This is a genomic window from Pseudomonas sp. GW821-FHT02A11 (assembly GCF_059421985.1).
The window spans coordinates 41165-98835 of record NZ_JBWKWB010000013.1 but is presented as its reverse complement, the minus strand read 5'-3'; the positions used below and the strand labels follow the sequence as shown (position 1 = coordinate 98835).

The following is a 57671-nucleotide window of genomic DNA, read 5'->3' as shown; positions in this document are numbered from 1 at the left end:
GGCCGGCTGGCGCTGGCTGTTTCTGCTGGAAGGCATCCCGTCGGTGATCCTGGGGGGCGTGGTGTTCTGGCTGGTCAAGGACCGCATCGAAGACGCGCCGTGGCTCAGCGCGCAGGAGAAGGCCATCGTCCTGTCGCGCATGGCCAAGGAGCCCAAGCCTGCCGTGTCGCAGAAGGTCAAGGACATCTGGAAGCACCCGACCACCTACGTCATGTCGGCGATCTACCTGTGCCTGGTCATGGCCCTGACCGGCCTGCTGTTCTGGATGCCGCAACTGATCAAGAGCGCGGGCGTGATGGACACCATGGACATCGGCCTGCTCACGGTCATCCCTTACGTGGGCGCGGTGATCGGCAACCTGCTGATTGGCGCCAGTTCCGACCGCCATCGTGAACGTCGCTGGCACATGGCGGCCTGCGCAACCCTGACGGCCGTGGGCTATCTGGTTTGCGCGCTGTTCCTCGGCCAACTGCTGCCACTGATGATCGGCATGACGCTGATCATGACCGGCATCATCGCCTGGATGCCGATCTTCTGGACTATCCCGCCGCGCTTTCTCAGTGGCATCGCCGCCGCCGCAGGCATTGCGTTGATCAACTCCCTGGGCCAGTTGGGCGGCATCATCGCGCCGTTCATGGTCGGGCGGATCAAGGATCTGACCGGCACCGCCACACCTGCGTTGTTCGCGCTGTTTGCGGTGAGCGTGCTGGCCATTGCGCTGATCGTTTGGGGCATTCCGGCGCGGTATTACGCCAAGGATGCGGCGCAGGACTGATCGCAAAACCCGAGCCTGTCGAAAACTTGAGCCTGTCGAAACCTGTGGGAGCGAATTTATTCGCGAGACGTCGGAGCAGACGAACAATCGGTGTCAAATGCACCGGCCCCTCGCGAATGAATTCGCTCCCACAGGATGTGGACGCAGCCCTTGAGCCGCTGCTGCATCCCGCCCCGGCGCCTTTTGGCCTATCATTCGCGCTTTAACCGATGCGAACTCTGCCATGACCACCACACCCCAAACCTTGCGCGCCGCTCTGCAATCGGCCTTGACCTCCCACGGCATGCTGGAAGTCGACGGCCTGCACGCTTTCGAATTCACCCTGGATGAAATGCTGCAGATCGAAAGCATGGATGGCCGTGAGCGAAAGGTCTGGCGTTTCTCCCTGGCCCAGGTCGACTCCGCCGAATTCGACGCCGCCCTGCAAAGCTGGGTGATCAACGACGGCAACGCCGACCACCGCATCGTCGTGCTCGACGCGTTCGCCGCTGGCGATGATGAAGAAGACGAGTAACGCCTGACGCTTGGGAAACCTGTGGGAGCGAATGTATTCGCGAGAGGCCGTAGCAGGCGGTACATCTATGTTGCCTGAACGATTTTTCGTCGGAATGCCGCCCAGAATGAATTCGCTCCCACAGATCGGTCGGCATTCATCCCGAGAGTTGCGGTCCAGTTGCCGTGCCCTGAGCAACTACTGCCCCCAAACCACTGTCATAGACCTGATTCTCGCGTGAACAGCGCGCCAACAACTCCAACAACGAGATCGCTCCCATGACACCCAGACTCATGCCCTGGCTGGTGCTCGCCGGCAGCCTTACCGCCCTTTCCGTTCAGGCCAAACCCATGACTGATTACGACGTACTGGTAGGTGCCTACACCGCAGGCAAAAGCGAAGGCATCTACCGCTATGGCTTCAACACCCAAACCGGCCAGCTCGACGCCACGCCGCGTCAGGTAATCAAAAGCGAAAACCCGTCCTGGCTGACCCTCTCCAAAGACCAGCGCCACCTGTTCGCGGTCAACGAAAACGGCCCGGGCCAGACCGACGTGGTCGGCAAGGTCAGCAGTTTTGCCATTGACCCCAAGACCCACGCGGTGTCGTTCATCAACCAGATCGACAGCAAGGGCGAGGAGCCGACCCACTCCAACCTCAGCGCTGACGGCCGCTTCCTCTTCGTCGCCAACTACGCCGTATACCCCGATCCGGGCGGTTCGCTGGCCGCTGTGCCGGTCGGCAAGGACGGCAAGCTGTCGCCGGTCGTGCAAACCGCGACCCACGAGCCGAGCAAGGTCAACCCTGAGCGTCAGGCTTCGTCCCACGTTCACTCGGCCGTCCCGACCCCCGATGGCAAATACCTGATCGCCATGGACCTGGGCGCCGACAAGATGTTTGTCTTCGACTACGACGCCAAACAGACCCAGCCCCTCAAGCCTGCCAAGACCCCCTCGGTCGACCTGCCACCGGGCAGCGGCCCGCGCCATCTGCTGTTCAGCAAGGACGGCAAGCACGCCTGGCTGACCATGGAAATGAGCGCTCAAGTGGCGGTGTTCGACTACCACGACGGCGTGTTCAAACGCACCCAACTGGTGGAGCTGGCCAACAAAGACGGCCAGCAATACCGTGCGGCGGGCGGCCTGCACACCTCGCCGGATGGCAAGTTCCTCTACGTCGCCAATCGCGGCGAGGTCAACGAGTTGCTGGTCTTCAGCATCGGCGCCAACGGCCAGCTCAAGGAAGTCCAGCGTCGCTCCGTCGAGGGCAAGGAACCTCGCGAGTTTGCTTTCGACCCCAGCGGCCGTTTCGTGCTGATCGCCAACCAGAAGAGCAACCAGATCGTCACCGTGCGTGTCGACCCGAAAACCGGCGTCCTGGGTGATACCGTGCAGAAAATCGACTTTGATTCCCCCTCCGATTTCCGTTTTTTGAATCATTGAGAACGGGCAAGTGACACATTGACGCAGTCTTCAGCCCTTGATTTACAAGGGCTGAAGCCATCTATTAATTGAAGTGATATGGGCTAGTGCCAGAAAAGATTTTTTCTGAAAGCTCCTCGGGCGTAACTTTCATTCCACGGCCAAGACGGTCAAGACTTGAAACGAAACACGACACCGAGGTACACATCATGAACTTCAATCTCTTCTCCATCATCGCCGCGTCCGCCATCTCTGCCACCGTTGCACTGCCCGCCAGCGCCAGTGTCGAAGCCACAGACAAAAAAGTCAGCGCGACCCAGAGCTACACCCCGAAATACCTGCAACAAAGTGCCAACTTCTATGCCGCTCTGGATCACAAGACCCCGCAATGAAGAACACTGACCCGACGAATCCATTCCCCATCAACGCCACGAACGCTACTGGGGAATGGATTCCAAAGAAGTGATGTTTAAAACGCTGTAACTGTTCCAAATGCTGCGAAGTAGAAAGAACGCTTTCGCGAGCAACTTCGCCTAAGCCAGGTTGATGCGACCCACTGACCACTGCGTGTCAGGCCATGCATCAAATGCAGGCGAGCTTGCTCGCGAAAGCGTTGAATTCCCTCCCTTTGGTCCCCGTCTGCTGAATAAGCGACGGGGATTTTTTTATGGCCGACACTTATCAGAAGTCCAGTGCATAACTGACCCCTGCGGTTCGGCCCTGTGCGGATGCAAAAGGTGCACGCGCCGTGGCCTGACTGAATAAAGTCTGATAATGACGATTGCTCGCGTTGTAAATGCCACCCTCGATACGTCCGACTGGCAGCTGTTTCGACCCCAATAGATCAAACACTGTATAGCCATCAATGGAGCGACCGTTGTTGTCTTTTGCAGCAGCGTCATAGTTGGCGAGGTGCAGGGCTTGCAGACGGATGGAGTAGTTACCGGGTGCATATTCGGCAAATACAGTGGTTTTGGCCGGTGACACGCGTGTCGCTGGCAGATCTATCCATTTCCCGGCCTGGCGGGTTTCCCCTTTTGCCCAGGAATAGGTCCCTCCCGTGCTCCAGACGTCGCTCAGATAATAGGCCACGTCGGTTTCGAACCCTCGTACTCGCTCCTTCTGGTTGATCAGACGCAGTACGCGGTCCTGTGCGTCGTAGAACTGGGTCACGTCAGAGGTGTTTTCGTAGACCGTCACCTGGGTCTGCCATTTGTCCCCATTTGCGCGCCAGCCCAGTTCATGGCTGTCGACCTTCAACGCCTGGGCATTGAGCTGGCCGATGTCATAGGTGCTGCTGACGTCACGCAAATAGCGCTGAATGTCGGGCAATGAAAAACCCTGGCTGAAGTTGGCAAAGATCTCTTGGGTCTCGCTCAAGCGGTAAACGGCACCCAGGTTGTAGAGCGTGGCATCGTACTTGAGCGTTTCACCGGGCAAGGTCGACCAGCGCCCGGTCCTAACGATCTCGCCGTAGGCGATGCTGTCACTGACCTCGCTCTCGATCCATGTTCGGCGCACGCCTCCTCGCACGGTCCAGTCGCCCAGATCAAAGGACACCTGGCCGAACAACGCCTTGGTAGTGGTTTCGAGATCAGGCCCCAGTTCAAAGGTGGTGCCGGTCTTGCGGTAGGTCAGGCCATCGACGTCGTACTGGTCACCGCGCTGTCGGGACCGCTCGTGATCGTAGTCGGCGCCCCACACCAGATTCCCGGTAACGTTACCGAGGGTGGGCAGGGCGGTTTGGACTGCGGCACGCAAACCGTACACATCCTGCACGCTGTTGTTGTCGGACACTCCAGCCTTGCCACGGCGAAGGTCGGGAAAGAAGAGGGCATCGGCGCGCCGCCAGTAGCTTTCCAGCTGCAGACTCTGCTCGAAAAAGTCGCTGACGCTGTAGTCCAGATTGATGGCTTGATTGCGCGTGTGAGGTTGATCTCCCAGCATCAGCCCTTTGATCGCCACCGCTTCGTCCCGGTTTTTCGGGTCTTTGCTGTAACGGGTTTTCTGCTGGTCCTTGTAGTCCTGCAGCGACAGCCTCAGTGCGCGTTCATCATCGAGCTCATAGCCGAATCTGGCTTGCAGGTCATAGGTCTCGGTGTCCGGATTGCTGCCTTGGGAAGTATCCTGCGCAATGCGCTTGCCGTTGCCGTCGAACTGATCGTTGCGTTGTGTCAGCGCAGCTGAGAGATACCCGTCCCAAGGGCCTGCACGGCCCGTCACGCTCTGAAAGGCTTCGTAGGCAAAACCCTGGGCCTGCAGGTTGTTGGCTGCACTGATACCCACCTTGCTGCTGAATCCGAGTGCCTCGCCCTGATTGCGCTTGGTGATGATATTGATGATCCCGCCCGACGCGCCTGCGCCATAGATGCTGCTGGCGCCAGAGATCACCTCGATTCGTTCGATGCTCTCGGGAGAGATGCTGTTCAACTGCCGGAAATTGTCCCGCGTCGAGTTCTGCGACACCCCATCGATCAGCACAAGCAGACTGCGACCTCTCAATGTCTGGCCGAAATTGCTCATGCCTCCTGTGGCCGGCGCAAGCCCCGGCACCAATTGCCCGACGATGTCCGACACCCGACACCCGACGCCCGGCTGTGCTCTGCTGGCGAACCTGTGCAGCATCGATGACCTGCACCGACCCCGGAATCGACGCGATGCTTTCATGGGTACGCGTCGCGGAAACCACGACCTCGGAGAGGTTCAAGGTGCCCGAAGGCTCTGTGTTCTCGTTTTGCTCGGCAGCCACAGGCAGGGTCACAGAGCCGAATAAAGGCAGCAGAAAGGTGAGTCGGGGTTTTGTCATTGTTGGTTTTTTCCAGGGGTTGAAGAATACGGCGGATAGATACCGGCGGTATGTGTGGCGCGAATGGCTCGAACAGCCAGGGCGATGTCGGTAGGGCTGTCCAGCAATCGCATTCGAAGGAAGGATTTCGCAGGCCAGTCCTGAACCAGCAATGCCTCATGCTCGGTGTGCCAGCGCTCAGGTTCAGCACGTTCTCGAAGGTTGTCGAAGCAACAGTTCACGTGGGCACTGAGCGTTTGCCATAGATCGGATTCTGGCAGTTCCCAATGTCGAGAAATCAACAGAATCAGCTCCCCGAAATGGCACATTAAGGCGGTGTGCAGCAATTTGTCCCTGACAAAGCCTGCGTCGTCATACAGCGTCATTGCCGGATCTTTGAGCGGCAGATCGAACCCACGTTGATGCAGGGTTTTTCGGTCGATCCGGATATCACCGAAATCCCGCAGTAACAAGCGAGAGGGCCGTCCGTTTACGTCCATCACCATGAAGCTGTTTTGTTGATGGGCTTCAAAGGCGATGCCGTATAACAGGTACATCGCCATGAGTCCTGGGAGTGCGGCCCGAAGGTAGCGGTCCAGAAAGTCGCTGGCGGCCTGAGGGCTGTCACTGCCTTCCGAGAGCAAAATCCACTGGCGCAGCAGAGGTTCATCGTGGTGATTGGGTGCGAACAGACTACCGACAGGAACAGCCATTTCGCCGGAGTCCAGCAGGTCATTCGGGTTATTTCGGTAAAGCACAGACAGGTGGCGTTCGCGATCGTCCGATGGTCTGTGGGACTTGAAGTGCAAGCCCATGCATTCAGGGATAATCGCTAGCGTTTCCTGCATCTCAGGGTCTGTATGGAGGATGCTCATCAGCAGCGCCGACACTCTGGGACCCATGCATGCAGACCTCGGGGACAGCGTGCGCTGGACACTGGTCAGACGTAGGCCCACAGGCAGCTTGACCATGGGGGCGGCTTTGCTTGCCTCAGGTAAAACAGTCCTGAACGACATCGTCGGATGAGCCTCAAATACCTTTATCTGAGACATCACCAGCAGGCGGTCGCGGAGTTCATCGGCAAAGAGCAGAGGAAGGGTTTCGGTGGCTCGCCAGGGATGGACTGGGAGCGGGAGGTAATCGCCGGCATCAAGTCCTTGTGCGTGAAGCAGGCTATCAAGTTCGTGCAGCGGTTCAGGAAACCATTGAGCTAACCAGTCCCGATATTCAGGTAATCCGGGCAAGGATTCGATATGGATAAAGTCTTGGTGTACGGCGCACAGAGAGACTTCAAAACGGGCCTCGAACTCTGGGGAGTACTCGATTACTTGGGAGGGTGATAGCCCCAGCTTGGTTTTGTAATTGGGATGCCACGGGTGCCCCGTGGTGCCCCATTGCTCGAGAATGAGGCTGGCATTCACCGGACTTGCACTGCGTAAGTCCGCCAGAAACGAGCCTGAACGTTGCTCGCTCGAGGACCGGGTCAAACGTCTATTCCATGCATCGTGAAACGCGACACAGAGCGTATCGTTCATGAAGCTGTTATCGATTTCGGCAGACAGGCGCGTCAGAACTTCTGTATTTATGATGTCGTCTGAGGCGCATAACACACGCCCCAGAAGTTCTGAAGGCAGCGTGATGGGAGAGGCAGGCTGCCCCTCGGGGTGAATAAACACCCTGCCATGTAATGACCAGGCGCCCATTCTGTGCTCAATCAGACCTTCGAATATCAGTTTGTTAGTGGAAGTTAATTGCAATGAATGATTGCCGTTTGGCAACTGCTTGAGCGCATTCGAATGAATAACTCCCTCCCTTAACAATGCTTGTATTAGACGCTGCAACGCACGTTGAGAAGACTTTTTAACTGCGTCAGTTAGATTCTTTTCATGGATGCCGTGCTTTATGAAAATGGAAGAGTTGATCGCACCCCTCCAATGGGAGGTTATGGTTTCAGGCATTACTGTTAGAACGGCGCTCACATCCGAATCCTTCGGTGATCAAAATCAATATCTTCCTGATTGCCGGGGATGATAATGATTATTGTTGGCTCTGATTGGAGGGGCGCAATTTATTCTGATGGGTAGTGATTTTCTGTCATCCCTGTGCATAGGGGCTTGAAGGGAATTTCTGATAAGGCTGTGGGAAGTGACGAAGACAGTTTTTGTCGTTTGCCAGCGGGCTGTTAGCGTCTCGCTATCGCCTCAATTGAAGCCTCAAATAATCAACCCAATCGATCTTCTGAATCGCTGCACATCGTTTTTCATCAATAACGACGCCGGGCATTCTGGTCGCCAGAAAAGAATCATCCCGGAGCTACTGTCATGGCCACTGCCATTCTTCATTCACTTAAACAAGGCGCTTATACCGCCATCGCGTTGTATGTTGTTTTCATCGCAGTGGTCGCTGTAGTCAGCCTGAATCCTCAACTGAGCACGCCCACTTCGGCGTCTGCTCAATCGTCTGTCGTTGCACTTGAGCGTGCGGCGGATCAGGCGAAGGGGCGTGCGTCGTGAGAGGGGCGAACTTCTGGGTGATCGCGTTTTTCGCCGTGATCAACAACGGCTGCTCGCTGCTGGGCTTTGGCGAGGGTTCGGTGGGCGGTGTGGCGCGCAGCATGGAGTTCAAGGCCGAAGTTGCCGAAGACATCGAGATGCTGCGGGCGCAGAAGCTCAATGCGGGCAATCCGCCGCCCAAACATGGCGAGTTCTTCTCCGACATTTTCAAGTGGAAAACGGTATGACGACGCAGCTCTCTGTAGCAGTCCGGCTTGCCGGCGGTGGCGTCTGAACGATCGCTTCCGCCGGCAAGCCGGACTGCTACAGGTTTATATGCTTTGCCATAGTCTGCCTATGCGTCGCGTTGAGCGTGTTGTTCTCTGTCGTGTAGGCCATTGATAACGTCGGCGTAGGGAATTTCCGAAAAGCTCGTGATCAGGCCTTTTTCAACCACCTGTTTGATGACATCGCCAACCCCTGAAATTACTGTCCGGCTTCTACTGGCCCGGTGAGGACACCGCGCAGCGGCAATCCTTTCAAAGCAGGGAGCTCGACGTGTCACAACCCTATGCATTCGTTAACGATCAACCCCGGCCCTATAGTTACCTTCGAGATCACCATCTCGCCCTGTCCATGAGCGCTCGTTCAAAGCTCGATCAGCTTAATCCCTTTCTAAGAAACGGCATGGTGATGCCAGGGGAGATTGTGGTCGTCAGTGACGGTTCGACGCACCTGTGCACCCCCGAAGAGACGCAATTGATGGAGCTGGCCTCGCAGGTTCGCGGGGCCATGATTGGCATGACAAGTCATGAAAGCTCTGTCATGACGCACAACTTCGACCTGCTGCAAAGCTTCATGTCCTACGGCTCGATCGGTATCGGGGCCAGCACGGCGGCGTGGAGCAGGCATCTCAAGGCACTGGAGGACTTGCTCAAACAGACCGAGGCACTGCATCAGCGGTGGCGTGCTGGAGGTGTGACCAACGATCAGTTCTTTGCCCAGCGCCGTGCGTTGTTCTCTCGGATGCAGGAGAGCCTGAAAGGCATCGGTCGCTATGGGTCGGGCCTGAATCATCAGGGGAAGATGAAGCAGATTCTGGGCATTTCCAGCAAGAGCTACCTGCATACGGGCGATATCAGGGGCTATGCCAGCAAGGTCAGGGGCATCACCAAAATGGCGAGTGCGATGAGCAAGGGAACGTACGTGGGTGTTGCGCTGGACGTTGGCGTAGGCGCACTGGAGATTGAAGAGGCTTGTTCTACAGGACGTGAGGAGGAATGTACTCGGGCGAAGTATGTTGAAACCGGGAAAGCAGCGGGTGGAATATTTGGGGCGTGGGCCGGTGGAGCAGTTGCAACAGCAGCTGGCCCGACCATCTGCGTTGGGCTTGGGGTAGTGACCGGTGGAGCCGCTTTAGCGGGTTGCGTACTAGTGGCGGGTGCAGGTATGGCGTGGGGAGGGGGAACACTGGGGTCGGTGATTGGAGAGGACTTAACTTTTTTGCTCTACGAGGCAGTCAATGGACGTTAATTTCATTCTGAATTGGAGCATGGCGTTTGGCATGCTTCTCTTGATTGTCGATACGGCCTTGCTTTTGTGGGTCGTGCTTTTCAGAGTGGAGCAAATTGAAGACGCACTCGGAAACAGCAAAATCAATGTCGAGGCTAAACGACTAGGGAGTAACACCGGTTTATTAGGCCGTCAGTACCGGCTGGGACTTGCAACGAGCGTGATGCTTTTTAGCAACATGTATATCCGAAAGGGCTTGGTCGATCCCGACGATCTGAAGAATATGCCCATCCACTTGAAACGATGGGCCGTAATCCCCCATGTGGCAGCTGCGGTGTTGCTCCTGCTGTTGTTTTTTCTGGCACTCATGGCTGGAAAAATTTAGCGAGGCCGATCTCAAGGACGCCCCCACCGGCAAGCCGGACTGCTACAGGTGATCACACGCGTTTGGCCATCGCATCGATGAACAACGTCGATTGCAGAAACCGCTGCAACCACCCCTGCAATTTCGGATACGGGCTCTGCCAGAACCAGTCCGGATCGACAAAGCAGAACTGCCGCACGAACGGCGCCAGGGCGGTGTCGGCCAGGGTCAGGTGATCGGTGATCAAACAGTCCCGCCCGCTCAGTAAACCTTCGAGCTTTGCCAGAAACACTTCCCCCCGCGCGCGATACTGCTCTTGCGTGAACTCGGGGTAGCGCACGGCGTATTTGTAGCGATCCAGATCGGTCTTGAAGGTGCTGTCGTTTTCCGCGATCAGCTCGGCGATCTGCTGTTGGGCATTGGCGTCCGAGGTCATGGACCAGTCATCCGGATCGTTCTGCGCCAATGCCCAGGACATGATGTCCAGGCTTTGTTCCAGGACCTGATCGTCGAGTACCAGAACCGGCACCGTGCCCTTGGGCGAGCGTTCGAGCATTTCAGCCGGCTTGGCCTTGAGGCTGACTTCGACGATGTCTACCTGCGCGCCGGAATAGGCCACGGCCATGCGCGCTCGCATGGCGTAGGGGCAGCGGCGGAATGAGTAGAGCAGGGCGGCCATCAACTGACCTCCACGGTGCTCAGGCCGTTGCCCTGGCGACGCACCTGGATCTGCACCGGAATGCGCTCGTGCATTTCCTGCACGTGTGAAATCACCCCGACCTTGCGCCCCTGGGCCTGCAGGCCGTCAAGGGCGTCCATGGCCAGTTGCAGGGATTCGGGGTCCAGGCTACCGAAGCCCTCGTCGATGAACAGCGATTCGATCTTCAGCGTGCTCGACGCCATGGACGCCAGGCCCAGGGCCAGCGCCAGTGACACGAGGAAGGTTTCGCCGCCGGAAAGCGAGTGCACCGAGCGCAGTTCGTCGCCCATTTCCGTGTCCATCACCAGCAGCCCCAGCATGCTGCCGCCGCGCTTGAGGCGATAGCGACGCACCAGTTGCTTGAGCTGGGCGTTGGCGTGATGCACCAGCAGATCGAGGTTGTAGGCCTGAGCGATCTTGCGGAACTTGTCGCCTTCGGCCGAGCCGATCAACGTGGCCAGACGGCCCCAGCGCAGGTACTCGCCGTGGGCGGTCTTGATGCGTTCCTGCAACACGCTGTTGGCGTTGCGACGGCGTTCGTCTTCGCTGATCTGTGCGCGCAGGTCGGCGCAGAGTTGGTCATGGGTTGCTGATTGCGACTGGGCCTCGGTCAGCGCTGCGGTCAGTTGCTCGGCGTCGCTGATGTCGCTGTGCTGAGCCTGATGCTGCTGCAGTTGCGCCTCGCGTTCCTGCACCAGCACCTTGGTCTGCTCCAGGGTTTTCTCGCTGTGTTGCAGGCGTTGACGCAACTGGCTGACGTCGTCATCGCTCAAGCCAAGCAAGGCCTCAAGGGCGGTGTCGTCGAGCTCGCTGTGCTGGGCGCGCCAGTCGTTGATCTGATGACCGAGATCGGCGACGTCCTGCTCCAGCGAATGCAATTTCTGACGCTCGCCTTCCAGCTCGGCGGTCAGTTTGATCAGCTCGCTGCGGGCCTGTTGCAGGGCCTCTAGGGCGGCGGCCTGAGCCTGGCGCGCCAGCTCGACGGCCAGCTCCAGTTGCTGTTGCCAGGTTTCGGCACTGGCTTGATCGCCGAGGATTTCCTTCAAGCGTTGCTGCACGGCCTGCTGTTGTTGCTGACTGTTTTGCACGCGCTGTTGCAGCTGTTGATGCTGTTGCACTCGCCCCTGCTGGGCGAACTGCTCGCGCTCGATTTTCTGCGCGCGCTCGCTGTGTTCCTGCTGCTCGTCGTTGTGCTGATCGAGCTGCTGGACGCGCAGGGCGATGTCGTTGTCCAGCTGCATGAAGCTTTGCGTGGCCGACTCGCGCCACAATGCCAGGCTCTCGCTCGGCAGCAGCGGCTCGAATTCTTGCAGCGCGGTTTCGAAGGCCTGGTTGTCCAGCGAGATGTTGCGCTGCTGATCGTCCAGCAGCTTCATCGCTTGCTGGCTCGCCTCGCGGGCATCCTGCACTTGCTGTTGCAGTGCCTCGGCGTCGCGCTGCACTTTGAGCAGGCGGGTCTGGCGTTGCTCGGCGTTGAGCACGTCTTGCGCCAGTTGATGCAGACGCTCGCTGAGCCAGTCGCTGCGTTGGTGATCGGGTTGCTCCAGCAGGCGCGGGTACAGCGGGTGCGCTTCGAGGTCCGGCGTCAGTTTTTGCAACTGTTCGCCCAGTTGCTCCTGCTGCGGTTTGGATTGCTTGAGCTGGTTGTTCAGCTCGGCGACTTCGGCGCGCAGTTCGGCGAGGGTCTCGCTAAGCTGACTGACCTTCAGGCGCGCGGCGTTTTCTTCGCCGTCGTCATGGCCGGACAGCGCCTGCAGCAAGGCGTCGGACTGATGATACGGGTGCTCTTCGCTGCCGCAGACCGGGCAGGGTTGCTGATCGACCAGTTGTTCGCGCAGTTGCTCGACGCTGGCGCTGCGGGCCAGGCGCTGGCGTTGCAGCAACTCGACGGTGACCTTCAGGGCCTGCTCGGCCGCCTCGTGTTCGCCCTTGAGTTGCAGGCCTTTGGCGATGCTTTGCGCGCGGCGTTCGGTGGCCTGTTGCTGCTGGGTCTGCACGTCACTCAGGCGCCCGGCAATGTCCTGATGACGCTGCCACAGCCGGTCCAACGAGTCGCTGGCGGTGTGCTGCTGGCGGTTGTCCTGGAGCAGTTGGCCGAGGCGTTCGATCTCCTGACTGACGACGTCGGCCTTGACCTCGGCGTCGTCGTACAGCGCCTGCAAGGTGCTGCGACGTTCGCTCAACGTTTGCTCAGCGAGAGTGGAAGCTTGCTCGAGCGCGGGCAATTCTTCGCGGCCCTGGTTCAGGCGAGAGCTGACCAGCACGACCTGTTGCAGGCGCGGGCGATAGGCCGCCCAGGACTGGCTCAGGGAATCCAGCGCGGCGCTGTTCTGCAACTGCTCGGCAATGGACTGCAGGCGGGTTTCGACCTGACGCTGTTGTTCGCTCAACTGATCGAGTGCGGCCTGACCTTCCTGACTCGCCTGCTCGGCAACCCGGTCCTGTTCGCTGACCTGTTGCAGGTCGTTGTTCAGGTGATTGAGCTGCACCTGCTGCTCGAACGCTTCGCTCAACGCCGGTTTGGCCGCCTGTTGCCGATCCTGAGCCTGCTGCAGGGCGCTTTGCGCGCTGGCGACTTGCGCTTCCAGGTCTGTCAGCGCGGCTTGAGTCTGGGTGTGTTGCTCGGTCTGCGCCTGGATGCGTGCGGCCAGCGGGCTGAGCTGGGCATCGAGTTTCTGGCGTTGACCGAACAGATGCCGCTGGGGCGCCAGACGTTCCAGTTGCCCCAGTTGCTGACGCTGGCTACCTTGCTCATCCCAGGTCTGTTGCGCGCTGATCAGCTGTTCGTTGGCCGCCTGATGGCTGTCACGCAGACGATTCAGCTCGCTGAACCACTGCTGCTTGAGTTCCAGCTGACGCAGTTGTGCCTGAGCGAGCTTCAGCTGTTGCTGCGCGTCAGTGAAGCGCTGCTCCAGCTCGGCGCGCTGCTCGGGTTCCAGCGGCGTGAGGTTGCCGGCCTGGGCGTTGAGGGTTTTCAGCGCCTCTTCGGCTTCCTTGCTCCTGGCGTAGGCGCGACGACCCAACTGGCTGTAGATCGCTGTGTCAGTGAGTTTTTCCAGCAGCTCGCTGCGTTCTTTGTCGTCAGCCTTGAGGAAGGCGCTGAACTCGCTCTGGGCCAGCATCACCGCGCGGGTGAACTGCTCGAAATTGAGCCCCAGTCGCGCTTCGAGCAGGGTCTTGTACTCGCTCTTGTTCTGGCTGCTGAGGATCTGGTCGCTGTCCAGATCGGTCAGGGTCTGGCGGCTGGCCTGCAGTTTTTTCGTAGCGTTATCACGGGCGCGGTTGGTTTCCCAGCGGGCGCGGTAACGGCGTTTGTCGATGCCGACGAAATCCACCTCGGCATAGCCGCTGCCGGTGCCGCGACGCAGCAGGTTACGCGGATCGTTGGTGCTAATGTCGCCGTCGATCTCCGGCACTTTCGACTGGCTGACGTTGTTCAGCCGCGGGATGGCGCCGAACAGCGCCAGGCACAGCGCGTCGAGCAGCGTGCTCTTGCCCGCGCCGGTGGGACCGGTGATGGCGAACAGGCCGGCGCTGGCCAAGGGCTCGGCGGTGAAGTCCAGCTCAAACGGGCCGGCCAGCGAGGCGAGGTTTTTCAGGCGGATGGCGAGGATTTTCATGATTGTTCGGCCTCCGATTGTCCTTCTGCCAACTGCACGTCCTGAAGCAGAGTGGCGAAGTCCTGCAGGGTCTGTTCGTCCACCTCGCTGCCGTAGTTGTCGAGCCAGGCACGGCTGAACAGTTCCTGCGGGCTGAGCTGATCCAGTTCGATCAGGTCGCGGTCGTTGTCGTCGTCGCGGGCGCCTTTGCCCGCGTATTCGGCGGCAATGCGTACCAAGCGCACGGCCTTGTTTTCCAGCGCCGCTTCGATCTGGTTACGCAAATCAGGTTGCGGCTCGTCGAGCTTCACCCGCACCTCCAGCCACGGCTGGCGGTCGACGTCGGCCAGCAGGTCGATGTCCGGCAGGTCCTTGAGCTGCAACAACAGCTCGGCCAAGGGCGCCGGGCCGACGCGTTGCAGGTTGACCGCGCGCGGGATCAGCAGCGGGGTGACGCTGGCGAGTTTGTCGCCTTCGCAATCGATTTCGAGGATCTGGTGCGGGTAGCCGATTTCCGAAAACGACAGGGGAATCGGCGAGCCGCTGTAGCGAATCCGGTTCTCGCCATTGACCTTCTGCGGCTTGTGCAGATGGCCCAGGGCGACGTAGGTGATGGTCTCGCCGAACAGGCTGGCGGGCAGGGCTTCGGCGTTGCCGATGATCAGACTGCGCTCGGAGTCTTCGGACACCGAGCCGCCGGCCATGTGCGCGTGGCTGATGGCGATCAGGGCCTGGCCTTTCTTGCGTTTCTGGTTGGCGGCGGCGATGAGTTTTTCGTGAACCTGACCAATGCCGCGCAGGTAGTTGTCGCCCAGCGCCGGGCCGGTGACTTCGGCGGGGCGCAGGAACGGCAGGGCCAAGCACCAGCCGAGCACCTTGCCTTTGGGGTTGGTCAACGGCAGCAGCAGGCGTTCGACGTCAAGCACGCCGTCATCGAGCCACAGCACACGGCCCAGCGCATGGGTGCGCAATCGGCGCATCAGCGGGGCGGGCAATTCGATGCGCGAGCCGGAATCGTGGTTGCCGGCGATCATGACGATGGTCAGCTGCGGGTTCTGTTCGTGGGCGTTTACGATGAAGTCGTACAGGCGCTCCTGGGCTTTGACCGGCGGGTTGACCGTGTCGAAGAGGTCGCCGGCGATCAGCAGCACATCAGGCTTGCGCTCGACGAGCCGGGCAAGCAGCCATTTCAGAAAACACTCGTGTTCGAAGTCCCGTTCCTGGCCATGGAGGTTCTGGCCCAGATGCCAGTCGGAAGTGTGGAACAGACGCATGAGGGTACCTTGGTTCTAATGTGTAGGGATGGCCGAGATGGCGGTCTCACCGCAAAGCCTGGAGGGCACGATTGTCTGTGGGAGCGAATTCATTCGCGAGAGGCCGGTTCAGACGATGCATCTCTGTCGAGTGATCCATTTGTTCGCGAATGAATTCGCTCACGCAGGAGGTCGTGCATACCCGGCAATCGCGCGATGCATCAGGTGAGCAATGGCATTCATTCATTTCGGATACAACGGCGGCAGGCTGTCTGCGCCGTTCGCATCAACGGGTTTCTCGACGGCTGGCAGTGCCTTGACCGCCTTCCATAAATCTTCGCCCAGCCACAGCTTGCCGGTCTCGCTGTAGAGCGCCCCGTTCAGGCCGTCCAGGGCATCGGACAGGGGCACGAAGCGCGCTGCCATGTCGGCCAGGGTTTCCGGTTGCTGGCGGGCCCAGGCGTCGAGGGCCTGACGGGTGGCCTGCGGATCATTGGCAAGGCTCGCGCGCTTGAGGTCATCGAGCACTGTGCGTGGGCTCGGGCCGGCCTGGGTCGCGCGGGTCAGCGCCGGTTGCCAGCGCGCACGCCACCACAGGCCAAAGCCCAGCAGCGTGGTGAAGCTCAGCAGTACCGTGGCCAGTTGCCAAGGCCACACGGGCGGGTCGATCACGGTCACGCCCGCGTTGTCGCTGACCGGCATGTCCACCGACAACGCCGGATTGGTGCTGACCTGCAAAGTGCGAGCGGGCAGCGAACTGTGCTCCAGATGATCTTCCAGGGTGTTCCACCAGACCACGTCTACCGCCGGAATGTCGATGGCTCCCGGACGATTGGGCACCAATGCTTCACGTTCCTCGCGACTGCCCACCAGCCCACGCTCGTTGGCCTGATTGCTCAGTTGCGGCTGATCGGGGTAGCGGCGCAGCGCGCTGACTTCGGTGGCGGGCAGCGGCGGCAATTGCGCGCTGGACAGGCCCTCGGCGTTGATCACCAGAGTGCGGGTCAGCGAATCACCGACCTGGCTATGGGCCGGGTCCGGGCTCCAGTTTTCGCTCAGGTTGATGCTACGCGCAGGCAGCCAAGGCGTGTTGGGCGGGTAGTGAGCCGGTTGCGGCTTGACCGTCAGCGCCAGGGGGTCAGAGGTCACGCGCATCAGCTTGCCCGGCTTGGGGCTGGTGGCCACGGCCGGCTGGCTGGTCGCGGCAGCCTGGCTGACTTCGGGGACGTCCTGGACCATGGTCGCGCTGAACTCCTGAGCCGGGATGGTCAGGGTGCCGCTCTGCTGGGGGTACAGCGCATAGCGCATTTCGATCACGCCGTGGCGAATGCCGTTGATCTGTTTCTCATAGGTGCGCGTATCGCCGAGTTTTTCGACCCGCGCGTCCGGCACCTGCAACGGGGTCAGGTTGCTGTCATCGAACAGCGACACCGAGTGGTAGATGCGCACGGTCAGCACGGCCTGGGCCTGCACGTACACGGTGTCCTGATCCAGGCTCGCTTCCATGAATACCGGGGCGAGCTTCTGCTCCTGAGCCTGCCCGGAGGCCTCGACCTCGACCACTTGCAGGGTGATCGGCTGGCTTACCCGTTCGCCCAGCTTGAGCGGCGGAATTTCGATCGAGCCGCTGTGGCGCGGCATCAGGGTGATCAGCCAGCGCGTGGTGGCATGCACGTTGCCCTCAAGGGTGGTCAGGCTGTTGAGTTGACGGGTGTCGCGCACATCGAAATCGGCGTCCAGCGCGGTCATGTCGGGCTTGCCGAACAGGGTTGCGTCGTCGGACTCCAGGGTCAGTTCCACCGTTTCTCCGGTGTTCACGCGCGTGCGGTCGACGCTGGCCTGCAACGTCGCAGCGGGCGTGTCGGCCTGCGCCACGAGGGCAGACAGGCAGAGCAGCCAGGCGATTACCACAGTGTGCACACGACTCATCGAGCTTTTTCCTGATGCTGCTGTTGTTCGTACCAGAATTTGCGTCGCAGCAATTCGCCGGGTTCATCCGGGATCTGCCGCAACCATTGTTCGAGCGCCTGGCGCTGTTCGTTGTTGATAGGGCTGCCGGCGGGACGGCTCGGCGCGCGGGTCGGTTCGTCGTCCTCCGGGGACGGGCCGGGTGCGTCACTGGCCCCGCTGGCGCCGGACATCGATTGCGCGCTGTTGGCGTTGTCATCTTCGTCGATCTGCGCGGGCGCCTGCTGACTGGACTGCTGTTGCTCAGCGCTGTCGGAAGTGGGCGTGTTGGCGTTTTCGTCGCTGTCTTCCTGATTCTCGCGGGCCTCATCGGCGGTGGCCTGATCGTTTTGCGCTTTCATCTGTTCGATCAAGGCCTTGTTCGCGGCAGCGGCAGGGAAGTCGGGCTGACGTTCGAGGGCCTGTTCGTAGGCGTCGATGGCGGCGTCCAGTTCGCCACTCCTGGCCAGCGCATTGCCACGATTGTAATGGTCGGCGGCGCTATTGCCCTGGGCGAAACGCTGAGCGGCACCGGCATAGTCACCTGCCTCATACAGCGCGATGCCTTGCCACTGAATGTCTTCGAAATGTTGCGCGGCCTCGGCCGGACGATGGCGTTGCATCAGGTGCTGACCCTGCTGATCGGGACGCTGGAAGAGATCCTTCAGCTCGAAGGCGTAGCTGTGTTGCGGCAGCAGCAGCATCAACAGCGGCAGGCACAGCACCCAGCCTCGGCGACCGGCGCAGGCGGCGAGTAACAGCAGCGGCAGCAACAGCCAGTAGCCCTGATCGGCCCAGCTGTCGAGCTGCACGGTCTGGCCCTGACTACGCATGTCTTTCGGGCCATCGAGCAGACCCAGCTGGCGCAGGTCGTCATCGTCCAGCGACGAAGAGCTGTAATGACCGCCCAGTTCGTCGGCGAAATCCTTGAGGCTGACGCTGCCCAGGCGCGGCACCAGAATCCCGCCCTGTGCGTCCTTGAGAAACCCCCCTTTTTCTTGAGTGACGGGCGCGCCCTCTGCGGTGCCGACCCCCAGCATCAGCAGCTGCGGCCCATGGCCGGTCATGACCTGGCGAATGCCCTGACGCTCGCTGTCGGTCAACGACGAGCCGATCCACAGCAGACGGCCCACCCCCAGATCGCCCTGTCTGAGCAGGTCGAGGGCCTTGATCACGCCAAGGTCGGCGCGCTGTCCTGCCTCGGGCATGATCGACGGTTTGATCGCGTCCAGCAGGTTCTTGCTGGTGCCCAGATCGTCGGACAGCGGCACCAGCGTGTGAGCGCTGCCGGCGTAGACGATGATCGCGGTCTGCGAATCGCTGCGCGCCTGCAACAGGTCCAGCAGCTTGCGCCGCGCCTGTTCCAACCGCGAGGGCGGGCTGTCGGCGGCGAGCATTTCCGGGGTCAGTTCCAGTAACACCACCAGCGGGTCCACCGGTTTCTGGCTGGTCTGCTCGACGCGCTGCCAGCTTGGGCCCAACAGGGCGAGCAAGGCCAGCAGCCAGCCGAAGCCCAGGGCGATCCATGGCAGCTTGCTTTCCCGTCCGCTGCCGCCACTGAGCAACACCGAATGAAAGGCGCTCGGCAGGATCATCTGCCAGCGCCCGACGCGTTTTTGCCGGTGCCACAGGCGCCACAGCAACCCGCCGAGCAACGGCAGGAGCAGCAGCCACCAAGGGTGCAGCCAGTGCGGCCAGAGGGCGATCATCGGCGCCTCCGTAAACGCTTGAAGCGCTGGCGCCACTGTGGCCCTTGATGCAGCACGGGCTGGCGCGCAAGGAAACGGTACAGCGGGTTGTGCGGCCATCGTTCGTGGATCACCAGCAGCACGCTCAGCAGCAAAGACGCCCCCAGAGGCCAGTGATACAGCGGCAGGGCCGGGCGTGCCTGAGTGGGTTGCTGGGTCACCGGTTCCAGGGCGTCGAGGGTCTTGCCGATCTGCGCCAGTTGCGCGCCGTCACGCGCACGGAAGTATTGCCCGCCGGTGATGTCGGCGATTTCGCGCAGGGCCGGTTCGTCCAGATCAAGGCTGGGGTTCAGGCCCAGAATGCTGGTGGCGCCTTTGTCCGGGTCGGCGCCGATGCCGATCGGGTAGATCTTCACGCCTTCGCCCGCCGCCAACCGCGCCGCGGTGGCGGGGTCGATCTGGCCGGCGTTATTGGCGCCGTCGGTGACCAGAATCAGCACACGGCTCTGTGCCGGACGCAGCCGCAGGCGTTTCAGGGCAAGGCCGATGGCGTCGCCGATGGCGGTGTTTTTTCCGGCGATGCCGATGCGCGCTTCGTCCAGCCAGACACGTACAGTCTTGCGGTCGAAGGTCAGCGGCGCCTGCATATAGGCCTGGCTGCCGAAGAGAATCAGGCCGACGCGATCGCCCTGACGGTGTTCGAGGAAGTCGCCGAGCAGCTGTTTGACCAGGGTCAGGCGGCTCACTTCATCGCTCTGCCAGATCATGTCCGGGTAATCCATGGAGCCCGACACGTCCACCGCCACCAGCAGATCGCGCCCGCTGGAAGCCACCGGCAGCGGGTCGCCCAGCCATTGCGGACGGGCCGCAGCGATCAGAAGCAGCAGCCATACGGTGACGAAGGGCAACTGCCGACGCCAGCCCGGCAAATGGGCGCGGGCGCGACGGCCGGCCAGGCCTTCGAGCTCGTTGAGGAAACTGACCTTGAGCGCGGCCTCGCCACTGTCGGCCACCGGCAGCACGAAGCGCAGCAGCCACGGCAGCGGTAACAGGGCGAAGGCCCAGGGCCAGCCGAACTCAAACATGTTTGCGAATCCAGGTTTCGACCGATTGCGTCAGACCGGTAATGGCCTTGTCGTCGAGTTTGCATTCGGGCTTGTAGGCGCCTTCTACAAGGATCATCCAGCGCGTCAGGCCGGCCGCCGGGCAGCGGTTGTCGAGAAACGCCAGCCATTTGCGGCCGTTGAGGGTGTGGCTCTGGCTGTAGGGGTAGTCGTTGCGGCACAGGCGCTTGAGCAGACCGTTGATTTGCTGCAGCCAGGCACCGGCAGGGGCGCCGTCGTAAGGCTTGGGCATTTGCGCCAGTTCGATCAAGGCGGCTTGGCGGCGTGGGTCCAGGGGGTGCTCGGCAGCGTCTTTTGCAGCTTTTTTGGGCAACAGCACACGGGCCCGCCACAGGCCATAACCCAGCAACGGCAGCAGGGCCAGCAGCACCCACCAGCCCGGCGCGGGCGGCCAGAAGGCTACGGGCGGCGGCAGAATCAAGGGCTGCAATTGATCCAGCGGGCTCATGTGTGTTTCACCGGCTGGTTGGCGTTGAGGTAGTCGCGCAACTGCTCGACCATCTCCTGTTGAGTGCTCAGGGGGATCATCAGCACCCGCAGCTTTTGCGCCAACAATGCCCAGCGCGCCTGCCGGGCCTCGCCTTTGGCGCGATAGGTCTGGCGCAGGTCGGAGTTCAGGGTGTCGAGCTCCAGTTGCGCACCGCGATCGGCGAACCTGAGCAAGCCCGAGGCGGGCAGGGCGTGGTCCAGCGGGTCGGACAGCGGCAACAGCAGCAGGTCGCAGTGGCGGGACAGCAGCGCCAGTTGCTGCTCGGCCGAATCGGACAGCGTGCGCTCGTCACACAGGATGAACACCAGACTGCCCGGTCGCAGCACTTCGCGGGCACGCCGCAGGGCCACGCCAAAGGTGTCGCGGTCGGCCACGGCTTCGGTGTGCAGCGACTGATTGACCCGCACCAGCCGGTTGAGCAATTGCAGCAGGCTCTGCTTGCTGCGGCGCGGTTTGATTTCGTAGTGCTCGTTGTCGCCGAATACCAATCCGCCCACCCGGTCGTTGTGGCCCAGCGCGGCCCAGCCGATCAACGCAGCGGCCTGGGCCGCCAGCACCGACTTGAACATCAAGCCCGAACCAAAAAACAGTCGACGGCTCTGTTCGACCATGATGAAAATCGGTCGCTCGCGTTCTTCATGGAACAGCTTGGTGTGGGGCTCCTGGGTTCGCGCCGTGACGCGCCAGTCGATGGTGCGCACGTCGTCGCCTGCCTGATAGACCCGCACCTGATCGAAGTCCACCCCACGACCGCGCAATTTGGAGTGGTGCAGGCCGATCAGCGGGCTGCGCCGACCGGGGGAGGAAAACAGCTGCACTTCCCGCACGCGATGGCGCATTTCGATCAGCTCGGCAAGGCTGATGCGGATGCCCGGTTGGGAAATCAGATAGGGTTGCATGGGCTCAGGCGACGGCAACGACGTCGAGAATGCGCTGGATCACGCGGTCCTGATCGATGCCTGCCGCCTCTGCCTCGAACGACAAGATGATGCGATGGCGCAACACGTCAAAGACCATCGCCTGAATGTCCTCGGGGCTGACGAAGTCGCGGCCCGCCAGCCACGCGTGGGCGCGGGCGGTGCGGTCCAGGGAGATCGAGCCACGGGGGCTGGCGCCGTAACCGATCCACTCGGCCAGTTCTGCGTCGAACTTGGCGGGGGTGCGGGTGGCCATGACCAGTTGCACCAGGTATTCCTCCACCGCATCGGCCATGTACAGCCCGAGGATCTCTTTGCGCGCGGCGAAAATCGCCTGCTGGGTGACGCGCCGTTCAGGTTTGGTCTCGCCGTTCAAGGCTTCGCCACGGGCCTGTTGCAGGATCTTGCGTTCGACGTTGGCGTCGGGAAAGCCGATCTTCACGTGCATCAGGAAACGGTCGAGCTGGGCCTCGGGCAGCGGGTAGGTACCCTCTTGCTCGATGGGGTTTTGCGTGGCCATCACCAGAAACAACGGCGAGAGGTCGTAGGTGCTGCGCCCGACGCTGACCTGGCGCTCGGCCATGGCCTCCAGCAACGCCGACTGCACCTTGGCCGGCGCCCGGTTGATTTCGTCCGCCAGCACCAGATTGTGGAAGATCGGCCCCTGTTGGAAGACGAAGCTGCCGGTTTCGGGACGATAGATCTCGGTGCCGGTGATGTCGGCAGGCAACAGGTCGGGGGTGAACTGGATGCGATGGAACTGCGCTTCGATGCCTTCGGCCAACTCTTTGATGGCCTTGGTCTTGGCCAGGCCCGGCGCGCCTTCGACCAGCATGTGGCCGTCGGCAAGCAGCGCGATCAACAGGCGCTCCACCAGCTTCTCCTGCCCCATAATCTGAGTGGAGAGAAAGGTTCGCAGCGCGATCAACGCTTCACGATGTTCCATCGATGACGGTTCCTGGCAGGTAGGCAGCAGCGCCAAAACGGCACCGAAGCTGGGGGCGTTACTTTAATCCATCCAGGGGGGCGGCGACTAACCGGCGGAGGGGTTTTTTCAGCGTTTGGCGATGTTTACCGGGTCAAAACGAGAAGTGTCTGACAGGTTGCGGTTTTTTCCGCTGTTTTATCGCTTGGGCAGTGGCAGGAAAAACGCAGAAATCGTTGCAGGGTCAAAGGCCTGCGCAGGAGCGGTTTTATGAGGGGCCTCGTTTGAATCTACCACCGGTCCGACGCCTTGCGCGCCATCGCCAAAGCCGTGCTTAGATTTTTTCATGGTCTTTCGCAGTGGCCATTTTCAAGGAAGCATCAGTCTCAGGATGAGTCACTTTCATGGCCAGAAAAACCAGTAAAACTGCGTCCAAATCCGTCTCCGCTCTGGACATCCTGCTTCAGGGCGCTCAGCAAACCGTCAGCAGCGCCGCCTTGTCCAAGCAGTTCGGCTCGGTCATGAGCCTGGCCAACGCCGGCATCCCCAGGCTGATGGAGCAGAACCCGCAGATGCACATCAGCGAGGCGCGCGATCTGCATGCCCGGGCCCAGGCAATGTCCGTGGTCATCGCCCGGCAGTTCCGCGAGCAGCGCCTGACCGCCTCGGTGCGCCAAGCCAATCGGCCGCCGACCGGCGTCAAGGGCCTGGTGAACGGCCCGACCTACACCGATATGTTCAATCCCGACTGGGCCAATCACTGCCCGCCGGATGCCATCGAGGCCACCACGTCGCCGGTGGCCTACCTCGCCGATCTTTACCGCTACGCCAAGGACCTCGAGGCCACGGGCAAACAGGATGAGGTCATCACCCTCGACCAGCGTCGCCCTGACCTGAAGGATCTGGTGCTGGACCACACCGCGCTGAACCGGGTCGAGCCGACCATCGTGCTGGTCAATGAGATTCTGGAAAAGTCGATTCGCACGCATCTGGACGGCATCGGCCTCGAGGAGAAATCTGTCGACGACGCCTTGCTCGACGCTCGCTACCCCAACGCGCTGCCGTTCGAGCGCTACACCAGCCAGATCAATTACGCGCTGGGGCGCAAGGACAAGACGCTGGGTGATGCGATTCGCGCTGCCGACCCTGAGTATCCCTATTTCAAGGAGCCGGGCGTTCACTCATTGCTCTCCGATAACGCCTTGATCCAGGACAGCGGCTTCGGTCCGGTCCAGCAAGGGCTGCTGCTGGAGGCTCCCTATTTTGCTGATGAAGTGGGCGCGACTGATGTGCTGAAAGCGAGTGGTTGGCGTATCAACCGGCGAACAGGCCTTCTGACGAAGGCCGATGAAGCGAACGACGCCTCAGCGTTCTACCGCGACAATTTCGGAGTCGACAGTTTGGCCGAGCTGGATGACACCCAGGATTTCTGCCTACGCACGGGGTTGAGCACCGAGGCGCTGGAAGCCTTGCTCAGTGTGGGGGCGTTCGCTGTCAGCCGATCCGAGAACGTGTCGGGTGAGAGCGAGGTCGACGCCAGCCTCTCAGGTTCGGTCTATATCAACGCGGGGCAGTCGCCCGCCATGGGCATCGAAACCCCGCCTGCCGACACCGAGAAGGGTACGGGCCCGATTCACCGCATCACCAACATCACCCCCGACCGTGTCGACCGCATGAACCGCATGATCCGTCTTGCCCGCTGGCTGGAGCTCCCGTTCGATGAGGTCGATCAACTGTTGGTGGCGTCCATGCAGGGCGAGCACCATTCGGCCCAGGCTTCCCGTCGGCTGAACGCCGATGAGAACAATCCCTGGCTGATCAGCCAGGACACCCTTCGGGCCCTGGGCTTGTTCCAGATTCTGCGCCGGCGGTTCGACGTGCCCGCCGAAGATTTTTCCGCACTGTTGTATGGGCTCAGCGTCTACGGGCGCGGCAAGACTGCTTCGCAGTTCGACCGTGTGTTCAATAGCCAGGCGCTGTTTTCCGTTGCGCTCACGCTTGACGACAAACCCTTTACGGCGCTGCCGGGAACCGAGGCCGAGCGGCAGAAAATTGATCACTTGTGCGCTGCCCTGGGGATTACCTTCGAAACCTGGCGTTACGTCGCCAGGGTCGTTGAGCAGACCTACGCCGGTCAATCGCTGCGCTGGTCGCGCGAGGTGGTGTCGGCGTTCTATCGGTTGGTCCGCCTGCCGCGGTATCTCGGTCTGAGCACCATTGAAGCGCTGGCGCTGCTCGAACTGTTGGACGACGGCGGCAGTCGCCTGGTGGCAAAGCTGGCGGGTACCACGCAGATCGCCTCGTATTACGCCTCCAGCAACACGGACACGCTGAGCGTGATTCATGCGCTGGTGGATTGCAGTACATGGTCGAAGGAGCACAAGTGGTCGGTCGCGCAGTTGTGTCGGCTGGTATTGCCCTCTGCCACTCAGCCTGTGGCCACCGAGGCTGAACAGGGGTTGCTGCAGCAGATGCACACGCGCCTGCTGTCGGCACTGATTACCGACAGCAGTTTTGCTCAGGTTGGCGCGCCGGATGTTTCAGTGGTCCTGGAGCTCGATGATGAGGAACAGGAGGTCTATGTCACGGCGCCCTTCGACTGGTTCAAGGCGCTGGATAAATTTATCGATACGGGTGAGGGCGGCGCCAATACCAAGGGGCTGGTGCTCTTTGTCGGAGAAGACAGCGAAGAATCGTTCGAGCAGAAGCTGAGCGATGAGGTAAAACGCGTTCTCGAAGACGCAGCAATGCCTGTGGAAGAGCTGCACCCCAAGATCACTAACATGATCATGCGCGCCCGGGGCGCTCAGGAAGCCTTGTTGATGGAGGGGCTGGCGGGATACCTGAGCACCTCGGCGGATGTGGCCAAGGCGCTGCTGTTCTGGGGCGAAGGCAATCGCTATCTACTGCTGGCCGAAGTGCTGCGTGTCTACGGAGACAGCGCCGTCCTCCAGATGTCCATCGGAGACAGCGTACTGCTCACCCTTGAAGGGCTTTCCAAGCGAGCCACGCTGGCCAATCACCTGGACCTGAGCCCGGCCTTCATTTCACAGTTGCGCGAACAACCGGCCTGGTTCGGGTTGAAGGGCAGCGATTTGTCGATGCAACTGGTTTACTGGAGTACGCAATACGCCGCGTTGCTGCGTCTGAGCGAACAGAACGAAGAAACACTGCTGAACTATTTCAGGTTGATCAACAGCCTGTGGGAAGGCGCCACGCCAGGTGATCACCGACTGCTCAGGGAAAGCGCGTCGAACAAATTGGCTAGCTTTCTGCGCTGGGGGATCCGTGAAGTATTGGCAGTGGCGTACAGCGTCCATGAAGACGGGGTGGTCTTCAACCTCCAGCATTTGGATACCGTTGCCAGAACGGCCTTGCTCAGTCGTAATACCTCACTGGATGCAAACGCCTTGCTCGCCCTGCACCGGCTGACGCCCACCAGCCCCGTTGCAGACTACCGTCAGGCCGCCGAACTGGCGCTGAGTAGTCTCACTGATCCGTTGCCGGTCAACGGCGACGAAGCCGGTCAGAGTGTTTCCAGCACCATCACCGTGACGCCGGATTATTTGGTAGCGCAACGCGATACCGATCAGGCCATCTACACCATTACCCTGCGCGACGTGATGGACGTTCCCTACCCGGACGTGTCCATTCGCTGGTCTACCGATCTTGGCCAACTGGTGGAGCTGGAGAGCGTCACAAACGAGGAGGGCATCACTCAAACGAAGCTCAAGAGCGGCGAACAAATGGGACTTGCCACCGTCATTGCCCGGTTCGGGTTGGGCGAGGAGCTCAAGGCGCCTCCCGTCGTGATCGACTGTGACGAAGAGAGCATTGACTTCAAGTCTCACAAAGTGACCCCCACCGAAGCGCTGTCCAACAGGCTGGAAGCGATTTTTTGTGAGGTCACACTGGCTGATCAGTATGGCAACCAGGCAGCTGATCGCGCGGTCTCGTGGTACTCGACCCTTGGCGAGTTCCAGCGGCCTGAAACCTTTACAAACAGTGAGGGGGTGGCTGTCGCGCAACTGCGCAGCCTGGAGCCCGGCGAAGCAAGGATTTATGCCGCCTACAGCAATGGCCGTCAGGTCGAGTTGAATCCCGTCGGGTTCCTCAATAAGCCGTATTTCAAGTACGTGAGGTTCGATGACGTCGTTATTGAGGGCATTGCCGTCAAGGTCGTTTGCTCACTGGTGAACCTGGACGGCACGCCGCGCCCCGACGAGGTCATCACCTGGGCGGCCACGGACGAGGCGGGCAATGATTTTGGCGAGCTCTCAGCCAGCGCCTCGACAACCGATGCCGATGGCTTGGCGGTCATTACCTTCAGCTCAAGCGAGCTCGGTAAGGTCAGGATAAAGGCGACGGCCAAACCTGCAGAGGGAGCGACCGACAAGACTACGGAGCTAACCACCGTCAATCCTCTGCCTGAAATCGTCGATGCTGCCCAAAGTCGCAAGGATTTCGTAGTTGGATATGGCGAGCCGCTCGTATTCTCCGTGTGGGTCAAAGCCGGCGGCGAAGTGGCAGTGGGTTCTCAGGTGACGTGGGAGGTCAGGAAACAAGGCTCTCGCAGGAAAAAGGCAGAAACGACAAGTACTAGCCGGACCGATAAAGAGGGTAAGGCGACATTCAACTCGACATTCGAGTTGGGCAACTATGTCGTGACGGCGACGGTAAGCGGTACGGCCGTTGCTCAAACGTTCGACATCCTGGCCCGCGAGCGCGTGCAGTTTTCCCTGGAAGTCAAAGGGGCGCTCCAGGATGAAGAATCCCCTTGGCTGCTCTCTCGCATAGTGCCCTACACGCTGCTGGTGAGGGCCTTTGATGCGGATAACCCCAGCGATCCGATCAAAGATATATCGTTCACGGCCACCTTGGCGGACGGAAACCCGGCGCTGGACGGGTTCGACATCGAAGGGCTGGGCAAGACCTACAGGACCACTCAAGAAGGCGTGGAATTCAATGTGGGATCTTCCGCAGGCGATAAACCGGTAGATTTTACACTGCGCATCAGTACTGAATACCCGCTGGAATATTCCGAAGAGACGTACAAGCTGGGTTGGTTGTTCAGGTATCAGTCGGCGACGCTTAAGGCGGGTGACAAGCTGACACTCAACTGGGTGTGTGTACAGGGTAGACCCTCACCGTATCGAGGCCCTGACACCTCCATCGGAGATGTCGTGTTTAGCGTTCCCTCTAAAGAAGTGACCTTGTCATTGCCGAGCACATTGACAGGGACGCCGAGTTATTCTGGAACACCGGAAGAAAATATAACGAAGCTCATGAACAACGACGTCACCGAAGTGAGTCGTGTTACAGCAATGGACGGGTACTTGGTGATGTTGGCTGGTGACGCCCCACTTATCGATCAGCGCACCAAAAAAGTTAAGAAATAAAGTCCATCAGCCCGACCGTGAGCGGCAATGGCAGGTTGAACAAAATCTAATCGTGTATTAGCGGCATCGAGACGGACGTGCCTATTTATGGGCGTGGTTCGATGAGTTTAATCCTTACTATCTTTATTGTTGAGGTGGGAAAGTGGACAGCATCAATAAAAGTGGACTTTCGTTTCGTTTCGCGATCCTCGGGGAACACTGTCCAACGTCTCCGCCATTGCTAGGCCGAGACAATGCGTACAAGCTGAATGTCAAACTGGTCGACCAGGACGGGATGCCCGTTTCCGGTATGAAATACTCAATTTCGTCCGATAACGAGGTTGACTCCTTGGTGTATATCGAGGGTATGGACAACACCTACACCTCCTCCCCAGCGGGTCAGGACTTCTACATTGAAGGCTTGCCTGCCACGACAGAGGCACACGTGGAGAAGATGCAATGCGCATTTTCTGTGGAGTGCAAAACAGAAGGGGAAGCGGAACAAGTAGTTGGCTGCCAGGAATTGAGAATGGGACGTCTCTTACGCTGGGGGCATCCGGGCATTTCAGTCACATCCGACAAGGCTGTTTTTAGCACTAAAACCGAGCGGGTGGCCAAAGAGTCCGGTCTCGCGAATTGGAACTGGGGCGAGAAAATTGATCAATGCACGATCAATCTTGGGGCGTCCATTGAGGGTTCTGGAGCGACGTCATTCACTGAAAACGGTGATAAAAGCTTCAGGGCTGCACCAGAAATTGACCTGGACAAGTTTTCCAGTATCAGCAAGGCCTCTCTTCAATTACAAGGCGGTTTATCGAACGATCAGTTCACGGCGGTATTACCTTTCGCGCAGAACGACGTCGAGCTGTATTACTTTGAATCGGTCGCTTTCAGCCAACCCTCGATGATTGTCGGCGTTCCCGCCAAGGTAACGTGCAAGTTGGTGGGCCTGGACAGGAAGCCCAGAGCCAATGTGGACGTTGATTGGTCAACGAACCTTGGCACCGTCGACCCTGCTGCGAGCAAGACCGACGCACAGGGCATTGCAGAAACAGTGTGCACCTCCACTGTTCCCGGGACCGCGACGGTAACGGTTGTGTCGAAGGCGCAACGCACCGTCAGAGGGACCAGCGCAGCTACACCAGTGGGGCCTTTGCTGATCGTCGACCCCTTGGCGAGCGCTACTGAATACATTGAGGGGCATTCGGACCCGATACAGTTTTCAGTCACTCTTACAGCAGGCGGGCAGCCTGTTTCGGGTTTAACTGTTGAATGGTTTGTGAACGACAGTGTCAAGGACAGCGGCACGTCGGACAGTGAGGGCAAAGCCAGGTGCAACCTGACTTTCACACCTGGCGCGGATATCAGGCAGGTAGTCAAGGCGAGCGTAGTGGGTACGCAGGTGCAAACCAGTTTTGATGTCGACACTTACGCAGTGGAGTTGACCGATCCTAAGGTCAGCGCGACTGAGTATGTGATCACACACTCCCCGGACATTGAGTTTTCGGTCGTGCTTAAAGCCGGCACCCAGCTACTTTCCGGTGTCGAGGTAGCATGGTCGGTAGGCAGTACGACCGTAACAAGTAAGTCTGACAGCGCCGGGAAAGTCACGTTCAAACAGGGATTTGAGACGCCGGGTGATCACACGATAACGGTGAAAGAGCCGAAGTCCGGTAAAAGCCGAAGTTTTGCTGTTAAGGCGTACGCCATCGTTATTGATCGTTTTGAACCAAAAAGCACCGAGTTTATACTGGGGCAGCCTGCTGTTACATTTTCTGTGTGGCTTAAAGCGAATGGAAAAGCGCTGCCTAATAAAAAGGTCGAATGGTCGGTGACTGGAGCAAAACAACCTGACAGTACAACCGATAGTTCGGGCAAGGCTACATTTGCATATTCGTTCACGACAGAGGGCACAGAGGAAGTTGTGGCGAAGCCCGCAGGGCTCAATGAATCGGCTAAATTTTCTATCGTTGTACATGCACTGGTTTTTACTGCGAAGATAGAGGGTGAGCCCCCTGCTTTTGATTTATCGGCGCCAGATCTGTTATCAAGGTCATTGAAATATCAGATTAGTGTGACGGTATCTAATAGCGCAGGAAAGCCCGTCAGCGGTGTGAGGTATTCGTTGACTAATCCAGGGCCAGCGTATGCTTCAATCGGTCTCTCTATCAAAGGGTTGAATGACGACGTGGTGTCGACCACTGAGCCTCATTTATTTGAGATTTCGACCGAGCCCTGGAACAAGCCCGAGTCATTTACGTTTCGTGTGGTACATGCGGGATCAAATGTATTCGAAGCCACTTATCGACTGGGGTGGATTTTTAATGTCGGTTATGCTGTTGTTTACAGGCTGCTGCAGATGGTAGGAGTGTACTATGCTCCATTAGCTAACGCTTACACAGGCAAGAATATTGTGTGGGAAGCTTACACGGGCTCGATTGATGGCCTGTTTGATTTAGAACTGTATGCGAATTTCCAGAATGATTATGTACCAGTAGGAGCAGGGATGCTGCCGAGTGAAGTACCCGTCGGAACGCTGTTGCGTGTTAGTCGTGCTGTTGCAATGGACGGCTATGCAGTTTTGAACGCCGGGACTACCAGTCTGGGAGGTAATCGCTTGTCAGAATCCGAAGAGAGATCATTGTTGTCGAGTGCTGAATACAAGCTTTTAAGCGAAGCAGATCGTGTCACCTACGGGGAGCATCTTCGCGCGTTGATTCAGCGGTTGAAGGAATAGCCAGCCAAGTGTGCCTGGCAGGCTTTTGTGCCAGGCATAGCAAACAACCGATGTGCATTGTGAATACCTTAAAGGACAACGCTTCTTTCGATATCGCACAGTTGCGGGTTGACTAACGTTTCAAACCTTCACGGGGTAGTTCAATAGCCTGACCCGCTGTGGTTTTCGCCCGGCCTATCGCTATTCATTACGTTGAGAGACGCGAGAGTACAGCAACATGGACACGACGATCATTGCACCGCTCGCCCAACCCCACCGCGACGCCCTCGTTGCCTATTACCTCGGCCAACTCGTCCCCGACGAAAACTCGCCCGCGCCCGATCACATCATCACCCCGGACGATCTCTACGAATACCTGCTGATCGACAATCAGGTCAGCGCCGAGGTCGACACCAGTCGGGTTGCGCAGGGCATCGCCAGTGTGCAGCAGCACGTTCATGCGATCTACAACGGCATGGAGCCCGGCTTCGAAGAAGTCAGCGACGTCGAGCAGCATCGGCAGTCGCGAGCGTTGTGGCGTGAGGCGATGAGTCAGCACAGCACCTGGGCGGGGTATCAGGCGCTGGTGGATTATCCGGAGAACTACCTCGATCCGTCGTTGCGGCTGGGCAAGACCGAGGCGTTTGAGGCGTTCGAAGGGGCGTTGTCTCAGGCGCGGTTGACCTCGGACAGCGTGCAAAAAGCGCTGGGCAATTACCTGGCTCGGTTCGAAGAGATCGCCAATCTGGACACGGTTTGCTGCTACATCGACGGGGTGGATTTTCGGCAGGCCAGTTACTACTTCATCGGTCGCTCGCCTACCGATTCGTCGCGCTATTACTGGCGCAAGGCTGACATTGATGTGGATGAGAACAGCACCCACGTCCCGCCATCCGCTTGGACAGAGTGGAAAGCGATCGACGTGCAGACGTCTGGTCAAGTCACCCATGTGCGGACAGCGGTGGTGGAGGGGCGTTTGCACCTGGTGTGGCTAGAGCAGGTGCGCGAGGCGTTGGACGCCAACGACCAACCGAGGGCAGACCGCTTCATATATCACCTGAATGTCAGTTATCTGCAGAGCGATGGGCGCTGGAGTGCGGCAATCGGTTTGCACGAGACGACGCTGCCATCCTTCGCCACACTGGAAAGCGAAGGGCACGTACTCATCGCGGCGCAGGATGCGCGATATTCCTCCGAGCCCAGGCTCGTGATTGCGTTCCTCAAGCGCGGCGAAAAGGCAGAAAGCCCGCCCGTCAGGGTCTTGCTCGAGGTCCGCACCACGCTCTGGAAGCCTGTCGACCTCACCGATAGCCTGCCGTCCCTCGATCGCTCGCTGATCGCCCAGTTCAATAACGGCCCGGGCAGTGCGCAGTTCATGATCACGGGGGCCGATAGTCAGGGCAAGGTGTGGACCTTGGAAAAAGCAGTATGGAACCACGAAGGCCGGTACCAGGAGGGCGCGCTCAATCGGTATCTGGAACTTGACGTGCGGCTGATACATCTGGAACAGAACCCTCTTGTTGAAGCGTCCATTCTTTGTTCAAAGCCTTGGTACGGAACAGCCGCATCAGATCCCGTTCCGGAAAAGGGGAAGGTCGGTTTATGGAGAAACTCGCCTCGTGCCAATTACCCCGTGGTGTTCAACGGCGCCGCGCGCGCGCCGGCCGAGAGGGTTGGCTGGGAAGGCACGCCCGGTAAGCCTGATCTGGACTGGCTGTGTGTGGGCAACCCTGACCGAGCCAGCGGCATTGGTTACAACGAGTTCAACTTTCTTCGTAAGGAGCTGACGGCCCAGATTCCAGCCTTCGTCAAAACCGATGAAGGCGGGCTGTTTCTCGACCTCAAAGGCCTTGGGCTGCCCCATCTTCGTTTCGTGCGCCTGAACACCACCTTCGCCAGCGAACTGGTGCGCAAGGCCGAGCGTTCTCTGGACGGCGCGCTGGGGTGGGAAACCCAGCACACGTTGGAAACCCCGCTGCCCGGAGACAGCACGGGAACCCAGCCACCCGTCGATTTCAACGGTGCCAATGGCCGCTACTTCTGGGAGATATTTTTCCACTTGCCGCACCTTGCCGCGTGGCGCCTGTACCAGGCATTCGATTACGCCGGGGCTGAAGAGTGGCTCAACTATCTGTTCAATCCTCAGGTGCGTGTGGCGCCGCTGTACCCGCCGCCCGAGCACGTGCAGTGGCAACCCTACTGGACCTGCCGCCCGCTGGGGTTTGCCGACGACCCGCTGCGTGATGTGGCCGCACCTCGGGATCCGGATGCCATCGCCTACGGCGCGCCTTCGCACTACCGCAAGGCGATTTTCACTCTCTACCTGGACAACCTCATCGCCTGGGGCGACTCACTGTATCGGCAGGTCACCCGCGATGCGCTCAACGAGGCGAAATTGCATTACGTGCGCGCGCTATCGTTGTTGGGGCCGTTGTCCAAGGGCCGCAGCATTAGCCAATGGACGCCGATGTCGTTGCAGGACGCCGCCGATTATCAGAGCGCAACGTTCGCGTCGTTCGAGACGTCGGCATTTGCCTGGCCGCAGGACACGCCGCGCATGTCCGCCGAGCCCTGGCTGCGATTGATCGATGCGCCGTGGTTTCGTTTACCTGTCAATACACGCCTGCTGGACCTGTGGGAGCAGCTGGATCAGCGCCTGTTCAACCTGCGCAACAACCTCACGCTCGATGGTCGGCCAATGAGCCTTGCACTCTACGAGTCCCCGACCAGCCCGCTGGACCTGCTGCGTGCGCAATTGGCAGGCAGCAATGTTTCGCTGCGCCGTCTAGGCGCTCAAGGCAGAGTCCCCCCGTACCGGTTCGCGGCCATGTTGCCCCGTGTCCGCGACAGCGTGGAGATGCTGATCCGCTTCGGCGAGCAAGTGCGCCAGGCCATGGAGATGCGTGATCGCGCCGAAGAGCAATCCCTGCAACAAAGCCACGTGCTGGAACTGTCGGCCTTCGTTGAGCAGCTCGATGCCCTGGTCGTCGATCAGGCGCGACTCGAGCGCGACGTGCTGACCGCCAACCGCGATCAGGTGCAGGCGCAGTGTGAGAGCTACGCTAAATGGCTGGCGCAGGACGTCAGTGCCGCCGAGCAGAGTGCAGAGCAGCTACTGGCCGGCGCCAGTGCCACGCGGGTGCTCGCTGGTGGTTTTCGTGCGCTGGGCCACGCGCTGGGGACGGCGCCCAATACCGTTACCTTCACGCCAGGGCCTTTCCCTATTCCGGTGCCAGGCGGCTGGAATTGGGGTAGCCCACCTTGGGCGGCGGCGTCGGTGATGGAAGCAGCCAGCGTTTACCTGATGGACAGCGCTGAAGCACACCTGCGTGCCGATACCCGCAACCGGCGGCGTGATGAGTGGAGGTTTCTCAAGGACCAGGCACAGACCCAACTGGACGCTCTCGACCTGCAGATCGAGCAGCGCGACAGGGCGATTCGCTCGGCAGAACTCAAACGTGACCGCTCGCTGAAGGCGCGGCAACAGGCGCGGACGCTGTTTGCCTTCATTCAAAATCGTGCAACCAATGTGGCGCTGTACCAGTGGCTGCTGGGGCAGATGTCGACCCTGTATTTCCAGGCATACGACGCCGTGCTGTCGCTGTGTCTGGCCACTGAGGCGAGCTGGCAATACGAGATTGGCGATCCGGATACCCGTTTCATCCCGGCCAACGCCTGGGTGGATAATCGCCAAGGCCTGACTGCCGGTGAAAGCCTGGGCCTGGGGCTGTTACAGATGGAGTCAGCGTATCTGCTGCGCAACGAACGACGCCTGGAGCTGATCAAGACCGTCTCCCTGCGCCAGCTGTTGGGAGCTTACGAAGGTGAAGGCAGCGAGGTCGGTTGGCCTGCGGTGCTGGCCAGCCTGCGCGGGACAGGGGCTATTGAATTCGAACTCAAGCCGTCGCTGTTTGATCGGGACTACCCCGGCCATTACCTGAGACAACTGGTGTCGGTGTCAGTGTCGCTGCCCGGCGTGTTGGGGCCTTATGAAAACGTCCGCGTGACGCTCGATCAACTGAGCAGCCGTTACCTCCTCAAGCCCGATCTGGGTGGCAGCAAGTACCTGTATCAGCAGGCCGGAGAGTTGTCAGATGAACACGACGACATCGATCCCCGATTCGTCCTCACCAATCAGCGGGCCAATCAGCAGGTGGCGATTTGCAACGATCTTCGGGACAGTGGCGTGTTCGGCTTACCCTTGGGCGATGAGCGTTATCAGCCATTCGAGGGCACCGGCGCGGCGTCGCAGTGGATCTTGAGTTTTCCAAGGCATTCCAGCGCCAAACAGCAGGCGCTGTTCGATGCCCTGCAGGACGTCATGGTGCATGTGCGCTATCGCGCGATGGACGGTGGCAAGGTTTTCGCCGAGCAGGTCAAGAAGTTGATTCCCGCAAGCGGGCGCGTGCAGCGACCCCGGCAGGCAACCGAGAAGGCGTCACCGTCGGCTTGAATTGGCACACTCACATCAATGGACGATGAGGGACATAAGATGAATCACGCAATCATCGGAGTGCTGGAGCAGCAACGCCGGGATGCGTTGGTTGCCTGGTATCTGGGGCAACTGGTGCAGCAGGGCGCCGCGCCTCGCCGGGTGTTGAACGAAGAAGACTTATACGAATACCTGCTGATTGATAACCAGGTTGGCGCGCAAGTCGACACCAGCCGTGTGGCGCAGGGCATTGCCAGCGTGCAGCAGCATATCCACGCGATCTATAACGGCATGGAGCCGGGTTACGAAAGTGTGGTTCATGATAATCGGGCGCTCTGGCGCGACGGGATGTCGCAGTACAGCCTATGGTCGGGTTACCAGATGCTTGAGGATTATCCCGAGAATTATCTGCAACCGGCGTTGCGTCTGGACAAGACCTCGTTATTCGAGACCTTCGAGGCAGAACTGTCGCAAGCTCGATTGTCACGCGACACGGCGCAACAGGCGTTAGGCAATTATCTGCAGACATTCGAGACATTGGCCAACCTCTCGATCATCAGTGGCTACGTTGACGGCGTTGATTTTCGCGAGGCTGAGTATTACTTCGTCGGTCGTCAGAACATCGAGCCGTTCGGCTTTTATTGGCGTAAAACCCGGGCCTATCCACAGCCGGCCTCGGAAGTGACGTTGATGGCAGGCTGGACGCAATGGAAGCCTGTCGAATCAGTGACCGGTGTGCATATCAAGCATTGTCGTCCGGTGGTGATGGACGGCCGCTTGTATGTGATCTGGGTTGAAAGCGGCAAGGCAGTGCTGGACAAAGAAGGTCAAAAGACGGGCAGGTTCGAATACGCCATCAAGTTGGCGTATCGCCGGCTGGATGACAGTTGGAGCGCGCCGATTGTGTTGCACAACGGGGAAGCGCCGGATGAGTTGCTGCCTAATGTGTTCGACGACAAGTGGGCCATCACTAAGGGATACAGGCTGATGGCGTGCACCGATCATCGTAATGGAGGGCGGTCACGGCTGTTGGTGGGTTTTATTTCGAAGGGGTTCACGAATCAGGACATTAACCAGTATCTGGTTTTCGATGAATTCTTAGTGTCTCGGCCAATTGATCCGGCGGTGGCGACGATTTTGCTGTTCATGGCCGGAACAGACAGTCGGCGGCTTCAGTATTGTGCGGATGAATTGGACGCCGATACCGACCTGCAGTGGAAAGTAACATCGGTAGCCTGGGATAAAACTGCCCCCCCCACGACAATGGGGGCTACCGGTTTTGCTATGAATGAGCATCTTGAGTTGAAGGCACAGTGGCAGAACGGGCAATTAGCGCTGCGGGGTGTTTGCAATACGGTATTGAACGTATGGAAAAACACTGAGTTCGAGTCTTCAGGAGCTGTTGGGCCAGGTATTACCCATGGGTATACGGTCAAGGTGACGGGGGCAGAAGGCGTGACCCGATTCACGGTGATGTTTTACCGCGTTCACTCCGCCGACTTGCTCCCGCAAAACGTAGAACTCACTTATGAGGAGCGGACCTTAGGTATTTTAAGGACAGAAGACTTCAAGCTCGAAAGTTCTTTTTTTTGGGATTTCTACTCTGCCAGCATGGTGATCGACGAAGACCCTGATGCTTTCAACGCTTCTCTGCCCAGCGGGTTTCAGGTGTCGGTGCGCAATGGCCCACCGATCAGGCTCAATGATGAATACTATCGGTACAGTTACGAACCCGCAGTCATGAGTTCAGGATTGGCGCACTATAAGGTCGGTTGGCTGCAGGAGGGCGAAAACCTCACGTTAAATGGAGCTGCCCAGTCAGCCATTGTTTACGATCCTTGGCCTGCCGACGGTGGAACGGTCAGGACTTATCAGTGGGGAGGGGATGCAACGTCCGGGGATAGAGAGAAATTTGGAATGAACGGCTTCACGGTCACCCGCGAACCTGTCAGCGATGCCGCGCCCAACATCGTCACTGCCGGAACCGGAGTGCAATACCTGGGCACGCTTGCTGGTGGCAAGCGCATCCGCCTCAATACTCTCTGCGCCAAGGTGCTTACGCGCAAGGCCAGCCTGTCGCTGGAAGGCGCCTTAAGCTGGGAGACCCAACATACCGAGGAGCCTGCGCTGCAGGATGAGACCGCGCCGGTGTACTTGGACTTCTCCGGCGCCTACGGTTTGTATTTCTGGGAGCTGTTCGTCCATATTCCGCATCTGGTCGCCAGCCGCTTGCAGCAAGAGTTCGATTATGCCGGGGCGCAAAGCTGGCTGGAACACTTGTTCAACCCGCAGATGCGCGTGGCGCCGCTGTTTCCGCCGCCTGCGCAAACCGACTGGCTACCCTACTGGACCTGCCGTCCGCTGGGCCTGGCCGACAACCCATTGCCTGAGCTGGGCAGCCAGACTAACCCCGATGCCATTGCCCGAAGTGCGCCGTCGCACTACCGCAAGGCGATCTTCATGCAGTACCTCAACAACCTCATTGCTTGGGGCGATATGCTGTACCGCCAGGTGACCCGCGACACCCTCAACGAAGCCAAACTGCTGTATGTGCGCGCGCTTTCGCTGTTGGGGCCATTGTCCAAGGGACGCAGCATCAGCCATTGGGAGCCCGTGACGCTTGGCGAGGCCAGTAACGAGGGCGACAGCTCGTTTACTGAGCTTGAGTCGTCGCTGGCTGCCACGTTGTCCACGTTGCTGCCACTCAGCGCCACCCAGGCGCCCTGGTTGCGCTTGCTGGATCAGGACATTTTTCGTCTGCCTGTCAACACCCAACTGCTGGATGTGTGGGACCGCCTCGACCTGCGTCTGTACAACCTGCGGCATAACCTGACCCTGGACGGCAAGCCGATGCACTTGGCGCTGTACGAGGCCCCGGCCAATCCGCTGGACCTGCTGCGTGCGCAACTCAATGGCAGCAGCGTCAGCCAGCGGCGTCTGGGATCGCTGGCGATCATCCCGCCATATCGCTTGCGCGCCATGATGCCGCGCGCGCAAAACGCAGTGGACACGCTCATACGTTTCGCTCAGCAGGTGCTCAACCACATGGAGGCCAGATACCGCGCCGAGCAGGAAGAACTGCAACAGGGCCATGTGCTGGATGATCTGGCGGCATTCGCCGAGCAACTACAGCAGAGCGCTATCGACGAGTCGGTCAAGGGCCTGGAGGTACTGAAAGCGAATCGGCAAAGCGTGGTCGCGCGCAAACGCTATTACGACGATCAACTGCGTGTGGATGTCAGCGCGCTGGAAAAGACCGCTCATACTGAACGCCAAGTCGCGATGGGTACAACCGTCGCGGCTAGGGCCCTTGGCGCTGCGGGCCACATCGCCAGTCTGGCGCCCAATCTGTTCGGCGGCGCCACCGGCGGCATGCACTGGGGTGGCCCGGCGTTCGCCGAAGCCGAGGTCATGGAGGGCGCTGCAACGGTACTGTCGGAGCTGGCGCAACAGCAACTGACCAGCGACCTGCAGAGTCGTCGGCGCGACGAGTGGCAGCATCAGGTCCAGCAGGCGGAGCTGGAGACGGAAATGGTCGACCGTCAGATCGAAGCGCAGGAAGCGGCCGTCAACGCTTCAAGGGCAAGTCTTGCGCAAGCGGCCAAGACCCGCGAGCAGGCCCAGGCCTTTTACGCCTTCATCAAGGGGCGGGCGACGAATGCGGGGTTGTATCAATGGCTGTTGAGTCAGATGTCCACGTTGTATTTCCAGGCGTACGACGCCGTGCTGTCGATGTGCCTGAGCACCGAAGCCTGCTGGCAATACGAAGTGGGGGATCGCGAGACGCGTTTCATCTCGGCGTCTGCGTGGGTCGACAACCGCTTCGGCCTGACCGCAGGGGACACCTTGAGACTGGGGTTGATGCAGATGGAGTCGGCGTTTCTGACGCGCCACGAGCGTCGGCTGGAGATCACCAAAACCCTGTCGCTCAAGGCACTGTTGAAGGACTACGACCCCGGTGCCGGGCGGCAGCCGGACGCGGTCACCGGCTGGGACGCGGTGCTCGACACCCTGCGCACAACAGGCGAGATCGAGTTCCAGCTCAACTCATCGACCTTCGACAGGGACTACCCGGGTCATTACCTGCGGCAGTTGGTGCGCTTGTCCGTTTCGCTGCCAGTGGTGCTCAAGCCCTATCAGGACATTCACGCGACCCTGAGCCAGCAGACCAGCACGTACTTGCTCAAGCCGCAGATCGGCAACGTGAAGTCCTTGTACCAACAAGTCGGCGAATTGCCGGAAGGCGACGATGACGACCTGCGCCAGGACCAGTTGGTGACCAATCCGCGGGCCAATCAACAGGTCGGCTTGTCGACCGGGGTGGACGATCACGGGATGTTCCAGCTGGATTTTGGCGATGAACGCTACTTCCCCTTCGAAGGCACCGGCGCGATTTCCCGCTGGACCCTGAGCTTCCCCAACCACGACAGCGAAGATCAGCAAGCCATGCTCGACACACTGACCGATGTGATTCTGCACATCCGCTATTTGGCTGTGGATGGCGGCAAAGCCTTCGCCGCCGATGTAGAGAAACTGGTGAGCGCGGTCGAAGAGGTAGAGCTCAAGCGTCAGCCGATTTCGCTGGCGTAAGTCCCGACATCCTTGAGCAGGATGCGCAGGGTCGCGTCCAGCTCAGGGAGCTCTTCGGCAATCGTGCTGTGGGTGATTTCGAAGAGGTGTTCGCCGCCGAAGGGCCTGGCGTCGGCGGCGTCGATTTCCACTGTCAACAGCGTGGCCGTGAGGGTCACTTTCAGGTGGCTCTCGACGTGAATAGTGTCGTCGCGAAAGGTGATGTCCACTTCATCTTCGTCCGGGAAGCGGCCGAGCAGAAACAGATCGCCGTTGCTGGCATGGCAACATGCCAGCGCCATGTCATCTTCTTCCTCGTCGCACGGGTTGTAGATGAAGCTGTCGGTGGTCATGTGCATGGCGGCATTCCTGTGGCGGGTTCGGGGCAAGGGGAGAGTTTGCCAGTCCTTTTTGAGATTGGCTTGAGATTCTTGTTTTGGCGTCCTGCAGGCATCCCGCGCTAACCACACCCCACCCAAGCCAGGCGCCGTCCCTTCACCTCTCTGAAACATCTGCCTGCAACCCGATGTCCGAATATGTCGCAGCATCGCAAGCAGCGCGGGCCTTGCTCTCGTTAAGCTGCGCAGCAGATGAACGGACGCGTAGCCGAGCCTGCCTGAGCAGATGCCCGCTGTCCTTCATTGGGGTCCAATGAATGTGACCACGCACACACGACGAGCGTTACTAGTAGGGCATGTGCCCACGTACTGCGCCCTGTCACGATCTGCCGACTATCATCGAACAGGCGCACACGCACGCACACATGCACGCACGACCCCGAAACACGCATCTCTCCTATATAAAAGCCAAGCCAAGCGGAGTACCACAGATGGCGTTCTTCACCGCAGCCAGCAAGCCCGACTTCCAGCACCAACTGCGAGCGGCACTGGCCCAGCACATCAGTGAACAGGCACTGCCACAAGTGGCGCTGTTCGCCGATCAATTCTTCGGCATCATTTCCCTGGACGAACTGACCCAGCGCAGGCTTTCCGACCTGGCCGGTTGCACCCTGTCGGCCTGGCGCCTGCTCGAGCGTTTCGAGCACGGCGCACCACAGGTGCGGGTCTACAACCCTGATTACGAGCGTCACGGCTGGCAGTCGACCCACACGGCCGTTGAAGTCCTGCACCACGACCTGCCGTTCCTTGTCGACTCGGTGCGCACCGAGCTGAACCGCCGCGGCTACAGCATCCACACGCTGCAGACCACCGTATTGAGCGTGCGTCGCGACGAGAAGGGCAACCTGGTCGAACTGCTGCCAAAAGGCACGACCGGCGACGACGTGCTGCAAGAATCGCTGATGTACCTGGAAATCGACCGCACCGCCAACGCCGCCGAGCTGAACGTACTGGCCCGCGAACTGGAGCAGGTGCTGGGTGAAGTGCGTGTCGCGGTCGAAGACTTCGAACCGATGAAGGCCAAGCTGCACGAACTGCTGGCCGGCGTCGACGCCATCGAATACAACGTCGATCCTGACGAAAAAGCCGAGGTGAAGGTTTTCCTCGAATGGCTGGTGAACAACCACTTCACCTTTCTGGGCTACGAAGAGTTCACGGTCGAGGGCGGCGCCGAAGGCGGTCAACTGACCTACGATCCGTCCTCCTTTCTGGGCCTGACCAAACGGCTGCGCGTAGGGCTCACCACCGAAGACCTGCACATCGAAGGCTATGCAGTGAATTACCTGCAGGAGCCGACCCTGCTGTCCTTCGCCAAGGCCGCCGCGCCAAGCCGCGTCCACCGCCCGGCGTACCCGGACTACGTGTCGATCCGCCAAATCGACGCCAGCGGCAAGGTCGTCAAGGAATGCCGCTTCATGGGCCTGTACACCTCCTCGGTGTATGGCGAAAGCGTGCGCGCGATCCCGTACATCCGCCGCAAGGTGGCCGAAGTCGAGCGCCGTTCCGGTTTCGACGCCAAGGCCCACTTGGGCAAGGAACTGGCGCAAGTCGTTGAAGTGCTGCCCCGCGATGACCTGTTCCAGACTCCGGTCGACGAGCTGTTCAGCACCGTCATGTCCATCGTGCAGATCCAGGAGCGCAACAAGATCCGCGTGTTCCTGCGCAAGGACCCGTACGGCCGCTTCTGCTACTGCCTGGCCTATGTGCCGCGCGACATCTACTCCACCGAAGTGCGCCAGAAAATCCAGCAGGTGCTGATGGAGCGCCTGAAGGCCAGCGACTGCGAGTTCTGGACCTTCTTCTCCGAGTCCGTGCTGGCCCGTGTGCAGCTGATCCTGCGCGTGGACCCGAAAGTCACCTTGGACATCGACCCGCAGCAACTGGAAAACGAAGTGATCCAGGCCTGCCGTTCGTGGAAGGACGACTACGCCAGCCTGGTCATCGAAAGTTTCGGCGAAGCCCAGGGCACCAACGTGCTGGCTGACTTCCCGAAAGGCTTCCCCGCCGGCTACCGCGAGCGTTTCGCCGCGCATTCGGCAGTGGTCGACATGCAGCACCTGCTCAACCTGAGCGATGCCAATCCGCTGGTCATGAGCTTCTATCAGCCGCTGTCCGGCGACAAGGCGCAGCTGCACTGCAAGCTGTACCACGCCGACACCCCGCTGGCGCTGTCCGACGTGCTGCCGATTCTGGAAAACCTCGGCCTGCGCGTGCTGGGCGAGTTCCCGTATCGCCTGCGTCACACCAATGGCCGCGAGTTCTGGATTCACGACTTCGCGTTCACTTATGGCGAAGGCCTGAAACTGGACTTGCAACAGCTCAATGACACGCTGCAGGACGCTTTCGTCCACATCGTGCGCGGCGAGGCCGAGAACGACGCGTTCAACCGTCTGGTGCTGACCGCCGGCCTGCCTTGGCGTGACGTTGCGCTGTTGCGCGCTTATGCCCGGTACCTCAAGCAGATTCGCTTGGGCTTCGATCTGGGTTATATCGCCAGTACGCTGAACAACCACGCCGACATCGCCCGCGAGCTGACCCGCCTGTTCAAGACCCGCTTCTACCTGGCGCGCAAACTGTCCGGTGGCGACCTGGACGACATGCAGCAGCGTCTTGAAACGGCCATTCTCTCGGCGCTGGACGACGTTCAAGTGCTCAACGAAGACCGTATCCTGCGTCGCTACCTTGACCTGATCAAGGCGACCCTGCGCACCAACTTCTATCAGACCGACGCCAACGGCCAGAACAAGAGCTACTTCAGCTTCAAGTTCAACCCGCGTCTGATTCCTGAACTGCCCAAGCCGGTGCCGAAGTTCGAAATCTTCGTCTACTCGCCGCGGGTCGAGGGTGTGCACCTGCGTTTCGGCAACGTGGCACGGGGCGGCTTGCGCTGGTCCGACCGTGAAGAAGATTTCCGCACCGAGGTTTTGGGTCTGGTGAAAGCCCAGCAGGTGAAGAACTCGGTCATCGTGCCGGTGGGCGCGAAGGGCGGTTTCCTGCCCCGTCGTCTGCCGACCACCGGCACCCGCGACGAGATCCAGGCCGAAGCGATCGCCTGCTACCGCATCTTCATTTCGGGCCTGTTGGACATCACCGACAACCTCAAAGAAGGCGCTCTGGTGCCGCCAGCCAACGTCGTGCGGCATGACGACGATGATCCGTATCTGGTCGTAGCGGCCGACAAAGGGACCGCCACCTTCTCCGACATCGCCAACGGCATCGCCATCGACTACGGCTTCTGGCTCGGCGACGCGTTCGCCTCCGGCGGATCGGCCGGTTACGACCACAAGAAAATGGGCATCACCGCCAAGGGCGCGTGGGTCGGCGTGCAGCGCCATTTCCGCGAACGTGGCATCAACGTCCAGCAAGACAGCATCAGCGTGATCGGTGTCGGCGACATGGCCGGTGACGTGTTCGGTAACGGCCTGTTGATGTCCGACAAACTGCAACTGGTGGCCGCGTTCAACCACCTGCACATCTTCATCGACCCCAATCCGGACCCGGCCGTAAGCTTCGCCGAGCGTCAGCGTCTGTTCGACCTGCCGCGTTCGGCCTGGACCGACTACGACACCAGCATCATGTCCGAAGGCGGCGGTATCTTCCCGCGCAGCCTGAAGAGCATCACCATCACCCCGCAGATGAAAGCGCGCTTCGACATCAGCGCCGACAAACTGACCCCGACCGAGCTGATGCACGCGCTGCTCAAGGCGCCGGTTGACCTGCTGTGGAACGGCGGCATCGGCACCTACGTCAAGGCCAGCTCCGAGAGCCACGCCGACGTCGGCGACAAGGCCAACGACGCCCTGCGCGTCAACGGCAACCAACTGCGCTGCAAGGTGGTGGGCGAGGGCGGCAACCTGGGCATGACCCAACTGGGCCGCGTCGAATTCGGCCTGCTGAGTGGCGCGACCAACACCGACTTCATCGACAACGCCGGTGGCGTGGACTGCTCCGACCACGAAGTGAACATCAAGATCCTGCTCAACGAAGTGGTGCAGGCCGGCGACATGACCGAGAAGCAGCGCAACCTGCTGCTCGAAAGCATGACCGACGAAGTGGGCCATCTGGTGCTTGGCAACAACTACAAGCAGACCCAAGCCCTGTCCTTGGCGGCCCGTCGTGCCTATGAGCGCATTGCCGAATACAAGCGCCTGATGAGCGACCTCGAAGCCCGTGGCAAGCTGGACCGTGCCATCGAGTTCCTGCCTGCCGAGGACCAACTGGCCGAGCGCGTCGCCGAGAAGCAAGGCCTGACCCGCGCAGAGCTGTCGGTGCTGATCTCCTACAGCAAGATCGACCTCAAGGAAGCGCTGCTGGAATCCCGCGTACCGGACGACGACTACCTGGCCCGCGACATGGAAACCGCGTTCCCGCCGTCGCTGGGCGCGAAGTTCTCGGAGTCCATGCGCCGCCACCGTCTGAAGCGCGAAATCGTCAGCACCCAGATCGCCAACGACCTGGTCAACCACATGGGCATCACCTTCGTGCAGCGACTCAAAGAGTCGACCGGCATGAGCGCGGCCAATGTGGCCGGTGCCTACGTGATCGTGCGTGACATCTTCCACCTCCCGCACTGGTTCCGTCAGATCGAGGCGCTGGACTACAAGGTTCCGGCCGAAATCCAGCTGGCGCTAATGGACGAGCTGATGCGTCTGGGCCGTCGCGCCACGCGCTGGTTCCTGCGCAGCCGTCGCAACGAACTGGACGCGGCACGCGACGTCGCGCACTTTGGTCCGCACCTGGCGGCGCTGGGCCTGAAACTGGACGAACTGCTGGAGGGCCCGCCCCGTGAAGTCTGGCAGGCGCGTTATCAGGAATACGTGGAAGCGGGAGTGCCTGAGTTGCTGGCGCGGATGGTGGCGGGTACCACGCACCTGTATACGCTGCTGCCGATCATCGAGGCGTCTGATGTGACCGGTCAGAATGCGGCTGATGTGGCGAAGGTGTATTTCGCGGTGGGTGGTTCGCTGGATGTGACCTGGTATCTGCAGCAGATCAGTGCACTGCCGGTGGAGAACAACTGGCAGGCGCTGGCGCGTGAGGCGTTCCGTGACGATATCGACTGGCAGCAGCGGGCGATCACGGTGTCCGTTCTGCAGATGGCCAATGGTCCTGCAGATGTGGAGGAGCGGTTGAACCTGTGGCTGGAGCAGCATTCGGCGATGGTCGAACGCTGGCGCGCAATGTTGGTTGAGTTGCGGGCGGCGAGCGGGAATGACTACGCGATGTATGCGGTGGCCAACCGTGAGCTGCTGGACTTGGCCATGAGCGGGCAGACTGCCGTTGTGTGATGGTTTTGGCTAAGCGGTAAAGAGAAGCCCTGCATCGAGAGATGTGGGGCTTTTCTTTTTCGGCCTGTACCCAAATCGCGTTCTGCGGCGTCTGACCTTTTGCGTATAAAGTTCAAAAGCGAACACTGATTTTGGCTTCGCCCCGATCTCCCTGTAGGAGCAGCGCCATCCGCAAATCCCGGGCCCGGCGCGAGGGATCACACATAACTCCCGTTCCTGCTCCGGATTCAGCTCCAGCTCCGGGTTTTGATCTTGATCCTCATGCGCGACAGTCCAGACAACAGCCATCGCAATAAAAAACCCCGCCACTTGGACGGGGTTCTTCACTGGCTGCCAGGGGGTCATATCCTGCCGAGCAGAACCAGAATCAACAGAATCACCAGAATCGTACCGATAATCCCCGATGGCCCATAACCCCAATTTCTTGAGTGCGGGAAGACCGGCAGACCGCCGACCAGCAAGAGAATGAGGATGATGATCAGAATTGTGCCGATGCCCATGACGAGTTCCTTCTTGTGTACTTGGTAAGAGGCTATGCCGTTCAAGCATCCGCCAAGTTGGCGAAATACTTGTACTGCTTGAATTATCCGACTGTCGGCCAAGAGAAAAGGTTCTGGAGATCAGTCATAAAAAATAACATTTTTATTTATTCTCTATAAATCAATGGTTTGTCACTGACTCGCTTACATGTAAATCAAACTTTTGATTTTTAGAGCGGCCCCACTTACAGCAAATAAATCGGGAACTTACGTCTGCCGCTCAGGTCTCGAAAGTTGCCAGGGAGGCTCAATTAATAAGCAGCCTAACTACTTGTCTAGGTCAGACGTTAGAGAAGATCAGCTCGTTTTCTCCAGTTCTGTTGGCGCCTTTATCCGGTAGCGAGGTTAACCGCCCCTGAAATCACCGCGCGAGCCCTGAGGCGGCGGTTTGCCGGGGATATTCAGCAATCGAATGAAGGGCTTGTCCGACAATCCCTCTGTTTACACTGAGCGCACTTCCCCGAAATCGACAAGGCAACGGTTATGCAAAATCGCATCATGATCACTGGCGCAGGATCCGGCCTTGGGCGTGAAATCGCATTGCGCTGGGCACGTGAAGGCTGGCGCGTGGCGCTGTCCGACGTCAACGACGCGGGGCTTCAGGAAACCCTGAGGCTGGTGCGCGAAGCAGGGGGAGACGGTTTCGTACAGCGCTGTGACGTGCGCGACTACAGCCAGCTGACTGCCTTCGCACAGGCTTGCGAGCAAAAATTCGGTGGCATCGACATTATCGTCAACAACGCCGGAGTGGCGTCGGGCGGGTTCTTTGGCGAGCTGTCGCTGGAGGACTGGGACTGGCAGATCGCGATCAATCTCATGGGCGTGGTCAAGGGCTGCAAGGCGTTCCTGCCGCTGCTGGAACAGAGCAAAGGCAAGATCATCAACATCGCTTCCATGGCAGCCCTGATGCAAGGGCCGGCGATGAGCAATTACAACGTGGCCAAGGCTGGCGTGGTGGCGCTTTCGGAAAGCCTGCTGGTGGAACTGCGTCAGCAGGAAATCGGCGTGCATGTGGTCTGCCCGTCGTTCTTCCAGACCAACCTGCTGGACTCCTTCCGCGGCCCGACACCGGCGATGAAGGCCCAGGTCGGCAAGCTGCTGGAAAGCTCGCCGATCAGCGCCAGTGACATTGCCAGCTACCTCTATGATCAGGTGGCCAAAGACGAATTCATGATCCTGCCTCACGAACAGGGGCGCATGGCCTGGCAGATCAAGCAGCAGAACCCGCACACCATTTATGACGAGATGGCCAACATGGCCGACAAGATGCGCGCCAAGGCCAAGTCCACCGGCTGACATTCAACAACGAGCTTTTTGAGCACCGCGTATTTCTTCGGCACTAGGGCATGCGCGGTCTGACCCGTTCAATGATTGAAACAGCTATGTAGGACGCGTCTGTCAGCAACCGCCGATGACTCCTGAAGGGCAAGACTGATTTTTCCCCAGTGCATTGATGCATTGGATCCCACTTGTCACGCTGCCTCCTCGGTTACCACTTGGGGAGTAGGAAAAATGCTGGTATTGACGCGAGAAATTGGAGAGTCATTTTCCATCGGTGACGACATCACCGTGCAGATTCTGGGGATCACGGGCAATCAGGTGCGCCTGGGGATCAACGCCCCGCAGCACGTGAAGATTCATCGCAGCGAGGTGTACAAGCGGATCGCCGCGCGCCTGCAGCAAATGGCGGCGCAATCCGAGGGCGTCTAGACCCGCTCGCCGAACAGCACCCATGCCTTGCGGCACTTTTTTTACTCGTCGAAATATTCTTTGGGCACTTCGTGCTTGAGCATCAGCTGGCACTGTTGGCTGTCCAGGTCGAAGAAGATCACCGCCTGACCCTTGGTTAATGCATGCCGGACCCGCAGGACGCGGGTTTCCAGCGGCGTGTCGTCACCGTTGTCCGTACCGTCGCGGGTCACGAAATCCTCGATCAGACGGGTCAGCGTGTCAGCTTCGAGTTGGTCGTGGGGGATCAGCATAAGAGCGGCTCGGTCATCAAATGGGGTGGGTGGCGGGATGCTAGCGCGGTGAAGGGCCAGAGGCTACGTCTGTGTTGAAGCATTCCTACAATCTCTTCGGCACGACGGATCGGACTGTGGGAGCGAGTTCATTCGCGAGACGGTAGTACATCCGATAGAGATGAGTCAGGTATACCCATCTCTCGCGAATGAATTCGCTCCCACAGGTTGGCGTCCACACGTGGAGGCTGCAGGCAGGCGACCGATGCCTACCGCTGGCCCACTAACGTATCCACCGCTGGCACTCGCGTGTCCGTTTCCATCTGCGCGTCATGTTCGAGTTGATGACTGAAGTTCTCCAGTGACGCATTGGCCGGTTTCGCGTCGCTGGCGAACACGGGCGGGCTGAGGATGTAGGCGGTCAGCAGTTTGCTCAGGGTGCTGAGGCTGTCGATGTGAGTGCGCTCATAGCCATGGGTCGCATCGCAGCCGAACGCCAAGAGGGCAGTGCGGGTGTCGTAACCCGCCGTGATCGCCGAGTGCGCATCGCTGTAGTAATAGCGGAACAGGTCGCGGCGCACCGACAGTTCGTTTTCCTGCCCCAAGCGCAGCAAGTGGCGGGACAGATGATAGTCGTACGGGCCGCCGGAATCCTGCATCGCCACGCTCACCGCATGTTCGCTGGAGTGTTGGCCGGGGGCGACCGGGGCGATATCAATGCCGACGAATTCGCTGACGTCCCACGGCAGGCTGCCCGCCGCGCCACTGCCAATCTCCTCGGTAATGGTGAACAGCGGGTGGCAATCGATGGGCGGCTCGGCGCCGCTGTCGACGATGGCCTTGAGCGAGGCGAGCAGGGCGGCGACGCCGGCCTTGTCGTCCAGATGGCGGGCGCTGATGTGGCCGCTTTCGGTGAATTCGGGCAGTGGATCGAAGGCCACGAAATCACCGATGTTGATCCCCAGCGATTCGCAGTCGGCGCGCGTCGCGCAGTAGGCGTCCAGGCGCAGTTCGATGTGGTCCCAACTGATCGGCATGGTGTCGACGGCGGTGTTGAACGCGTGCCCCGAGGCCATCAACGGCAACACACTGCCACGAATCACGCCGGTGTCGGTGAACACACTGACGCGGCTGCCTTCGGCGAAACGGCTCGACCAGCAACCCACCGCCGACAGGCCCAGACGGCCGTTGTCTTTCACCTCACGCACGCTGGCGCCAATGGTGTCCAGGTGCGCGGAAACGGCGCGGTCAGGGCTGTTCTGTTTGCCTTTGAGGGTCGCGCGAATGGTCCCGCGACGGGTCAGTTCGAAGGGAATGCCCAGCTCTTCCAGACGCTCGGCGACGTAACGCACGATGGTGTCGGTAAAGCCCGTGGGACTGGGAATCGCGAGCATTTCCAGCAGGACTTTCTGCAGGTAATTCAGATCCGGTTCGAGGATTTTCTTTGCAGTGGTCATGGGAGGCTCCAGTTGAATCAGCGACGAGCTTTAAGCTGCAAGCTGCAAGTGGTCGCGCCGACTTCTTGCAGCTCGCAGCTTGCAGCTCACCGCTGCTGCTACCCGTGAACGGGCAAGCTGTGGGGAAACAACAGATCAACGAAGCGTTCGGCAGTCGGCTGTGGCTCGTGGTTGGCCAGGCCGCAGCGTTCGTTGGCTTCGATAAACACGTACTCCGGCTGATCGGCGGCCGGGACCATCAGGTCCAGACCCACCACCGGGATGTCGAGGGCGCGGGCCGCGCGGATAGCGGCGTCTTTCAACACCGGGTGCAGGATTGCCGTGACGTCTTCAAGGCAGCCGCCGGTGTGCAGGTTCGCCGTACGCCGAACCGCCAGACGTTCCCCGGACGGCAGCACGCTGTCGAAGCTGAAGCCGGCATCTTCCACGGTCCGGCGGGTTTCGTCGTCCATGGGGATCTTGCTCTCACCACCGGTTGCCGCCGAACGACGACGGCTCTGGGCTTCGATCAGCTGGCCGACGGTGTGACCACCGTCGCCCATGATTTCTGCAGGGCGGCGAATGGCCGCCGCGACCACATCGAAACCTATGACGACGATGCGCAAGTCCAAGCCTTCGTGAAAGCTTTCCAGCAACACGCGGGAATCGAACTGGCGCGCGCGCTCGACCGCTGCCTGCACATCTTCAATGGTGCGCAAATCCACCGCCACGCCCTGGCCCTGCTCGCCATCCACCGGTTTGACGACGATGCGTTCATGCTCGTCGAGAAACGCCAGGTTGTCATCGCCATTGCCCGCCAGCTGTTGCACGGGCAACTGCAAACCGGCGGCCTTGAGCACCTTGTTGGTCAGACGCTTGTCCTGGCACAGGGTCATGCTGACCGCTGTGGTCAGGTCGCTCAGGGACTCGCGGCAACGAATGCGCCGACCGCCATGAATGAGGGTGAACAGGCCCGCTTCGGCATCATCCACCTGCACTTCGATGCCACGGCGATGCGCTTCTTCAACGATGATCCGCGCGTAGGGGTTGAACTCCGCCTGCGGACCGGGGCCGAGGAACAGCTTCTCATTAATGCCGTTTTTGCGCTTGATGGCGAAAGTCGGCAGGTTGCGAAAACCGAGTTTGCTGTAGAGGTTTTTCGCCTGCTGGTTGTCGTGCAGCACCGACAGGTCCAGATAGGCCAGGCCACGACTCTGAAAATGCTCGATCAGATGGCGCACCAGCACTTCACCCACGCCAGGCCGGGTGCATTGCGGGTCCACTGCCAGGCACCACAGGCTGCTGCCGTTTTCCGGATCGTTAAAGGCCTTTTGATGATTGAGGCCCATCACGCTGCCGATCACCGCATTGCTGCTTTCGTCTTCGGCGATCCAGTACACCGGACCGCCTTGATGACGCGGGGTCAGCAAGTTCGGGTCGATGGGCAACATGCCGCGGGCGATGTAGAGGTGGTTGATCGCTTCCCAGTCGGCCTGGTTTTGCGCACGACGAATCCGAAAGCCGCGAAACACACGCTGCGCCGGGCGATAGTCGCTGAACCACAGGCGCAAGGTGTCCGACGGATCGAGAAACAACTGCTGAGGTGACTGCGCCAGGACCTGTTGCGGCGCGGCTACGTAAAGCGCGATGTCACGCTCGCCGGGCTTTTCGTTGAGCAGCTCGTTGGCCAGTGCCGCAGGATCGGGGTAGGTGTGCCCGATAAGCAGGCGACCCCAGCCGCAGTGCAGTGCCAGCGGCGCGTCATCGAGGGAGCTGCCGTCTTCGGCGAAGCGCGCCTGCAGGCGTTCGTAGGACGGCGCCTGACCGCGCAACAGGCGCTGGTTGTAGAGCGAAGCATTGGCTTTCATCGGTCACAGTCCTTGTTCGCTGAGCCACAGATTCAGGGCCGCGAGCTGCCACAGCTTCGAGCCGCGCAGCGGGGTCAATTGACTGTCGGGGTTGGTCAGCAGGGTGTCGAGCATGGTCGGGTTGAACAGGCCACGGTCCTGGCTCGAATCGAGCAGCAAGTCGCGCACCCAGTTCAACGTGTCGCCCTCAAGGTGCTTGAGGCCTGGCACCGGGAAGTAGCCTTTTTTGCGGTCGATGACCTCGGAAGGAATCACCAGACGCGCCGCTTCCTTGAGCACTTGCTTGCCGCCATCTGGCAGTTTGAAGCGCGCAGGGACGCGAGCCGACAGCTCGACCAGGCGGTAGTCGAGGAACGGCGTGCGTGCCTCCAGCCCCCAGGCCATGGTCATGTTGTCGACGCGTTTGACCGGGTCGTCCACCAGCATCACCGTGCTGTCCAGACGCAGCGCTTTATCCACACCTGCCTCGGCGCCCGGCATGGCGAAGTGTTCGCGTACGAAATCACCGGCGGCGTCGTTCTGGGTCAACCATTGCGGGGCGACGGTGGCGGCGTACTCGTCGTAGCTGCGGTCGAAAAACGCATCGCGATAAGCCGCATACGGGTCGCTGGCGCCATCGACTTGCGAGTACCAGTGATAACCGGCGAACAGCTCATCCGCGCCCTGGCCGCTCTGCACCACTTTGCAGTGCTTGGCCACCTCGCGTGACAGCAAGTAGAAGGCGATGCAGTCGTGGCTGACCATCGGCTCGCTCATGGCGCGAAACGCGGCAGGCAACTGCTCGATGATCTCGCTTTCCTTGATGCGCAGCTGATGATGGTTCGTGCCGTAGTGCTTGGCGATCAGGTCCGAATACTGGAACTCGTCGCCGCGCTCGCCGCCTGCGTCCTGAAACCCGATGGAAAAGGTCGACAGATCTTTCACGCCCACTTCACGCAGCAGGCCGACGAGCATGCTCGAGTCGACGCCGCCGGACAGCAGCACGCCGACGTCCACCGCCGCACGTTGACGGATAGCCACGGCTTCACGGGTGCTGTCGAGCACGCGGTCGCGCCAGTCTTCCAGGGTCAGGTTCGCTTCATCGGCGTGAGGGCCGTAAGGCAGCGTCCACCAGACCTTCTGCTCGACCTTGCCCTCGGCACTCACACGCATCCAGGTGGCCGGCGGAATTTTCTCGACGCCAGCGAGCAGGGTGCGCGGAGCAGGGACCACGGCATGGAAATTCAGGTAGTGGTTCAGGGCGATCGGGTCGAGCATCGGGCTGATGTCGCCGCCTTTGAGCAGGGCGGGCAGGGCCGAGGCGAAGCGCAGGCGTTTGTCGGTGCGCGACAGGTACAGCGGCTTGACGCCCAGACGGTCGCGGGCGATGAACAGAGTCTTGGTGTCGCGCTCCCAGATGGCGAAGGCGAACATGCCGTTGAGCTTGGGCAGCATGTCGGCGCCCCAGGCGTGGTAGCCCTTGAGCAGCACTTCGGTGTCGCCACCGGAATGGAACTGATAGCCGAGGCTTTCCAGCTCGGCGCGCAATTCCGGAAAGTTATAAATCGCGCCGTTGAAGGCCAGTGACAGGCCCAGATGGCTGTCGATCATCGGCTGCGCCGACCCGTCGGACAGGTCCATGATTTTCAGACGACGATGGCCCAGGGCAATCGGCCCCTGGCTATGAAAACCCCAGGCATCCGGGCCGCGAGGGGCCAGATGATGGGTGATGCGTTCTACTGCGGCGAGATCCGCAGGTTGGTTGTCAAAACGTAGTTCACCAGCTAATCCGCACATGAGTCCTTACCGGTTTTCCGTTGGGGAATGTGGCCGGGGAAGTCCGGCTACCCAAAGACTGACCGGTGAGGATTGCCAGAGTTTTAGAACGTTCGGTTATAAGCGGCGTGTCAGCACTGCGGCGTTATTTATTCTGCCGAAGGCGTAGCAGGCTGGCTTGCCAAGGATCTGACGCGAGGCGGCAGTAAAATCAGACACCTCGCCATGTCAGGCAGACCGCGTGTTCAGGGTTTGCTGCCGGTCCCCGGCAGATCGTCAGCGAGCTAGACTCCTACGCCCTCCGGGCAGAAGCCGTGTGTGCAAGGCTCAATACCCCGTCATCTCCAGATACCCCACACCCTCCTGCTTCCCGCTGACCTGCACCGGGCCCTCCCAATAGGGAATCTGCAAATCCATCCAGGCCTGTGGATTGAGCGCGTCGACTGAGACATCCACGCCCTTGCCGGGGATTTTTACCGACCAGCGGATGGGCATGTCGCGGCCTTCGACCTCGGTGGTGTCCTGCGGCGTCAGCTCGATGTCCTTCGCGGCAAGCAACTCGGTGCTGCCATCGGCGTTGATCCAGGTCCCGGTCAGGTAAGGTTCGCCGTCCTTCTGGCGCATGCGGTACAGCATCACGTCAGCGCCGCTTTTCAGGTGCAGCGAGAACCAGTCCCAGCCGGTCTGGTTTTCCGTCAGGGGCTGGCTGCTCCATTCGCGATCCAGCCAGGCGGGGCCGGAGACCTGATAGGTCTTGCCGTCGATTTCCAGCGTGCCGTCGGCCTGAAAGAACGGCTGACTGTAGTAGTACGACGCTTGCCCTTGCTCGGATTTCTGGCTGAAACCGTCCTGGCCCTGTAGCACCAGCGGCTTGTTCGAGGTCAGGTGCAGGCGGTAGTTGAACTGCGGGCCGCGGGCTTGCAGCTGCATGTCGGCCAGCGGGTTTTCGATGCTCGAATGGCTGCTGAACGCCCAGTCATCGATCCACGCCGTAAAGGGCGCCAGCGTGACGCCAGCCTGACCGACGCCCCCTCGGGCATAGCGCTCGGCGGCGTAGTGTTGGTCTTCGGAGGTGACGGCGGCATGGCCCATCCACAGGTTGCGATTGCGCCAGCCGTGCTCGTCGCTGGTGGCGGTCTTCGGGCGGGGCAGGGCATTGCGGAACAGCGTCCATTGCACGCCAAAGGACTGACCCTCGGCGTCCTTGAGGTTGGCGGTGATGTACCACCACTCGATGCGGAAATCGTTATGGCGGCCGTGGTCTTCGGGGAACACAAAGCGTTTGCCCGGCGTCACCTGTGCATAACTCGCGGCATCGTTGGCCAGCCCGGCAAAGCCTTTTTCTTCCTCGGTTTTGTCGTCGCAGCCACTGATCAACAGCGCGACGAGTAACAGGGCCAGCACCTTACTTTTCATTGGCGAAGGTCCTCAGCAAGTCAGCCGGCCGCGTGCGATACAGGCGATACAGCGGCCAGGCCGAAGCCAGCAGCGTGGCAAGCATCGCCAGAAGCATCAGGCGCAGCAACTGCCCAGGGAACACCTGCAAGGGCAGGCGCCAACCGAAGGCCTGCACGTTGATCACCGCATCCAGGCACCACGCCAGCAGCAGCCCCAGCGGGATCGCCAGCACCAGCGTCAGCACCGCCAGCAGCCAGGTCTGCGCCAGGTTCAGCAGCATCAATTGTCGACGCGTAACCCCAAGCGCCCACAAGGGCGCCAGTTGCCCAAGGCGACTCTGGCTCTGGGTCAGCAGGCTGATGAACAGTGCAACACCGGCCACCATCAGGGTCAGGCTATTAAGCGCAGCGGTTGCGGCAAACGTGCGTTCGAACACTTGCCGTGACCACGCCTTGAGCTGGATCTGGTCGACGATGCGGTTGTCGTCGATGGTGAATTTGTTGTGCAGCACTCGCAGCAATTGCGGGATCGCCCGGGTGTCGATGCGCAGGTTGAAGCGGTTGGGCGTGAGGTCCGGCCAGTGTTCGAGCAGATGGCTGGCGTTGACCAGCATGTGGCCCTTGGGGTTGCCGTAATCGGCGTAAATGCCCACCACGCGCAGCGGCCAGTCGCCATCGGGCGCGGGGAGTTTCACCTCATCGCCGACGCTGACCTTCAAGCGCCGCGCCAACTGCTCGCTGAGCATCAGGGTGTCATCCTTGGCCAGTTGCCCCCAAGGGTCGTCGCCTGCGGACTGCAGCAGCGGCCAGTGCTGGCGATAATGGGCGTTGTCGATCACCCCATACAGCTCGGCGGGCCAGCCGCGCAGCTGCAGCGACACCTGCCAGTTGGGCAGCACGGCGCGGGTCAGGGGTTGTTCGCTCAGCCACTTTTGTAAGGGCGCCGCCTGGGCCGGGTTCTGCGGGTTGATGTACAGCTCCGCGCTCAAGCGTTGTTCCAGCCAATGGGTGAAGGTCTGGCGGAAACCCGAGGTCATGCTGCCCGCGCCGATGTTGGCGGCCATGGCCAGCAGCAGCGCCATCAGCGCCAGGCTCAAGGCTGGCAACTGCTGACGGCAATCGGCGAGAAACCACTGCCCGAGCACCGAACGACTTTTACCGAGCAGCAGGTTGAGCAAGGCATTGAGCAGCACCGGCAGCCCCAGCGCAGCGCTTAACAAAAGACTGGCCATCAGCACGAAACCCACGGCCAGGCTGTTGCCGAACAGCGCCGCGAGCAGCGCGATCAGCGCCGAAATACCGGCGATCCAGCCTTGACGCTTGAGCCAGCGCGCGTGGGTATCGTGCCAGGCCTGTTCGTTGGCGAGGGCCAGCAAAGGCAGGCGCGCGGCGCGCAACAGACTGCTGGCACCCGCGAGAAAGGCGCCGAGCAAGGCCACGCCCAGGCCGCTCAACCACCACCAGATACTTAGATTCAGATGCCCGGCCACCTCGGCGCCGTACAGGCCGCGCAGGCTGGCGGCGACGTCGGGCAGCAACACGCTGGCCAGCCAGTAACCGCTGATGACCCCGGCGATCCCGCCCATCAAGGCCAGCACGCCGAGTTCGATCACCAGGCTTGCGATCAACCCCCGCCCGCTGACGCCACAGGCCCGCAGGTTGCGCAGCAGCCCACGACGCTGCTCCAGCGCCAGGCCAATTGCCGCATGCACGATGAACAGCCCGACCACGAACGACAGAAAGCCCAGCGCGTCGAGGTTCAAGTGAAAGCTTTCGGTGAGGCGGCCCAGGTCGTTGTCTTCGCCGCTTTTGCGAATCACCAGCTCGCCTTTCATGTCGTCGGGCAGCGGAGGCGGGTCTTCGGCGAAATCGCCGGGCAGGATCATCCGCGAGATTTGATCCGGCTGATTGAGCACCTGCTGGGCGAAACCGATGTCCATCAGCAGCAGGCCGGGGGCCATGTCGGCTTGGGCGCGCAACGGCGGCAGGGTTTGCCCGGCATCGGTCTGCGGTTGTTCGCCTTCGTGCAGCCCCAGCGCCTGCATCGTCTGCGGCGAAATCCAGGTGCTGCCCGGTGGTGTGAAGAAGTTGACCACCTGCTCGGTGTCCAGGGTCTGCCCGGCCAACGCAGTGTTGGCGGGCAGGGTCACCGGCTCGATGCCGAGCAGGACCAGTCGCTGATCAGGCAGGTCCTTGAGGGCAACGCGGCCACGCAAGGCAGGGGACACCGGCCACCCTGCGCGACGCAGGCTGACGAACAGTTCCTGTGAGTAGTTGGCGCCATTGGGCGCGACGAGCACTTTCTGCGGCTCGCCGCCGATCAATTGGCTGGCCTTGGCGTAGCTTTCCCGCGCCTGGCTGTTCAACGCCTGCACGCCGGTCAGCAGGCTGGTGGCCAGCCACAGGCCGGTGAGCACGCTGAAGAATTGCACCGGGTGGCGTCGCCAATGACTGAGCAGCGCCTTGAGGGTCCAGAAAAATACCGGCATCAGCGATCGCCTTCAGCCGCCAGACGGCCCAGATGCAGTACCGTCCGGCGATGCAGGCGCGCAGCGACCTTGGGGCTGTGGGTGACCATCAACACGCTGGTGGGGCTGTCGGCGAGCAGGTCCAGCAGCAATTGCAGCACTTCGTCGCTGGTGTTTTCGTCAAGGTTGCCGGTGGGCTCGTCGGCCAGTAGCAGGCCAGGGCGAGAGGCGAGGGCACGACCAATAGCGACGCGTTGTTGCTGGCCGCCAGAGAGTTGCTCGGGGTAACGCTTGAGGAGCGCGCCAAGGCCCAGGCGTTCGACCAGTTCGGCTTGCCACTCAGGGGAATAGCGCCCGGCCAGACGCGCTTGAAAGGCCAGGTTGTCCTCGACCTTGAGGCTGCCGATGAGGTTGAACTGCTGAAACACCAGACCGATTTCCGTGCGTCGCCAATTGGCCAGTTGCGCTTCGTTCATCAGGTCCAGCCGCTGCCCGGCGATCTCGATGCTGCCCTGATCGGCGTGATCCAGCCCGGCCACCAGATGCAACAACGTGCTCTTGCCGCTGCCGGATTCGCCCATCAACGCAAGGCTTTCACCCTGACCCAATTGCAAATCCACGCCCCGCAATACCGCCAACGGGCCTTGGGCCGTGGCATAGCTCTTGAACACGTCCTGGACTTGCAGCATTGACCGATACCTGGAGAGGGAATGAGGTGGAGGATAGCGGGTTGTCTGGGGTAGGTGTAAACAGCGGGCGGGTGCAGATTTGTAGTCGGTTGGATACGTTTGGTGACTGGCCGCAATACCTGTGGGAGCCGGCTTGCTGCGGGCCGCGGTCGGACGAATGCGGTGTGTCACTCAAGATCCCTGTCACTGACCCACCGCCTTCACGGCCGTCGTAACCTCCGGCTGCTCCTACAGGGGATCTGCGGCGTGCCAAAAAGTCATGATCATCACTGAACCTGTGGGAGCTTCTGGA

34 protein-coding genes and 1 pseudogene (1 of these 35 cut by a window edge) are annotated in these 57671 nt (G+C 60.4%); 15 read left to right on the top strand and 20 right to left on the bottom strand.

Annotated elements, in window-relative coordinates; translation table 11 throughout:
- The 4 genes from AC07V9_RS18705 to AC07V9_RS18690 all read left to right on the top strand — a co-directional run.
- A protein-coding gene (locus AC07V9_RS18705; RefSeq protein ID WP_495017142.1) for an MFS transporter crosses the window boundary here: on the top strand, positions 1 to 775 show its 3' portion. 551 nt of this gene lie to the left of the window's left edge; only the last 775 of its 1326 coding nucleotides appear in the window; its start codon lies off the left edge, out of view; the stop codon is at positions 773 to 775.
- Between the two features lie 223 nt (positions 776 to 998).
- Positions 999 to 1289 carry a DUF5629 family protein gene (locus AC07V9_RS18700; RefSeq protein WP_495017141.1) on the top strand — a complete coding sequence of 97 codons (291 nt, stop codon included), beginning with the start codon at positions 999 to 1001 and terminating at the stop codon, positions 1287 to 1289.
- 257 nt (positions 1290 to 1546) lie between these two features.
- On the top strand, positions 1547 to 2710 hold the full coding sequence (locus tag AC07V9_RS18695) for a lactonase family protein (RefSeq protein ID WP_495017140.1): 1164 nt from the start codon (positions 1547 to 1549) through the stop codon (positions 2708 to 2710).
- Between the two features lie 188 nt (positions 2711 to 2898).
- On the top strand, positions 2899 to 3081 hold the full coding sequence (locus AC07V9_RS18690; protein ID WP_495017139.1) for a hypothetical protein: 183 nt from the start codon (positions 2899 to 2901) through the stop codon (positions 3079 to 3081).
- A gap of 289 nt (positions 3082 to 3370) precedes the next feature.
- On the opposite strand, the pseudogene AC07V9_RS18685 reads toward AC07V9_RS18690, so the two are convergent.
- Positions 3371 to 5495 (bottom strand): annotated as a pseudogene (locus AC07V9_RS18685) (TonB-dependent receptor).
- Positions 5492 to 7432 carry an IucA/IucC family protein gene (locus AC07V9_RS18680; protein WP_495017185.1) on the bottom strand — a complete coding sequence of 647 codons (1941 nt, stop codon included), beginning with the start codon at positions 7430 to 7432 and terminating at the stop codon, positions 5492 to 5494. The pseudogene AC07V9_RS18685 and the gene AC07V9_RS18680 overlap by 4 nt, the downstream one beginning before the upstream one ends.
- A gap of 363 nt (positions 7433 to 7795) precedes the next feature.
- Between AC07V9_RS18680 and AC07V9_RS18675 the strand changes: the two genes are divergently transcribed.
- The 4 genes from AC07V9_RS18675 to AC07V9_RS18660 all read left to right on the top strand — a co-directional run bounded on the left by AC07V9_RS18675 (position 7796) and on the right by AC07V9_RS18660 (position 9863).
- The gene (locus AC07V9_RS18675) at positions 7796 to 7987 is read left to right on the top strand and encodes a hypothetical protein (RefSeq protein ID WP_495017138.1); all 192 of its coding nucleotides are present in this window, start codon (positions 7796 to 7798) and stop codon (positions 7985 to 7987) included.
- On the top strand, positions 7984 to 8214 hold the full coding sequence (locus tag AC07V9_RS18670; RefSeq protein ID WP_495017137.1) for a hypothetical protein: 231 nt from the start codon (positions 7984 to 7986) through the stop codon (positions 8212 to 8214). Before AC07V9_RS18675 ends, AC07V9_RS18670 begins: the two co-directional genes overlap by 4 nt.
- A 310-nt stretch (positions 8215 to 8524) precedes the next feature.
- Complete coding sequence (locus AC07V9_RS18665; protein WP_495017136.1) at positions 8525 to 9499, top strand: hypothetical protein; 975 nt, start codon at positions 8525 to 8527, stop codon at positions 9497 to 9499.
- On the top strand, positions 9489 to 9863 hold the full coding sequence (locus AC07V9_RS18660) for a hypothetical protein (RefSeq protein WP_495017135.1): 375 nt from the start codon (positions 9489 to 9491) through the stop codon (positions 9861 to 9863). The genes AC07V9_RS18665 and AC07V9_RS18660 overlap by 11 nt, the downstream gene beginning before the upstream one ends.
- A gap of 52 nt (positions 9864 to 9915) precedes the next feature.
- Here the strand turns inward: AC07V9_RS18660 and AC07V9_RS18655 are convergent, their stop codons facing one another.
- From AC07V9_RS18655 to AC07V9_RS18615, 9 genes are all read right to left on the bottom strand, one after another.
- A complete protein-coding gene (locus tag AC07V9_RS18655) occupies positions 9916 to 10521 on the bottom strand; it encodes a glutathione S-transferase (protein WP_495017134.1) in 606 nt (201 codons plus the stop codon).
- On the bottom strand, positions 10521 to 14162 hold the full coding sequence (locus AC07V9_RS18650) for an AAA family ATPase (protein ID WP_495017133.1): 3642 nt from the start codon (positions 14160 to 14162) through the stop codon (positions 10521 to 10523). Before AC07V9_RS18650 ends, AC07V9_RS18655 begins: the two co-directional genes overlap by 1 nt.
- A complete protein-coding gene (locus AC07V9_RS18645; RefSeq protein ID WP_495017132.1) occupies positions 14159 to 15415 on the bottom strand; it encodes an exonuclease SbcCD subunit D C-terminal domain-containing protein in 1257 nt (418 codons plus the stop codon). The genes AC07V9_RS18650 and AC07V9_RS18645 overlap by 4 nt, the downstream gene beginning before the upstream one ends.
- Positions 15416 to 15637: 222 nt before the next feature.
- Positions 15638 to 17323 (bottom strand): BatD family protein, encoded by a 1686-nt coding sequence (locus AC07V9_RS18640; protein ID WP_495017131.1) that lies wholly within the window; start codon positions 17321 to 17323, stop codon positions 15638 to 15640.
- Entirely contained in the window at positions 17320 to 19050 is a 1731-nt protein-coding gene (locus tag AC07V9_RS18635; RefSeq protein WP_495017130.1) for a vWA domain-containing protein, read from the bottom strand. Before AC07V9_RS18635 ends, AC07V9_RS18640 begins: the two co-directional genes overlap by 4 nt.
- On the bottom strand, positions 19047 to 20114 hold the full coding sequence (locus tag AC07V9_RS18630) for a vWA domain-containing protein (protein WP_495017129.1): 1068 nt from the start codon (positions 20112 to 20114) through the stop codon (positions 19047 to 19049). Before AC07V9_RS18630 ends, AC07V9_RS18635 begins: the two co-directional genes overlap by 4 nt.
- A complete protein-coding gene (locus AC07V9_RS18625) occupies positions 20107 to 20601 on the bottom strand; it encodes a DUF4381 domain-containing protein (protein WP_495017128.1) in 495 nt (164 codons plus the stop codon). The genes AC07V9_RS18630 and AC07V9_RS18625 overlap by 8 nt, the downstream gene beginning before the upstream one ends.
- A complete protein-coding gene (locus AC07V9_RS18620; protein ID WP_495017127.1) occupies positions 20598 to 21542 on the bottom strand; it encodes a DUF58 domain-containing protein in 945 nt (314 codons plus the stop codon). Before AC07V9_RS18620 ends, AC07V9_RS18625 begins: the two co-directional genes overlap by 4 nt.
- Positions 21543 to 21546: 4 nt before the next feature.
- A complete protein-coding gene (locus AC07V9_RS18615; RefSeq protein WP_495017126.1) occupies positions 21547 to 22506 on the bottom strand; it encodes an AAA family ATPase in 960 nt (319 codons plus the stop codon).
- 383 nt (positions 22507 to 22889) lie between these two features.
- Between AC07V9_RS18615 and AC07V9_RS18610 the strand changes: the two genes are divergently transcribed.
- The 4 genes from AC07V9_RS18610 (at position 22890) to AC07V9_RS18595 (ending at position 39601) form a co-directional block, all read left to right on the top strand.
- Entirely contained in the window at positions 22890 to 27884 is a 4995-nt protein-coding gene (locus AC07V9_RS18610) for a Tc toxin subunit A (protein ID WP_495017125.1), read from the top strand.
- 142 nt (positions 27885 to 28026) lie between these two features.
- On the top strand, positions 28027 to 30600 hold the full coding sequence (locus AC07V9_RS18605) for an Ig-like domain-containing protein (protein ID WP_495017124.1): 2574 nt from the start codon (positions 28027 to 28029) through the stop codon (positions 30598 to 30600).
- Between the two features lie 217 nt (positions 30601 to 30817).
- Positions 30818 to 35032: a Tc toxin subunit A-related protein gene (locus AC07V9_RS18600; protein WP_495017123.1), complete on the top strand. Its 4215-nt coding sequence runs from the start codon at positions 30818 to 30820 to the stop codon at positions 35030 to 35032.
- A 39-nt stretch (positions 35033 to 35071) separates the two neighbouring features.
- Positions 35072 to 39601: a Tc toxin subunit A-related protein gene (locus AC07V9_RS18595; RefSeq protein ID WP_495017122.1), complete on the top strand. Its 4530-nt coding sequence runs from the start codon at positions 35072 to 35074 to the stop codon at positions 39599 to 39601.
- On the opposite strand, the gene AC07V9_RS18590 is transcribed toward AC07V9_RS18595, so the two are convergent.
- Entirely contained in the window at positions 39580 to 39939 is a 360-nt protein-coding gene (locus tag AC07V9_RS18590; protein WP_495017121.1) for a hypothetical protein, read from the bottom strand. The two genes, AC07V9_RS18595 and AC07V9_RS18590, sit on opposite strands and share 22 nt — an antisense overlap.
- 470 nt (positions 39940 to 40409) lie before the next feature.
- On the opposite strand from AC07V9_RS18590, the gene AC07V9_RS18585 reads away from it, so the two are divergent.
- Entirely contained in the window at positions 40410 to 45266 is a 4857-nt protein-coding gene (locus tag AC07V9_RS18585) for an NAD-glutamate dehydrogenase (protein ID WP_495017120.1), read from the top strand.
- A 341-nt stretch (positions 45267 to 45607) separates the two neighbouring features.
- Here AC07V9_RS18585 and AC07V9_RS18580 read toward each other — a convergent pair whose 3' ends face one another.
- Positions 45608 to 45766 carry a DUF3309 family protein gene (locus tag AC07V9_RS18580; RefSeq protein ID WP_495017119.1) on the bottom strand — a complete coding sequence of 53 codons (159 nt, stop codon included), beginning with the start codon at positions 45764 to 45766 and terminating at the stop codon, positions 45608 to 45610.
- Positions 45767 to 46288: 522 nt separating this feature from the next.
- On the opposite strand from AC07V9_RS18580, the gene AC07V9_RS18575 reads away from it, so the two are divergent.
- Both AC07V9_RS18575 and csrA read left to right on the top strand, forming a co-directional pair.
- A complete protein-coding gene (locus AC07V9_RS18575) occupies positions 46289 to 47101 on the top strand; it encodes an SDR family oxidoreductase (RefSeq protein ID WP_495017118.1) in 813 nt (270 codons plus the stop codon).
- 216 nt (positions 47102 to 47317) lie between these two features.
- Positions 47318 to 47515, top strand: a complete 198-nt coding sequence (csrA, locus tag AC07V9_RS18570; protein WP_495017117.1) for a carbon storage regulator CsrA — start codon at positions 47318 to 47320, stop codon at positions 47513 to 47515.
- Positions 47516 to 47556: 41 nt separating this feature from the next.
- Here csrA and AC07V9_RS18565 read toward each other — a convergent pair whose 3' ends face one another.
- The 7 genes from AC07V9_RS18565 to AC07V9_RS18535 form a co-directional block, all read right to left on the bottom strand.
- Positions 47557 to 47787, bottom strand: a complete 231-nt coding sequence (locus AC07V9_RS18565; protein ID WP_495017116.1) for a YheU family protein — start codon at positions 47785 to 47787, stop codon at positions 47557 to 47559.
- Between the two features lie 248 nt (positions 47788 to 48035).
- Positions 48036 to 49223, bottom strand: coding sequence for an osmoprotectant NAGGN system M42 family peptidase (locus tag AC07V9_RS18560; protein ID WP_495017115.1), 1188 nt, complete (start codon positions 49221 to 49223; stop codon positions 48036 to 48038).
- Between the two features lie 98 nt (positions 49224 to 49321).
- Complete coding sequence (gene ngg / locus AC07V9_RS18555; RefSeq protein WP_495017114.1) at positions 49322 to 51070, bottom strand: N-acetylglutaminylglutamine synthetase; 1749 nt, start codon at positions 51068 to 51070, stop codon at positions 49322 to 49324.
- A gap of 3 nt (positions 51071 to 51073) precedes the next feature.
- Positions 51074 to 52846 carry an N-acetylglutaminylglutamine amidotransferase gene (locus AC07V9_RS18550; protein ID WP_495017113.1) on the bottom strand — a complete coding sequence of 591 codons (1773 nt, stop codon included), beginning with the start codon at positions 52844 to 52846 and terminating at the stop codon, positions 51074 to 51076.
- Positions 52847 to 53152: 306 nt separating this feature from the next.
- Positions 53153 to 54241 (bottom strand): lipocalin-like domain-containing protein, encoded by a 1089-nt coding sequence (locus tag AC07V9_RS18545; protein WP_495017112.1) that lies wholly within the window; start codon positions 54239 to 54241, stop codon positions 53153 to 53155.
- Positions 54231 to 56711 carry an ABC transporter permease gene (locus AC07V9_RS18540; protein ID WP_495017111.1) on the bottom strand — a complete coding sequence of 827 codons (2481 nt, stop codon included), beginning with the start codon at positions 56709 to 56711 and terminating at the stop codon, positions 54231 to 54233. The genes AC07V9_RS18545 and AC07V9_RS18540 overlap by 11 nt, the downstream gene beginning before the upstream one ends.
- Complete coding sequence (locus AC07V9_RS18535; protein ID WP_495017110.1) at positions 56711 to 57379, bottom strand: ABC transporter ATP-binding protein; 669 nt, start codon at positions 57377 to 57379, stop codon at positions 56711 to 56713. The genes AC07V9_RS18540 and AC07V9_RS18535 overlap by 1 nt, the downstream gene beginning before the upstream one ends.
- Between the last annotated feature and the right edge of the window lie 292 nt (positions 57380 to 57671).

Excerpts from the sequence above, each read along its gene's own strand:
- AC07V9_RS18700 (WP_495017141.1), top strand. The coding sequence starts at position 999 with ATGACCACCACACCCCAAACCTTGCGCGCCGCTCTGCAATCGGCCTTG.
- AC07V9_RS18695 (WP_495017140.1), top strand. The coding sequence starts at position 1,547 with ATGACACCCAGACTCATGCCCTGGCTGGTGCTCGCCGGCAGCCTTACC.
- AC07V9_RS18690 (WP_495017139.1), top strand. The coding sequence starts at position 2,899 with ATGAACTTCAATCTCTTCTCCATCATCGCCGCGTCCGCCATCTCTGCC.
- AC07V9_RS18680 (WP_495017185.1), bottom strand. The coding sequence starts at position 7,432 with ATGCCTGAAACCATAACCTCCCATTGGAGGGGTGCGATCAACTCTTCC.
- AC07V9_RS18675 (WP_495017138.1), top strand. The coding sequence starts at position 7,796 with ATGGCCACTGCCATTCTTCATTCACTTAAACAAGGCGCTTATACCGCC.
- AC07V9_RS18660 (WP_495017135.1), top strand. The coding sequence starts at position 9,489 with ATGGACGTTAATTTCATTCTGAATTGGAGCATGGCGTTTGGCATGCTT.
- AC07V9_RS18655 (WP_495017134.1), bottom strand. The coding sequence starts at position 10,521 with ATGGCCGCCCTGCTCTACTCATTCCGCCGCTGCCCCTACGCCATGCGA.
- AC07V9_RS18650 (WP_495017133.1), bottom strand. The coding sequence starts at position 14,162 with ATGAAAATCCTCGCCATCCGCCTGAAAAACCTCGCCTCGCTGGCCGGC.
- AC07V9_RS18645 (WP_495017132.1), bottom strand. The coding sequence starts at position 15,415 with ATGCGTCTGTTCCACACTTCCGACTGGCATCTGGGCCAGAACCTCCAT.
- AC07V9_RS18640 (WP_495017131.1), bottom strand. The coding sequence starts at position 17,323 with ATGAGTCGTGTGCACACTGTGGTAATCGCCTGGCTGCTCTGCCTGTCT.
- AC07V9_RS18635 (WP_495017130.1), bottom strand. The coding sequence starts at position 19,050 with ATGATCGCCCTCTGGCCGCACTGGCTGCACCCTTGGTGGCTGCTGCTC.
- AC07V9_RS18630 (WP_495017129.1), bottom strand. The coding sequence starts at position 20,114 with ATGTTTGAGTTCGGCTGGCCCTGGGCCTTCGCCCTGTTACCGCTGCCG.
- AC07V9_RS18625 (WP_495017128.1), bottom strand. The coding sequence starts at position 20,601 with ATGAGCCCGCTGGATCAATTGCAGCCCTTGATTCTGCCGCCGCCCGTA.
- AC07V9_RS18620 (WP_495017127.1), bottom strand. The coding sequence starts at position 21,542 with ATGCAACCCTATCTGATTTCCCAACCGGGCATCCGCATCAGCCTTGCC.
- AC07V9_RS18615 (WP_495017126.1), bottom strand. The coding sequence starts at position 22,506 with ATGGAACATCGTGAAGCGTTGATCGCGCTGCGAACCTTTCTCTCCACT.
- AC07V9_RS18610 (WP_495017125.1), top strand. The coding sequence starts at position 22,890 with ATGGCCAGAAAAACCAGTAAAACTGCGTCCAAATCCGTCTCCGCTCTG.
- AC07V9_RS18600 (WP_495017123.1), top strand. The coding sequence starts at position 30,818 with ATGGACACGACGATCATTGCACCGCTCGCCCAACCCCACCGCGACGCC.
- AC07V9_RS18595 (WP_495017122.1), top strand. The coding sequence starts at position 35,072 with ATGAATCACGCAATCATCGGAGTGCTGGAGCAGCAACGCCGGGATGCG.
- AC07V9_RS18590 (WP_495017121.1), bottom strand. The coding sequence starts at position 39,939 with ATGCACATGACCACCGACAGCTTCATCTACAACCCGTGCGACGAGGAA.
- AC07V9_RS18585 (WP_495017120.1), top strand. The coding sequence starts at position 40,410 with ATGGCGTTCTTCACCGCAGCCAGCAAGCCCGACTTCCAGCACCAACTG.
- AC07V9_RS18580 (WP_495017119.1), bottom strand. The coding sequence starts at position 45,766 with ATGGGCATCGGCACAATTCTGATCATCATCCTCATTCTCTTGCTGGTC.
- AC07V9_RS18575 (WP_495017118.1), top strand. The coding sequence starts at position 46,289 with ATGCAAAATCGCATCATGATCACTGGCGCAGGATCCGGCCTTGGGCGT.
- csrA (WP_495017117.1), top strand. The coding sequence starts at position 47,318 with ATGCTGGTATTGACGCGAGAAATTGGAGAGTCATTTTCCATCGGTGAC.
- AC07V9_RS18565 (WP_495017116.1), bottom strand. The coding sequence starts at position 47,787 with ATGCTGATCCCCCACGACCAACTCGAAGCTGACACGCTGACCCGTCTG.
- AC07V9_RS18560 (WP_495017115.1), bottom strand. The coding sequence starts at position 49,223 with ATGACCACTGCAAAGAAAATCCTCGAACCGGATCTGAATTACCTGCAG.
- ngg (WP_495017114.1), bottom strand. The coding sequence starts at position 51,070 with ATGAAAGCCAATGCTTCGCTCTACAACCAGCGCCTGTTGCGCGGTCAG.
- AC07V9_RS18550 (WP_495017113.1), bottom strand. The coding sequence starts at position 52,846 with ATGTGCGGATTAGCTGGTGAACTACGTTTTGACAACCAACCTGCGGAT.
- AC07V9_RS18545 (WP_495017112.1), bottom strand. The coding sequence starts at position 54,241 with ATGAAAAGTAAGGTGCTGGCCCTGTTACTCGTCGCGCTGTTGATCAGT.
- AC07V9_RS18540 (WP_495017111.1), bottom strand. The coding sequence starts at position 56,711 with ATGCCGGTATTTTTCTGGACCCTCAAGGCGCTGCTCAGTCATTGGCGA.
- AC07V9_RS18535 (WP_495017110.1), bottom strand. The coding sequence starts at position 57,379 with ATGCTGCAAGTCCAGGACGTGTTCAAGAGCTATGCCACGGCCCAAGGC.